We start from the raw sequence: 54,521 nt of genomic DNA on the forward strand, positions 1-54,521 counted from the left end.
AGACACCAAGGAGAAGAAAATTGCTCTCACCTTTGACATCAGTTGGGGAGAAACCCGCGCACTCCCTATTCTCGATGTGCTGAAAGAAAAAAATGTGAGCAAGGCGACCTTCTTCCTGTCCTCTCCCTGGAGCCAGCGCCATCCGGAAATTGTGAAAAGGATCAAGGAGACGGGACTGGAAATCGGTTCGCATGGCCATAAACACGACAACTACAGCAAATACACGGATGAAGAAATTCGCAGCCAGATTGCGAAGGCCGATTCCATCCTGACAGAGATGACTGGAAAAAAACCGACCTTGATTCGGATGCCAAACGGCGATTTTGACAAGCGTGTGCTGGAAATCGCCAACCGCATGGGCTATACGGTCGTCCAATGGGATACGGACTCCAAGGACTGGATCGAGCCGAAAAAAGACGTCATCGTCCAAAACGTCCTGTCCAAAGCCCATCCCGGCGACATCATCCTGATGCATGCAAGCGATTCCGCCAAGGAGACGCACCTTGCCCTCCCCGTCATTATCGACCAGCTACGCAAGCAAGGATACGAATTCGTCACCGTATCCGAGCTGATCGCTGGCACCAGCATCCAGAGCAAAGAAGTCAATTAAACGTTCAAAAAACCTCGTCCCTCGCCAGCAGAAAACGTGGCTGCGCCAAGCCTTTGGCGAAGCCCTTTTTTGCTTATCCGAAAGAAAAATCCACAAAAAAAGCTGACCGGATAAAGGTCAGCTTTCTCTTTTTACCAAGCGGTGCAAATGCATCACTTGCCATACGTTGCAAAACAGTAAAGGGACGAGCATGGACAAGGTCGCATGCACGTTGTCTTCCTTCAGGGCCGGAATCCATTCCAGAGCCGTTACTACAAACATGAAAAACATCGTGGGAACCCACGCCGTTCTGTTCGTCAGCTTTACTTTTCCATAAGCGGCAGCCAGGGCGACAATCAGCAGCAAAACCGGCTCGATAAAGTACGGCCCGATTCCTTTTCCTTCGCCAAGCGACGTGTAGCGGAGGTAAATCATATCAAAAAAGACAAACAGGATGAAAAAAACTTGAACGCTCTTCCACAGGGAAGGGGTCTTGAAAATCGTTTTGGCAAAATAATTAATCGTCATATACGCAAAAAAACCCATCTGGGCCACAATACTAATGGTCATCCCATACAAAAGATACATCAGCGTGCCGACAAAAAAGTTGCCTGCGCTGCCTTCCAACAGCTTATCCAAATCAAAAATAAAGGCGACCAGGACGCCTCCCAGTCCACCCAAGAGCAACGTGGTGACAAAGAGCCAGCCATACTTTCGCAAACTCACCAAACATTCCCTCCATTCCACATCGAATATGATTGTACCAATGGATACAAGAAAATACTAGCGTAAGAACAAAACAAAATGCGCACGTTACTCTTAGGCAGAGTAAAGAAGGAGGTGTCCACCCCATGAGAAAAAAGGCATTGTCTTTTTGGCTCTCCGCAATTGTCTGTCTGGTACTATCCAGTTGCTCAGGCGGCGGGCAAGCGCAAGGTTCGTCTCAGCCTGATTATAAAAGCGTCAAAGACATGGTGCTGGACATATTGCAGACTGACGAAGCGAAGCAATCGGTTGGCAAGATGATGAAGGACGAAAAGTTCAAGCAAAGCCTGATGATTGACGAGTCCACTGTCCGCACCACTTTGATACAAAGCATGACCAATCCGAACAGCTCCCACATCAAAGAGGCCTTCAAAGACCCGAAATTCGCCAGCACATTGGCCAAGTCGATGAAGGACGAACAAAAAACGCTGATGAAGGATTTGATGAAAGACCCCGAGTACCAAAAGCAGCTCATCAGCGTAATGAAGGACCCCGAGTTTGAAAAAAATCTCATGGATTTAATGAAAAGCGCCGCTTACCGTCAGCAAACCATGCAGATTATGAAGGAATCCTTGCAAAGCCCGTTGTTCCAGGCGGAGCTGATGAAGATCATGACCAAGGTTTCCGAAGACCTGACAAAGCCGAAAGAACTGAAGCCTAAGAAAAAAGGCAAAGGCGGCGGCAGCGGGGAACGTGGAGAAAGCGGAGACTCCGGTGGCGAATCCTCCTAAGAAAAAAAGGTGAGCTCTCATCCAGAGCCCACCTTTTTGTATCTTTTGCGCTTATTTCTGCTCGCATTTTTCAATCACGCGTTTTGCCATGTCCCGATACAACTGGCCGATTTCGGAGCTTTCCCGATAAACAGAAGGAGAATAATCCGGCTCAGATGGGTGGTTGTCTGGCTGTCCCAACGGAATTTGCGCCAAAAGCTCGGTCGCCAGCGTCTCCGCCAGCTTCCCGCCGCCTCCACGGCCGAAGACGTACTCTTTGGAGCCGTCCTTGGCTTCGTACCAGGCCATGTTTTCCACGACACCGAGAATTTCGTGTCCTGTCCGTTTGGCCATCGCCCCGGCACGCGCCGCGACAAAAGCTGCCGTAGGATGCGGCGTCGTCACGACAATCTCCATGCTTTGCGGAATCATCGTGTGTACATCCAAAGCCATGTCACCCGTTCCTGGCGGCAAGTCCAGCAGCAAGTAGTCCAGCTCTTCGCCCCAATGCACTTCCGTAAAGAAATTGCGCAACATTTTTCCGAGCATCGGACCGCGCCAGATGATCGGCGAGTTGTCCTCTACGAAGAAGCCCATGGACATGACCTTCACGCTTTGCTTTTCTACAGGCAGAATCGTTTCGCCAATTACAGTCGGGCGCTGGTCGATGTTCATCATGTCCGGCACGCTGAAGCCGTAGATGTCGGCGTCGATAATGCCGACCTTTTTCCCCAAACGAGCCAGGGCCACGGCTAGGTTGACGGTGACCGTCGACTTCCCTACGCCGCCTTTACCGGACGTAATGGCAATAAATGTTGTGTTCGAGTCCTTGGCCAAAATCGGATTGAGCAGGGGAGCTTGTCCCGGCGTCATGTTGTGCGTTTGTCCGCCCTGGCTGTTGCGGAGCTGGGCGCTCAAGGCTGCTCGCTCCTCGTCTGTCATCGAGCCGAACTGCACGCGCACTTCCTCCGCTCCAAGCGCTTTCACAGCCCCTATGACGTCGTCTTCGATCTTGGCCTTGAGAGGACAGCCGGAGATCGTCAGAACGACTGTCAGGCTCACTGTAGCGCCCTCAACGCGGATGTCGCGGATCATGTTAAGCTCGACCAGGCTACGATTGATTTCAGGGTCCTTCACATCACGCAGCGCTTCCAGAATTTGTTCTCTGGTCAACATTGGTTGTTCACCTCATCTATATCGTCTTGGCAATCATTTTTCCCCAAACTTTACTTTGCAAGATGGTTTGCGCGTTCATTATAGCACATTCGGACGGGCGGGACACAGCCACCGCCCGCTCAAGGTGCAATTGGCGCCTTTTCGCCGGAGTACTGCCGCAAAATGCCCTGGTAGATGGCATTCGCCATCGCCTTTTGGTACTCCGGGCTTTGCAGCCGTTTCGCTTCTTCTGTGTTGCTGACGAATCCGACCTCGACCAACACTGCCGGGCAGTTGACCTCGCGAATCAGAAACACGTTATTGGTCTTGCTCGGAACACGATCCGTATTTCCCAGCACCCGCTTGATCTCATCCTGAATCAGATAGGATACTTCCGCACTTTTTTTAAACGCAGGCGAGTAAAACGTTTGCGCTCCCGACCATTTGGGAGACGGTATGGAATTGACGTGAATGCTGACCAAAAAATCGGGAGAGCTGTCGTTCACCAGCTTCACCCGGTTGCGAATGTCTTCTGCCTTTCTTCTTTTCGCCAGGTCAGCCTCCGGCGAAGCCAAATCCTTGTCTTCCTCCCGCGTCATGATGACAAACGCGCCTGACTGCTGGAGGAAATCGCGCAAGTACATACTGATTGCGAGCGTCACCTCTTTTTCTACCACATCCCCCGAGCTGGATACAGCGCCACCGTCTTTTCCCCCGTGGCCCGGGTCAATGGCAATAACGGTTCCTGTCAGCGGCAGTGACCATGCCGTCCACGACGAACGATCCGGTGATTCGTAGGTGAACAGCACCACCAGTAAAGCGAAAGCCAGTATCCAGCCTACCCCTTTTCGTGTCACGGCGTATCGTCCCCTTTGTCCCATTCTCGTTCCATCATATGGACAAACATGGACAAATATTCCACACATAAGCCGGATCGGCTCGGGGCTTGCTACGTGCAACGGTTCGTCCTTTTTGCAGCGTTTTTCCAAATAGCGCAAAAAGGCTCCCGAACCGTAAAGTTCGAGAGCCTTGGCAAACGTAAATATTAGCGTTTGGAGAATTGAGGTGCGCGACGAGCTGCTTTCAAGCCGTATTTTTTACGTTCTTTCATGCGAGGGTCGCGAGTCAGGAAGCCAGCGCGTTTCAGAGCGCCGCGCAGTTCTGGATCTGCTTTCAGCAGAGCGCGAGCAACGCCGTGACGGATTGCACCAGCTTGGCCAGTTGTTCCGCCGCCGTTTACGTTAACCAGTACATCGTAACGACCGAGAGTTTCAGTCAGAACGAGTGGTTGTTTTACGATCAATTTCAGTGTTTCCAAACCAAAGTAAGTATCCATTTCACGTTTGTTAATCACAATGCGACCTTCACCTGGAACCAGGCGAACACGTGCTACGGAGTGCTTACGACGACCTGTACCGTAGTATTGTACTTGTGCCACGTATATTTCCTCCCTTTACCTTAACCGCGAATTTGCCAAACTTCTGGTTTTTGTGCTGCATGAGGATGCTCAGTGCCAGCGTAAACTTTCAGCTTAGTGAACATTTGACGTCCCAAGCTGTTTTTAGGCAGCATGCCTTTTACAGCCAGTTCGAACATACGAGCTGGTTTTTTGTTCAGCATGTCGCCAGCAGTAGTCTTTTTCAGACCGCCTGGATACAGGGAGTGAGTGTAGTAGATTTTGTCTTGCAGCTTGTTACCAGTCAATTTCACTTTGTCAGCGTTGATTACGATTACGAAATCGCCAGCGTCAACGTGTGGAGTGAATTCAGGTTTCAATTTGCCGCGCAGGATAGAAGCTACTTCGCTTGCCAGACGGCCCAGCGTTTGGCCTTCTGCGTCAACGATGTACCATTTGCGCTCAACTTCGAGCGGTTTCGCCATATATGTGGTACGCATTTTTGTCCCTCCTAAATATCTTACCTTTACATGTCCATCTACTTATAACCAAAACAGCCGAAACTTGCAATGGAAGATAATTGCTGTTAACGGGTGAGCAACTCTTCCAGGTGTTCCATTAATCACGATCTTGTCTTTCAATCCCGGGGCTAGAGTGGGGCTAGGCGGGGTTAAAATACCAAGGAATATCGTACTACATCGCAGTCTCGTAGTCAAGTGCCTCCACCTGGTCTAATAGTTGGAAATCCGTCTGCTAATAGACGACTTCCCACATGGTCAAACCTTTGGCTGGCGCTGTCTTTCCTGCCATCTCCCGATCACGTGCCGCAAGGATTTTTTTCAGCTCATCGGGATGGCGTTTGCCTTGCCCGACCTCCACCAAGGTGCCCACAATAATGCGCACCATGTTGTACAAAAAACCGTTGCCGCGGCACGTTACCCACACTTCGCCGCCAGAGCGCTCCACAGTCAGGCTATACACGGTTCGCACCTTGTCCTCGACAAATGTCTTCGCCGAGCAAAAGGACGTAAAATCGTGCTCTCCGACCAAATGACGGGCCGCCTGCTGCATCGCCTCCACGTCCAGCGGAAAGCGGATGTGGTCGGCATAGCGATGGCGAAATACATCCGCCACAGGGTTGTTGTCGATGCAATACCGATACTCCTTCACCCGCACGTCAAAACGGGCGTGAAAAGACTCTGCCACCTCTTCTACAGACCGGATCACGATCGCATCAGGCAGTTGATTATTGAGCACAAACCGCCACTTGTCCAACGGGATGTGGCTGTTCGTATCAAAATGAATCACCTGTCCGCGCGCGTGCACACCGGCATCGGTACGACCCGAACCGTGGATTTGGATATCCTCCCCTGTGATTCGTTTCAGAGCGGCTTCGATCTCTCCCTGCACCGTCACCTGATCGGGCTGCACCTGAAACCCGCTGAAGTCTGTTCCATCGTATCCCAAAACACAGCGCAACCGCTTCATGCACGCCACCACCCAATCGCAATCGCGAGCAAGACTCCGGCGACCGCCATTCCGGCATCTCGCCATGAAAACGCCAGCTTGTGCAGCCTGGTCCGCCCGACTCCGCCGCGATAGCCGCGCGCTTCCATCGCCAAAGCGAGATCCTCTGCCCGGCGAAACGCGCTGACGAACAGCGGGATCGCGATCGGAATCAGGTTTTGCGCTCGCTTGACGAGACTTCCGCTCGTAAAATTGGCTCCCCTGGCCGTCTGCGCCTTGATGATTTTATCCGTCTCTTCCATCAGGGTCGGAATGAAACGGATCGCAATCGACATCATCAGGGCGATATCGTGCACCGGAACGCCAATCCGGCTAAACGGCCCGAGCAGACGCTCCAGTCCTTCCGTCAAATCGATCGGAGACGTGGTCAGTGTCAGCAGCGAGCTAATCACTACCAGAAGCCCCAAGCGCAAGGAAATGAAGATCGCTTGCTGCACCCCGCGTTCCTCGACTGTGAACCAGCCCCACTGGAAGTACACCTCGCCGCCTTTTGTCAGGAAAATGTGCAGGACGACGGTAAAGACGATCAAGATCCATACCGGCTTCAAGCTTTTCAGGATGTACCCAAGCGACAGCCTGGAGAGCAGTCCGGCATACAGGGTAAAGGCGACCAATACTGCATAAGTGAGCGTATTGTTAGCCAGAAAGACGAGCGTGGCAAAAAGAATGATAAAGAGCAGTTTGCTTCGCGGATCCGCGCGATGTAAAAAGGAATGCCCAGGTACGTATTGACCAATGGCAATATTCTGCAGCATGCCTAGCCCTCCTTCGGTACGGCCAGTCGTTCCAGCAGATGGGCAAGCAACTCTTCCTCCCGATAAACGGAGCTTGGCAGACTTTCCTCGTCCGGCAGCAATTGATTCAGCCTCGACACAAAAGCGACTGTCTCCGGCACATCCAAAGCGAGCTCGCGGAGGCGTTCTGCCTGCATGAAGACTTCATCCGGCTTGCCCTGCAAGGCTACCGTGCCCTGTGCCAGCACCAGCATATAGTCGGCATACCTCGCCGCCTCCTCCATGCTGTGAGTGACCAATAGCGTCGTCAGCTTTTGCTCCTGATGAATGCGGTAGATCGCTTCGAGAATCAACTGACGTCCCATCGGGTCCAACCCTGCCGTCGGCTCGTCCAATACAAGCACTTTTGGCTGCATGGCCAGAACTCCCGCCAACGCGACACGGCGCATTTGTCCGCCACTCATATGAAAAGGCGAACGGTCCTTGACTTTTTCGTAATCCAGTCCAACGATTTCAAGAGCCTCTCTCACGCGGGCGTCTACCATCGCTTCCGGCAAATCGAAGTTCGAAGGCCCGAAGGCAACGTCTTTCGCCACCGTTTCCTCAAACAGTTGATGCTCCGGATATTGGAAAACAAGCCCGATGTTTCGCCTTTGCTCGTGAGGCAAACGCTGCTTCGAGGTGATAACCGTGTTGCCCAAGGTAATTTTCCCAGCGCTAGGCAAAAGCAAGCCGTTCAAATGCTGGATCAGCGTAGACTTGCCAGAGCCGGTCTGCCCGATAATCCCTACAAACGAACCGGATGGAATCGTAAACGAGATGTCGTGCAAGGCTACACGCTCAAACGGTGTTCCTTTTGCGTAAATATGGCTTACCTGGTCAAAAGTAATCTGCATACGTGCTCCACCAGCTCCTCTTGGTGCAGTACAAACGGTAGATCAATCCCTTTGGAAGCCAACATGTGTCGGAGGCGGACGGCAAATGGCACATCCAGCCCTACCGCTTTCAAACGTTCTACCTGGTTGAACACGTCACCAGGCGGCCCTTCCATCAGAACTTCTCCGGCATTCATCACAACGACCTTGTCCGAATAGACCGCTTCTTCGGGAAAATGGGTAATGTTGATGATGGTGATCCCTTCGTCGCGATTCAGCCGTCTGACCAGTTGCAGCACTTCCTGCCTGCCCTGGGGATCGAGCATAGCCGTCGCTTCGTCCAGGATGATGACCGATGGCCGCATCGCCATAATGCCTGCGATCGCCACGCGCTGCTTTTGTCCACCTGACAGCCGGTGCGGCTGCGCCAGCAAATACGGCTCCATCCCTACCGAGGCCAGTGCTTCATCAATACGCTGTCGCATCTGCTCAGGCTCGACACCCATGTTTTCAAGCCCAAAAGCCACATCATCTTCGACTGTTGCCCCGACAATCTGATTGTCAGGGTTTTGAAAGACCATGCCTACATGGCGGCGTATCTCCCACACCAGTTCTCCTTGGGACGTATCCATTCCGCTGACGAGAACTTTGCCGCCCTCAGGCAGCAGCAAAGCGTTCATCAGCTTCGCCATCGTAGACTTGCCTGAACCGTTATGGCCCAATACAGACACAAAGGAACCTTTTTGAATGGTCAGGTCGACGTCCTTCAATACCGGGACACGGCTGCCATTCTCGTCATCATAGGTATAGGAAACATCTTGCAGTGCCAGCAGGTTCTCTTCATTCATGAGGCATCCACATCCTCCCCAGCCTTCGCAGACTAGCAGGATTTCTCCTTATAGAAAGAAAAAAAGGGTTGAATCAGAGTCCAGCCTATGACCAGATCTGCCCCCACCCTTTTCACGGTCTATTACCGGTATCGAGGTTGTGTCTCGCTCCCCATGTAAAACGACCAATTTCTATCCATTATTAAACGAATTCGATGTACGCCATCGGAGCAGCGTCGCCGCGGCGAGGGCCGGCTTTCAGGATACGAGTGTATCCACCGTTGCGCTCTTTGAAGCGAGGCGCGATTTCATCGAACAGTTTTTGTACAGCATCGCGACCTTCTGCATTCGCAACTTCTTTGCGAACGAAAGCAGCAACTTGACGACGAGCATGCAGATCGCCGCGTTTCGCGAGCGTAACCATTTTCTCAGCGATTGGGCGCAGTTCTTTCGCCTTCATCTCTGTAGTTTCGATGCGCTCGTTGATGATTAGGTCAGTTACCAAGTCGCGGAACAACGCTTTACGAGCTGCACTACGACGACCCAATTTACGGTATGCCATGTCTTTACCTCCCTTTTCAAGCTGGCAACACTACGTAGAAAACTCTACTGTCGGGAAGCCAGATCTGTACTCCCCCCTAAAAGGGGACAGACTCGAGAGAACGAAAGCCTGCTTGTCAGGGTTTGCTACTCTAGTCGTCGCTACGCAGGGACAGGCCGAGTTCAGCCAGCTTTTCCTGCACTTCTTCCAGAGATTTGCGACCCAGGTTGCGGACTTTCATCATGTCCTCTTCGGTCTTCTGCGTCAGCTCTTGCACGGTATTGATACCGGCACGCTTCAAGCAGTTGTAGGAACGAACAGAAAGATCCAGCTCTTCGATAGTCATCTCCAACACTTTTTCTTTCTTGTCTTCCTCTTTTTCAACCATGATCTCAGCATCTTTCGCCTCATCGGTCAGACCGACAAACAGGTTCAAGTGCTCCGTCATGATTTTTGCGCCGAGACTTACGGCTTCTTCCGGACTGATGCTGCCGTTAGTCCAAACCTCAAGTGTCAACTTATCGTAGTTGGTCATTTGCCCTACGCGGGTATTTTCCACTTGATAGTTAACGCGCTTGATCGGCGTATAGATCGAATCAATCGGAATCACACCAATAGGCAGATCCTCGGACTTGTTTCCATCTGATTGAACATAACCACGACCACGTCCAGCTGTCATGCGGATATGCAGACGACCGCCATTGGCCAACGTTGCAATATGAAGATCAGGGTTTAAGACCTCCACATCACTGTCAGCACGGATATCCCCCGCTTTGACAACGCCTTCGCCTTCTGCATCGATCTCGATTACTTTTTCTTCATCGGAATGGATCTTCAGCGCCAAGCCTTTGATGTTCAGGATGATCTCGGTTACATCTTCAACGACGCCTTCTACCGTAGAGAACTCGTGAAGAACCCCGTCGATTTGAACAGTACGAACTGCCGCGCCTGGCAAGGACGAAAGAAGAATCCGTCTCAGCGAGTTGCCAAGGGTAGTTCCGTATCCGCGCTCCAGAGGTTCTACAACAAATTTTCCATACGAGTTGTCGTCGCTAACTTCCACAACCTCGATTTTTGGTTTTTCTATTTCTATCATTAAACAAACCCTCCTTCAAAACGTCGAAATCCTTGGGTGGGCCGCATACGTGCCCACTCAGGAATTTCCCCGGCGGTTTACCGTTTGCGTGCATGACAAGCTATAAATCAGAATTTACCATTCTAGTATGGACATGTTCTGAACAATATAAACCAGTTACACGCGGCGACGTTTTGGTGGACGGCAACCGTTGTGCGGAATTGGCGTCACGTCTTTAATCATGTTCACTTCAAGACCAGTTGCTTGCAGGGAACGGATCGCTGCTTCACGACCAGCACCTGGGCCTTTTACCGATACTTCAAGGGAACGCATGCCATGTTCCATAGCAACACGTGCAGCCGCTTCAGCAGCCATTTGCGCAGCAAACGGAGTGCTTTTACGGGAGCCTTTGAAGCCGAGGGAACCAGCGCTGGACCAAGAGATCGCGTTACCGTGTGGATCTGTGATGGTTACAATCGTGTTGTTGAATGTGGAGCGGATGTGCGCTACGCCGACTTCAACATTCTTGCGATCACGACGACGGGTACGAGTTGCTGTAGCCTGTTTTCTTTTCGCCATGTCAGTTTACCCTCCTTTACTTCTTCTTGTTAGCTACTGTACGACGTGGGCCTTTACGTGTACGAGCATTTGTTTTAGAACGTTGACCGCGAACTGGCAGTCCACGACGGTGACGGATTCCACGGAAGCATCCGATTTCCATCAGACGTTTGATGTTCAGGGAGATCTCACGACGGAGATCGCCTTCCACCTTCACGTTCTTGTCGATGTACTCACGCAGTTTGCTAACTTCTTCTTCTGTCAGATCGCGAACACGAGTGTTCACATCTACGCCAGTAGCGGACAGAATTTTTTGAGACGTGGGGCGGCCAATACCAAAAATGTAGGTAAGAGCAACTTCAACGCGTTTTTCGCGCGGCAAGTCTACGCCTGCAATACGTGCCATGTGTCAAAAGCACCTCCTTGTTTACCCTTGTTTTTGCTTATGCTTAGGATTTTCACAAATAACCATTACGTTACCTTTACGACGGATAACCTTGCATTTCTCGCAGATCGGTTTAACCGAAGGTCTCACTTTCATGGTTCTTGCCTCCCTTTTCTAGGGGTTTTGCTTACTATTTATAGCGGTACGTAATACGTCCGCGGGTCAAGTCGTACGGCGACAGTTCAACAGTTACTTTATCCCCCGGCAGGATACGGATAAAGTGCATGCGGATTTTTCCGGAGACGTGAGCGAGGACTTTGTGTCCATTCTCCAATTCCACTCGAAACATAGCGTTCGGCAAAGGCTCAATTACTGTGCCTTCTACCTCAATTACATCATCTTTTGCCATGGTAAACTCTCCTTTCTTCTGCTCTTCAGTCGGACCATGAGTTTTGCGAAACGATCACACAACGAACTTATCGTCGACACGTTGGACGACAATCCCGAATCACTCGGAACTCCCGCTTTATGTTCGTGTAAAAATCTCATAGCCATCTTCCGTAATCGCGATGGTGTGTTCAAAATGAGCACATGTTTTCCGATCCAATGTTACTACCGTCCAATTGTCCTCCAATGTGCGGACATAACGTTCGCCGGCATTTACCATTGGCTCAATTGCCAACACCATGCCTGGTTTTAACCGTGGACCCCGATCAGGCGGGCCGTAGTTAGGAACCTGCGGATCTTCGTGCAAGTTTTGCCCAATCCCATGCCCCACATACTCGCGGACGAGTGTGAAGCCGGCAGCTTCTGCGTGAACTTGAATGGCGTGGGAGATATCGGACAACCGTCCGCCAGGAACAGCTTTTTCAAGCCCCTTGAACAGCGATTCTTCCGTTACCCGCAACAGCTTTTCATTTTCCGCTGAAATTTTGCCGACCGGATACGTCCAAGCGGAGTCTCCATGGTACCCTTGGAACTGGGCACCGATGTCGATGCTGATGATGTCTCCTTCTTGCAACGCCCGTTTCCCTGGGATCCCGTGTACGAGTTCTTCATTGACTGAAGCACAGATACTACCTGGAAAGCCACCGTAGCCTTTAAATGATGGAACTGCTCCCATGCTACGAATAAATGTCTCGGCAATTTCGTCCAGCTGCTTTGTCGTGACACCAGGCTTGATCGCCTTGGCCAGCTCTTGATGGGTGAGTGCGACGATACGACCAGCTTCGCGCATAACCTCAAGTTCTGCTTTCGACTTCAGGATAATCATTCGGCAATTACCCTCTTAGCAATGACTTAATTTCCGCAAACACTACCTGGATATCTTGTTCCCCATCGATATCTCGCAGGAGTTCCTGTGCGGAGTAGTAGTCGATGAGTGGCTGAGTCTGAGCGATGTTGACATCAAGGCGCTGTGTTACCACTTCGATCTTGTCGTCATCACGCTGATACAGCTTACCACCATCTTTGTCACACACGCCAGCCTCTTTTGGAGGATTGAACATCGTGTGATAGCTAGCTCCACATACAGGGCAGATCCAGCGACCGGTCAGACGTTCAATCAATTGCTCGCGACGAACGTTGATGTTAATCACATGATCGATTTCGCGTCCCAGCTCTTTGAGGGTAGCTGTCAACGCTTCTGCCTGTGGAACCGTGCGCGGAAATCCATCGAGCAGGAATCCCTTTGCGCAGTCGTCCATCGAGAGGCGCTCCCGCACAATTCCGATGACTACTTCATCGGGAACAAGCAAACCTTTATCCATAAAGGATTTGGCTTGCAGTCCGAGCGGCGTTTCGTTTTTAACCGCTGCCCGGAACATGTCGCCAGTCGAAATGTGCGGGATGTCAAACTCTTTTACGATACGTTCTGCCTGTGTTCCTTTACCCGCACCAGGCAGCCCCATCAGAATTATATTCACGTCCATTCCCTCCGTCCCATAAAGAAAAGCTACAGAGGCTTTTCTGTAAACATCTAAGTCATTACTTGATAAACCCTTGGTAATGGCGTTTGATCATCTGGCTTTCGATCTGCTTCATTGTGTCAAGGGCTACCCCAATCACAATCAAGAGCGAAGTGCCGCCGATGTAAATCTGCTGCGGCAGGTTAGCCAGCTTACTGAAGAAGAATGGCAAAATAGCAATTGCCATCAAGAACAATGCGCCAGCCAATGTTAGACGGTTTAGTGTACGAGTAATGTAAACCTCAGTGTTTTTACCGGGTCGGATACCAGGAATGTAACCGCCATTTTTTCTCATGTTTTCAGCCATTTGCACAGGGTTTATCTGAACAAATGTGTAGAAGTAGGTGAAACCGAGAATCAAGATAGCGTACAACGTCATTCCCAACGGTTCGTTCACTTGGAAGTTGCGATAGATCCAGTTGGCGAACCCAGTTCCGGATGAATCCACCCAGAACTGCGCGATTGTCGACGGGAACAGTACCAGCGAGACGGCAAAGATTACAGGAATAACACCGGCAGAGTTGATTTTCAGCGGAATGTGTGTGGATTGACCACCGTACATTTTACGTCCAACCACTCGCTTCGCGTATTGCACTGGAATTTTGCGGATACCTTGCTGCATAAAGATAACCCCGACAATAATAGCGAGGATCACCAGCAGAATGATCACAACTTTGACGATGCTGAAGAAGATGTTCTGAGAAGGATCACCGAACTGTGTGGTGTAAATCGTCGAAATTCCAGTTGGAATGTTAGCGACGATCCCGGCCACGATCAGGATCGAAATCCCGTTACCGATTCCCTTCTCCGTAATCTGTTCCCCCATCCACATCATGAATGCGGTCCCAGCCGTCAGTGTCAACGCGATGAGTGCATAGCTGCCAACGGAAGTGTCGTTGAGCAAGCCAGGCGCCATATTATTGAAGCCGATTGTCATCCCTACAGACTGAATCAAACCGAGGACGATTGTCGCGTAACGGGTAACAGTAGCGATCTTGCGACGGCCAACTTCCCCTTCGCGTGCCCATTGCGTCAGCTTAGGCACAACATCCATCGACATCAGTTGCATGATGATCGATGCCGTAATATATGGCATGATACCCATGGCAAAAATCGAGAAGTTTTGCAGTGCTCCACCAGAGAAGGTGTTCAACAAGCCCAACAAGTGGTTTGTGTTCTGCTGAAACAGCTCGACGTTTACGTTAGGAACCGGTACAAAGCTACCGATCCGGAAGACGACCAACATCATGAGAGTAAACAGGATCTTACGACGCAAGTCGCCAATCTTAAAAATGTTAGTTAAGGACGCTAACATTAGATCACCTCGGTTGTTCCACCGACTTGAGCGATCTTCTCAGCAGCAGCTCCGGAGAACTTGTGAGCTTTCACAGTCAGCTTCACAGTCAGTTCACCGTTAGCAAGAACCTTAACACCGTCGCGCAGCGCGCTGATAACACCAGTTTCTTTCAACAGCTCAGGTGTTACTACAGTACCCTCTTCGAAACGGTTCAGCGCGTCCAGGCTAACAATCGCAAATTCTTTGCGGCTGATGTTAGTGAAACCGCGCTTAGGCAGACGACGGTACAATGGGTTTTGACCACCCTCGAAACCAAGGCGAACTCCGCCGCCGGAACGAGCGTTTTGACCTTTGTGACCTTTACCAGCAGTTTTGCCAGTACCGCTACCGATACCGCGACCGATGCGCTTACGAGTGTGACGGGATCCTTCTGCAGGTTGCAGTTCATGCAATTTCATACGTTGCACCTCCTAACTAATTGAGATGTAGGGTTATGCTTCTACTTCTTTCACTTCAACCAAGTGCTTCACTTTGAAAATCATTCCACGGATTGCAGCGTTGTCTTCCTTCACTACAGTGGAGTTGATTTTGCGAAGACCCAGAGCTTTTACGGTATCTTGTTGGTCTACAGTGCGACCGATCAGGCTGCGTTTGAGGGTGATTTGCAATTTTGCCATGTTCATTCCCTCCTTATTAACCCAACAACTCGTCAACAGTCTTACCGCGCAGTTTCGCGACATCTTCCGCTGTTTTCAGACGGCCGAGGCCTTCCAGCGTAGCGTTGACCATGTTGATAGGATTGTTGGAACCAAGAGACTTACTCAAGATATCGCCTACACCAGCCAGTTCGAGAACGGCACGAACAGGTCCGCCAGCGATAACACCAGTACCAGGGGCAGCAGGCTTGATGAGAACTTTACCTGCACCGAATTGGCACATAACTTCGTGTGGAACAGTCGTTCCTCTCAGCGGTACACGGATCAATTTTTTCTTAGCGTCGTCAATCGCTTTGCGAATGGCGTCTGGAACTTCTTGAGCTTTACCCATACCAGCACCTACGTGGCCGTTACGGTCTCCCACAACAACCAGGGCGCTGAAGCTCATGCGACGTCCACCTTTAACCGTCTTAGCTACGCGGTTAACAGCGACTACTTTTTCTTCGAGCTCTAATTTGCTAGGGTCGATACGCATTCCTTACCCTCCTTGTTGTTAGAATTGCAGACCAGCTTCGCGAGCTGCTTCTGCCAGTGCTTTAATACGTCCATGATAGATGTAACCACCGCGGTCAAAAATCACTTCAGTCGCACCTTTTTCTTGTGCACGCTTAGCGATCAATGTACCAACAGCCGCAGCAGCTTCCACGTTAGCGCCATTTTTCAGGCCCAGCTCTTTATCGAGAGAAGATGCAGATGCCAGTGTTACGCCAGTTGCATCATCGATCAGTTGAGCGTAGATGTGCTTAGAAGAACGGAATACGTTCAGACGCGGACGGATAGCAGAACCAATCACGCGTTTGCGGATACGCAGGTGACGTTTTTTCCGAGCTTTGTTTTTATCAGCTTTCGTAAACATTAAGCGGCCTCCTTTCTCATGAAGCTAGAAGCTTATTTACCTTTTTTACCTTCTTTACGACGAACCACTTCATCGCTGTACTTGATACCTTTGCCTTTGTATGGCTCAGGTTTGCGCAGCGAACGAATTTCAGCAGCAACTTGACCAACGCGCTCTTTGTTGATGCCTTTTACCACCAGAGTGGTTTGGTTTGGTACATCGATTTCGATACCCGCTTCTGGAGTAACTTCCACTGGGTGGGAGAAACCAAGAGAAAGAGTAACGCCGTTACCGCTTTTCGCAGCACGGTAACCTACACCGACGAGCTCCAGAGTACGAGTGAAGCCTTCGGATACGCCTTTTACCATGTTGGCAACCAGCGCACGAGTTGTACCGTGCAGGGAGCGGTGAAGTTTGTTGTCGCTTGGACGCTCTACAACAACTTCGTTTTCAGAAATGTTGATTTTGATATCTTCATGGAAGTTACGAACGAGTTGACCCTTAGGGCCCTTTACCGTCAGCTCAGTTCCGTTCAGAGTGAGGGTAACGCCTGCAGGTACCACGATCGGTTTTCTACCGACACGAGACATGTGGTGCACCTCCTGTGCTTTTTTACATTCTGTTAATTACCAAACGTATGCAAGAACTTCTCCGCCAACATGAGCTTGACGAGCTTGCTTGTCAGTCATAACACCGTTGGACGTGGAGATGATCGCGCAACCGAGGCCACCCAAAACTTTAGGTACTTCGTTGTTTTTCGCATACACACGAAGTCCTGGTTTGGAGATACGTTTCAGACCTGTGATAACGCGCTCGTTGTTCGCACCGTATTTCAGGAATACGCGGATGATTCCTTGTTTGTTGTCCTCAACAAACTCCGCATCGCGGATGAAGCCTTCTTCTTTCAGAATGCGCGCGATTTCCTTCTTGATGGTGGACGCTGGGATCTCCACTTTCTCGTGGCGAACCATGTTAGCGTTACGAATACGTGTCAACATATCTGCGATTGGATCAGTCATAACCATGAGAGAAAACCTCCTTCCCGTTTCAAATTACCAGCTTGCTTTTTTCACGCCTGGAATTTGACCTTTATAAGCAAGTTCACGGAAGCAAATACGGCAGAGTTTGAATTTGCGCAATACGGAGTGCGGACGTCCGCAACGCTCGCAACGAGTGTACGCGCGCACTGCAAACTTCGGCTGCCGCTGTTGCTTGATAATCATAGATTTCTTTGCCACATTCTTCCCTCCTTACGAGTGGGTTTATTTACGGAATGGCATACCCATTTGAGTCAGCAGCTCACGAGCTTCTTCATCCGTTTTCGCGGAAGTAACAATTACGATGTCCATACCGCGAACTTTGTCAATTTTATCGTACTCGATCTCAGGGAAGATCAGTTGTTCCTTCAGACCAAGTGTGTAGTTACCGCGACCGTCAAATGCCTTGGAAGAGATTCCACGGAAGTCACGAACACGCGGAAGAGATACGTTCATCAATTTGTCGAGGAAGTGGTACATACGCTCGCCGCGCAGGGTAACCTTCGCACCGATCGGCATACCTTCACGCAGTTTGAAACCAGCGATGGATTTCTTTGCGCGAGTTACTACAGGTTTTTGTCCAGCAATAGTTTGCAGGTCTTCAACCGCAGCATCCAAGGTTTTAGCGTTACCTACCGCTTCGCCAACACCCATATTGATGATGATCTTTTCAACCTTCGGCACTTGCATGATGGAAGTGTAGTTGAACTTGCTCATCAGGCTAGGCACGATTTCTTTTGTGTACTTTTCTTTCAATCTTGTTGCCATCTAGGATATCCTCCTTTCCAACCTGACTACTTGTCGAGTACTTCGCCAGACTTTTTCGCGTACCGAACTTTCTTACCGTTATCCAAAACTTTGTAACCGATGCGAGTAGCTTTTCCGGACTTCGGATCGATCAAAGATACGTTGGAAACGTGAATCGCTGCTTCTTGAGTCACAATGCCACCTTGCGGGTTAGCTTGGGACGGACGGCTGTGTTTCTTCACGAGGTTGATACCTTCAACCAGAACGCGTTCTTTCTTCGGATAAGCAGCGAGAACGCGACCTTTTTTGCCTTTATCTTTGCCCGCAATTACGATAACAGTGTCGCCTTTTTTAACGTGCATCGCCTGGTGCACCTCCTATCGAACAAACTGCCTGAGTTTTTCCGTTCAATTAGATAACCTCTGGAGCCAGAGAGATGATCTTCATGAAATCTTTGTCGCGGAGCTCACGAGCTACTGGTCCAAAGATACGAGTACCACGTGGGGACTTATCTTCCTTGATGACTACCGCTGCATTTTCATCAAAACGGATGTAAGAACCATCTTGACGACGAACGCCGCTTACAGTGCGAACTACAACTGCTTTAACTACTTGACCTTTCTTGACAACGCCGCCGGGTGTAGCGGATTTTACGGAGCACACGATAACATCACCGATGTTCGCCGTTTTGCGACCGGAACCACCCAGAACCTTGATGCACATGAGTTCCTTTGCACCGGAGTTGTCAGCAACAGCCAATCTCGTCTGAGTTTGGATCATTTACTGTTCCTCCTTTCGGATTTGATATCCGAAAATCTGACTTATACGATTACTGCCTCTTCGACGATACGTACCAAACGGAAACGTTTATCTTTGGACAAAGGACGAGTTTCCATCAACTCTACGATGTCGCCCACTTTTGCCGTATTGTTCTCGTCGTGAGCCTTGAACTTTTTGGAGTATTTCACGCGTTTGCCGTACAACGGGTGTGTCTTGTAAGTTTCAACAAGCACAACAATGGTTTTATCCATTTTGTCGGAAACAACGCGACCTACAACGGATCGACGCATATTGCGTTCTGCGGTCATCGTTCAAACCTCCTTCCTTTAATTAGCCGATTCCCAATTCTCTCTGGCGCAGGATGGTTTTCGCACGAGCAATATCCTTACGCACTTGTTTGATGCGAGATGTGGTTTCGAGTTGACCTGTAGCCAACTGGAAACGAAGGTTGAACAACTCTTCTTTCAAAGAAGCGACGTTTTGTTCGATCTCGGCAGTGGTCAAATTGCGGAACTCATTAGCCTTCATGTGCGTCACCACCCACTTCTTCACGCTTCACGAATTTGCATTTGATAGGCAGCTTGTGCATAGCAAGACGCATAGCTTCGCGAGCGACTTCTTCAGGTACGCCAGCAAGTTCGAACATGATCTTGCCTGGCTTCACTACCGCTACCCATTTCTCAGGAGAACCTTTACCGGAACCCATCCGTACTTCGAGCGGCTTTTGTGTAATTGGCTTGTCAGGGAAGATTTTAATCCACACTTTACCGCCACGCTTGATGTAACGAGTCATCGCGATACGAGCAGCCTCGATCTGACGGTTAGTTACCCAAGATGGCTCCAATGCTTGCAATCCGTATTCACCGAACGCAACAGTAGTACCGCCTTTTGCGTTACCAGCCATTTTCCCGCGGTGTTGTTTACGGTGTTTCACGCGTTTTGGCGTCAACATGATTACTTGCCTCCTTCCTCAGTAGCGACGTTCTTTCTCGCTGGAAGGACTTCTCCACGGTAGATCCACACTTTTACACCGATGCGACCATATGTGGTATGAGCTTCAGCAGTACCGTAGTCGATGTCGGCACGCAGAGTGTGAAGCGGAACAGTACCTTCGCTGTAACCTTCAGAACGTGCGATGTCCGCGCCGCCAAGACGACCGCTTACCAAGGTTTTGATACCTTTAGCACCTGCACGCAGCGTACGAGTGATCGATTGCTTTTGAGCACGACGGAAAGAAATGCGGTTTTCCAATTGACGAGCGATGTTTTCAGCTACCAGAGTAGCATCCAGATCCGGACGTTTTACTTCGTTGATATTGATATGAACGCGTTTGCCAGTCAAATCAGTCAAGGATTTGCGCAGAATTTCTACCTCTGCCCCACCTTTACCAATTACCATACCAGGCTTAGCGGTGTGAATCGTTACGTTCACGCGATTAGCTGCGCGTTCGATTTCGATAGTGGATACAGCAGCATCTTTCAGACGCCCTTTTACAAACTTGCGGATTTTCAAGTCTTCGTGCAACAGAGTTGCGAAGTCCTTGTCAGCGTACCATTTGGACTCCCAGTCACGAATGACACCGATCCGAAGACCTACCGGGCTTACCTTTTGACCCACACGTAATCCCTCCTTATTTCTCGTTTAGTACCACTGTGATGTGGCTAGTGCGTTTATGGATGCGGCTTGCGCGACCCATAGCGCGCGGACGGAAACGCTTCAACGTAGGACCTTGGTCCACGAAGATTTTGCTAACTACCAGGCTGTTTGGATCCATTTCGTAGTTGTGCTCAGCGTTTGCAATAGCCGACTTCAGGAGCTTTTCAACAACTGGAGAAGCTGCTTTTGGCGTGTGTTTCAAGATCGCCAACGCTTCACCTACTTGCTTGCCTCTAATCAAGTCAACCACCAGGCGGACTTTACGAGACGCAATGCGAATATTGCGAGCAACTGCTCTTGCTTCCATCTTTGTACCTCCTCTCTGTCAAGAGAAAATTAGCGCTTCTTGGATTTCTTGTCGTTGTCGACGTGACCCTTGAAGGTACGAGTTGGTGCGAACTCACCCAATTTGTGACCAACCATGTCTTCCGATACGTATACTGGAACATGTTTGCGACCATCGTATACAGCAAACGTGTGTCCTACGAACTCAGGGAAGATGGTGGAACGACGAGACCAGGTTTTGATCACGCGTTTCTCGTTCTTTTCATTTTGCTCGTCAACTTTTTTCATCAAGTGGTCATCCACGAAAGGACCCTTTTTTAAGCTACGTCCCATTAGTGAACCTCCCTTCGCCAAAGGCGTTCGGTTATTGTATCAGCCTACCTTACTTCTTGCGGCGGCGGATGATGTATTGGTCGGACTTGTTCTTCTTCTTGCGAGTCTTGAGACCCAGGGTTGGTTTACCCCAAGGAGTAACAGGTGCTTTACGACCGATTGGAGCGCGACCTTCACCACCACCGTGTGGGTGATCGTTCGGGTTCATTACGCTACCGCGAACAGTTGGACGAATACCCAACCAGCGGGAACGTCCTGCTTTACCGATGTTCAGCAGTTCGTGATCGAGGTTACCTACTTGACCGATAGTAGCGCGGCATACGTTGTGGATGCGGCGAGTCTCACCGGAAGACAGGCGAACGATTACGAACTCACCATCACGACCCAACAGTTGAGCGGAAGCACCAGCAGCGCGAACCAGTTGGCCACCTTTGCCTGGTTTCAGCTCGATGTTGTGGATGGTAGTACCTACCGGGATTTTTTCCAGCGGCAGCGCGTTACCGATTTTGATGTCGGCATCTGCTCCGGAAATGATCTCGTCTCCAACTTTCAGGTTGTGAGGAGCGAGGATGTAACGTTTTTCACCATCAACGTAGTTGATAAGTGCGATGTTAGCGGAACGGTTTGGATCGTATTCGATAGTAGCTACGCGACCTACGATGCCGTCTTTGTTACGCTTGAAGTCGATAATACGGTATTTACGTTTATGACCGCCACCTTGATGACGTACGGTAATTCTACCTTGGTTGTTGCGACCAGCTTTTTTGCTAAGAGGCGCCAGCAAGGATTTTTCGGGAGTCGACGTAGTGATCTCCTCGAAAGTAGAAACCGTCATTTGGCGACGACCAGGAGAAGTCGGTTTAAACTTTTTGATACCCATGTTAATACCCTCCTTTTCGGTAGTCGTCGAGGTTATACTCCCTCGTAGAAGGCCAGTTCTTTGCTGTCATCAGTCAGCTTCACGATTGCTTTCTTCCACTCGGATGTGTAACCGGAGTATTTTCCGTAGCGTTTTGGTTTAGCAGGGACACGGATAGTGTTAACTGCTTCTACTTTCACGCCGAACACTTTTTCAACAGCTTGCTTGATTTCGGTTTTGTTGGCTTTGAGAGGTACTTCGAAAACGTACTTCTTCTCAGCCATCATATCAGTGGTGCGCTCGGTAATGACAGGGCGCTTAAGGACGTCATGAAGGCTCTTCATTATGCGAGCACCTCCTCTACTTTCGCAACCGCGTCTTTCGTCACGATTACTTTGTCATGCGCTACCAGATCCAGAACGTTAATGCCTGCAGCATCTACAAATTTAGCACCTGGGATGTTACGGGAAGAGAGAGCTACGTTTTGATCGAACTCGGAAGTTACGATCAGAACTTTGCGATCTACTTTCAGGTTGTTCAAAACAGCGGTCATTTCCTTGGTTTTAGGAGCTGCGAAGTTCAATGCATCCAGAACCAGGAGTTCGTTGTTTTGTACTTTCGCGGACAGTGCGGATTTCAGAGCCAGACGGCGAACTTTACGGTTCAGTTTGTAACCGTATTTGCGCGGAGTTGGACCGAATACAACACCGCCACCTTTCCATTGCGGAGAGCGAATGGAACCTTGGCGTGCGCGACCTGTACCTTTTTGGCGCCATGGCTTGCGGCCACCGCCACGTACTTCAGAACGGTTCTTTACATCGTGTGTTCCTTGACGTTGGGATGCTTGTTGCATCACGATCGCATCGTACAGAACAGCGTTGTTAGGCTCAATCCCGAATACGCTATCTGCCAATTCGATTTCGCCAACTTGAGAACCAGTTTGGTTATAAAGAGCTACTTTCGGCATGTCAGTTCCTCCTTTCCTTAGTGTTTCTTGACTGCCGTCGATACCAGTACACAACTGTTTTTCGGACCAGGCACGGAGCCTTTTACGAGAATCAGGTTGCGAGCAGCATCTACTTTAATTACTTCCAGATTTTGGATGGTTACCTTGTCGCCACCCATTTGTCCTGGCAGGGTTTGACCTTTGAAAACGCGGTTTGGAGCGACAGCACCCATGGAACCAGGACCGCGATGGTAGCGCGAACCGTGAGCCATAGGACCGCGGGATTGGTTGTGACGTTTGATCGCACCTTGGAAACCTTTACCCTTGGTTACGCCAGACACGTCAACGATGTCTCCCTCGGCAAAAATGTCTACTTTCAACTCTTGACCAACCTCGTAATCAGCGAGGTTAACTCCGCGAATTTCGCGAACGAAGCGCTTAGGAGCAGTGTTAGCTTTTGCTGCATGTCCTTTTTCCGGCTTGTTAGCGCGCTGTTCTTTTTTGTCTTCGAAGCCGATTTGAATCGCTTCGTAGCCATCGTTCTCCACATCTTTCTTTTGAAGAACCACGTTAGAACCTGCTTCGATAACCGTTACAGCGATCGCTGTTCCGTTTGGACCAAAAACTTGAGTCATGCCAAGTTTTTTCCCTAAGATTCCTTTGGTCATTTGTGCCACCTCCTGTGCTTATTTCAGTAAAAAAACGTTTTTATGTTGTATCAAGTCCCCACCGATGCGCAGGGGTGCCATTTTAAGGGTTTGTTGCTTGGTATAACACGCTTATCAAGACAACGTCTGCGCGTGTATCGCTTTTTGGGACCTTACAGTTTGATCTCGATGTCTACACCGGATGGCAGATCCAGACGCATCAAAGCATCTACTGTTTGTGGTGTAGGGTTCAAGATGTCGATCAAACGTTTGTGAGTACGCATCTCGAATTGCTCGCGAGAATCTTTGTACTTGTGCACCGCACGCAGGATCGTATAAACTGCTTTCTCGGTCGGAAGCGGGATTGGGCCGGATACGTTTGCTCCGGAACGCTTCGCTGTGTCCACGATTTTCTCTGCGGATTGATCGAGGATTTTGTGATCATACGCCTTCAAACGAATACGAATCTTTTGCTTTGCCATTTTAGTCCCTCCTTTTTCGCCCATTTATTAAACAGACATTTCTCCGTGGAAATATCCTGCACCCCGGTCATGGCAAAGGGGCCGGGTGTGTCAGCAACCTCCCACATCATCGCAAGTCCATGACCAACATTCAATATTGTACTAAAAATATCTGGGCAACGCAAGTGATTTCTTGGTCTCCCGCACATTTTTTGTACACGCGAGCCTACTGAAAGACTCACCTCGTCCATATTACTGATTTCCCGGCAGAAAGGCAAGCGGGATTACCTGCCAACTTCCTCCCGTCCTATCTATAATAGAAAGAAGACGTTATACTAAGGAATGAGCTGTCTAAGCAAAGGAGGCTGTCTGTATGTCTGAAGCCATTCGCACTCCGTATGAAATGATTGGCGGGGCCGATACGTTGGCTCGTCTTGTTGATGCCTTTTACGATCTGGTTGCCCGGCACCCTGATCTTGCTCCCCTTTTCCCTGAAGACTTCACGGAAGTAAAAGAACGCCAATATCAGTTTCTCACACAGTTTCTCGGCGGCCCGGCTCTCTATACAGAGCGCCACGGGCATCCGATGCTGCGCGCACGCCACATGCTCTTTCCGATCGGCCCTGTCCAAGCGGAAGCCTGGCTGGCTTGTATGAAAACCGCCATGGACAAAACCGGGCTGGAAGGCGAGCTTCGGGAACAAATTTTTGAGCGGCTGCGTTTGACTGCTTATCATATGGTGAACAAGTGGGACCAAGAAGAAAAAGCGTAGGATATCCTACGCTTTTGTCGTTAGTTCGGGAGCTGCTTTGGATGGAACCGGGGTCGGCTTAACCAAATTGCGCGAACCGAGGTACACCCCACCTACAATCATAAACAGCGCGAGCACGTGCACGAGCTTCAGTTGCTCTCCGAGAAACAGTGCGGAGAACAGCAGGCTGGCCATTGGCATTCCGTTCAAAAATACGGCTGTTCGGCTGGCTCCCAGTTGGCGGATGCCGTAGTTCCAGCCGACCGAGCCGAGCGCGGTGGAAAGTGCGCCTGAGACGAAGATCACCAGCCACTGGAACGGCGATACCTCCAGGGAAAAATAGTACGATGCCGGCTGTTGCACGAGCGCTGCCGCCCACAAAAAGACGATCCCGAACATTTGCGACAAGGCCGTAATCAGCAGCACAGGCACTCCGCGGACAACCAGCTTGCGGATCAGCAAGCCTCCTGTTACATACATGAGCATGGAGAAAAACATGATGGCGTCGCCCCAGCCGTTCATATGAAAACCTCCGTGCTGGGAAATGACCACAATCAGCACTCCCGCAAAGCCTACGCCAATGCCAAGCCCTTTTTGCCACGACATGGCTTCGCCGAGAAAGATCATCGCCAGCAAAGCTGTCGCCAAAGGATTCAACCCCAAAATCAGCGAAGCGTTGCCTGCCGTTGTCGTCTGGACGCCTGCCGCCAGAGTGATCTGGTGCAGCGCAATCGAGCTGGCTCCCACACCCGCGATCAGCAGCCAGTCGCCTTTTTTCAAACGCAGATTCGTTTTGAATTTATAAATAATAGGTGCCAGGCATACTCCCGCCACCGTCATCCGAATCGCAGCAACGTAGAGCGGCGGAAACGTGGCGAGGTATTTCACCATTACCACGTTCAAGCCCCAAAGCGTGACAACGCCGATCAGCATGAAAAACAACAACTTCTCCTTGTTTTGCATTTCTCTATCCCCCATCCACTGATCGTATTGTAGCACACGGCCAGTCGCCGGCTTATTGAATCATTTTGATGGGAACGATGCAGAAAATTGATGAGACCCTGTCATACAAAAAGAAAAACCCGACAACAAATGCTGTCGGGTTTTTGTACGTATCAGTAAATCTTACGCGTCGATAGAAGCTACAACGCCAGCGCCTACTGTACGGCCACCTTCGCGGATCGCGAAGCGAGTACCTTGTTCCATCGCTACTGGAGCGATCAGTTCAACGGTGAACTCAGTGTTGTCGCCAGGCATAATCATTTCAACGCCTTCTGGCAGTTGGATGATACCTGTTACGTCAGTTGTACGGAAGTAGAATTGTGGACGGTAGTTAGCAAAGAAAGGAGTGTGACGTCCGCCCTCTTCTTTGGACAGAACGTAAACTTCTGCTTTGAACTTGGTGTAAGGCTTAACGGAACCTGGTTTCGCCAAGCATTGTCCACGCTCGATGTCTTTACGCTCAACACCGCGCAGCAGGGCACCGATGTTGTCACCAGCTTGAGCTTGATCCAGCAATTTGCGGAACATCTCAACACCAGTTACAGTTGTGGAGCGAGTTTCTTCAGCCAGACCAACGATTTCTACTTGGTCACCGACTTTAACGATACCGCGCTCTACACGGCCAGTAGCAACTGTACCACGACCAGTGATTGTGAACACGTCCTCAACTGGCATCAGGAAAGGCTTGTCAGTTGCGCGCTCAGGAGTTGGGATGTAGTTGTCAACAGCGTCCATCAGTTCAACAACTTTTTGAGCCCATTCGCCAGTTGGGTTGTCGAGAGCTTCTTTAGCGGAACCTTTGATTACTGGGATATCGTCGCCTGGGAACTCGTATTGGGAGAGCAGGTCACGGATTTCCATTTCAACCAGTTCGAGCAACTCTTCATCGTCTACCATGTCGCATTTGTTCATGAATACTACGATGTAAGGTACGCCTACTTGGCGGGACAGCAGGATGTGTTCGCGAGTTTGTGGCATTGGGCCGTCAGCCGCGGATACAACCAGGATAGCGCCGTCCATTTGAGCAGCACCGGTAATCATGTTTTTCACGTAGTCAGCGTGACCAGGGCAGTCAACGTGAGCATAGTGACGGTTTTCAGTTTCGTACTCAACGTGAGCGGTGTTGATGGTGATACCGCGCTCTTTTTCTTCTGGAGCAGCATCGATGCTGTCATAAGCCATAGCTTTTGCTTTACCTTGTTGCGCCAATACAGTAGTGATCGCAGCAGTCAGGGTAGTTTTACCGTGGTCAACGTGACCGATGGTACCGATGTTAACGTGTGGTTTATTACGCTCAAATTTTTCTTTTGCCATGAGAGCTAAAGCCTCCTTAAATGATAAGGGTTTTATAGGTAAGAAAGGTTTACCCTATCAAGGGTTGTACCTTAAACATTGTAAACCTTTCCTGATTCAAGATAAAGCGGAACCGTAAATTATTCGCCTTTCGATTTCTTAATGATCTCTTCAGCGATGAATTTAGGTACTTCTTCGTAGTGGTCAATCACCATGGAGTAAACGCCACGGCCTTGGGTACGGGAACGAAGAACTGTGGAGTAACCGAACATCTCGGACAGTGGTACCATCGCACGGATTACTTGTGCATTCGCACGAGCTTCCATACCTTCGATACGACCGCGGCGGGAGTTCAGGTCGCCCATTACGTCGCCCATGTACTCTTCCGGCATTGTAACTTCTACTTTCATGATTGGCTCGAGCAATACAGCGCCACATTTTTTCGCAGCTTCTTTCAGAGCGAGAGAACCTGCTACTTTAAACGCCATCTCGGAGGAGTCGACATCATGGTAGCTACCGTCTACGATCGTAGCTTTGATGTCAACCAGCGGGAAGCCGGCGAGAACACCATTTTTCATCGCTTCTTCGATACCCGCTTGTACAGCAGGGATGTATTCGCGCGGTACCACACCACCGACGATTTTGTTTTCGAATTGGAAGCCTTGTCCTGGTTCGAGTGGTTCGAACTCCACCCAAACGTGACCGTATTGACCACGACCACCGGACTGACGAACGAATTTACCTTCCACTTTCGCAGCTTTACGGAATGTTTCACGGTAAGCTACTTGTGGAGCACCTACGTTCGACTCGACTTTAAATTCGCGTTTCAGACGGTCAACGATGATCTCCAGGTGAAGCTCACCCATACCGGAGATGATTGTTTGACCAGTCTCTTCGTCTGTGCGGGTTCTGAACGTTGGATCCTCTTCAGCCAGTTTGGACAGGCCGATACCCATCTTGTCTTGGTCTGCTTTGGATTTTGGTTCGATCGCAACAGAGATAACTGGCTCTGGGAATTCCATAGACTCGAGGATTACAGGAGCCTTTTCATCACACAGAGTATCACCAGTTGTCGTATCTTTCAAACCTACAGCCGCAGCGATGTCACCGGAGTAAACCGTTTGGATCTCTTCGCGGTGGTTTGCGTGCATTTGCAGGATACGACCTACACGTTCGCGTTTACCTTTTGTGGAGTTCAGAACGTAAGAACCGGAGTTCAGTACGCCGGAGTAAACGCGGAAGAAGGTCAGACGGCCTACGTACGGGTCAGTCATGATCTTGAAGGCAAGAGCAGAGAACGGACCGTTGTCGTCTGCAGGACGTTCAACTTCATCTTCAGTGTCAGGCAAAGTACCTTTGATTGCAGGGATGTCTACTGGAGATGGCAGATAACGAACAACGTTGTCCAGCATAGGCTGAACACCTTTGTTACGGTAGGAAGATCCGCACATTACAGGAGTCAGTTTGCACTCAATGGTACCTTTGCGCAGAGCCGCACGGATTTCGTCGTTGGTCAGCTCTTCGCCTTCCAAGTACTTCATCATCAGCTCTTCGTCTTGTTCCGCAGCCGCTTCAACCAGTGCCAGACGCAGCTCTTCGCACTTGTCTTTCAGCTCAGCAGGGATTTCGGTAGCATCGGAAGTTTTGCCCAGGTCATCGGTATAGATGATTGCCTTCATTTCGATCAGGTCAACCATACCTTTGAATTGGTCTTCTGCTCCGATTGGATATTGAACTGCTACTGGATTTGCACCCAGACGAGTTTTGATCTGCTCCAAGCACATATCAAAGTTAGCGCCCAAGATATCCATTTTGTTGATGTAGCACATACGCGGTACGCCGTAGCGGTCAGCTTGGCGCCATACGGTTTCGGTTTGCGGCTCAACGCCACCTTTTGCGTCAAAAACGGTTACAGCACCGTCAAGAACGCGCAGGGAGCGCTCAACTTCTACAGTGAAGTCTACGTGGCCTGGCGTGTCGATGATGTTAATACGATGGCCATTCCATTGAGCGGTAGTAGCAGCCGAAGTGATGGTGATACCGCGCTCTTGCTCTTGTTCCATCCAGTCCATGGTTGCTGCACCTTCGTGCACCTCACCAATCTTGTGAACGCGACCGGTGTAGAACAGAATACGCTCAGTCGTTGTCGTCTTACCAGCATCGATGTGAGCCATGATACCGATATTACGCGTATTCGGCAAAGAGAACTCGCGAGCCATTCAGGTATGCTCCTTCCATACTCGAGTTTTTGAATAAACGGGTATCCAAAACGGACACCCGATTCAATTTCCTACCAGCGATAGTGAGCAAACGCTTTGTTCGCTTCAGCCATCTTGTGCGTGTCTTCACGCTTTTTAACTGCTGCACCGGTGTTGTTAGCTGCGTCCATGATCTCGTTAGCCAGACGTTGTTCCATGGTTTTCTCTCCACGGCTACGGGAGTAGTTAACCAGCCAACGCAAACCAAGAGTAGTACGGCGCTCCGGTTTTACTTCGATTGGTACTTGGTAGTTAGCACCACCTACACGGCGAGCTTTAACTTCCAGTACAGGCATTACGTTTTTCAGTGCTTCTTCAAACACTTCCATCGGGTTGCGACCAGTGCGCTCCTGAATGATGGTGAATGCGTTGTAGAGAATATTTTGCGCTACACCGCGTTTGCCATCCAACATCAGGCGGTTAATCAAACGAGTAACCAGCTTGCTGTTGTAAATAGGATCAGGCAACACGTCACGACGGGTTACAGGACCTTTACGAGGCATCGTATTCCCTCCTTCTTTTCGGTATAAATTCACGCCACTTCACAGGCGTTTTTCTTATTTCTTTTTCGCTGCTGCAGCCGCTTGACCTGGTTTTGGACGTTTTGTACCGTATTTGGAACGACCTTGTTTACGGTTGTTAACGCCTGCAGTGTCAAGTGCACCACGAACGATATGGTAGCGTACCCCTGGCAAGTCTTTTACACGACCGCCGCGCACCAGCACGACGCTATGCTCTTGCAGGTTGTGGCCAATACCACCGATGTAAGCTGTTACCTCGATTCCGTTAGTCAAACGCACACGAGCGTATTTACGCAACGCGGAGTTCGGTTTTTTCGGAGTCATGGTACCTACACGAGTGCAAACACCACGTTTTTGAGGAGAGCTTTGGTTGGTTTGGCTTTTCTTGAAGCTGTTGTACCCTTTTTGCAGAGCTGGGGACTTCGACTTCACAACCTTGTCCTCGCGACCTTTACGCACCAATTGGTTAATTGTAGGCATGATGTTACCTCCCTTCTTAATACCCAATCTTCAAGACCACAGATCCAGGTGAGTCATTTTTAGGCCAAATAGAAAGTTCTTGTCCACCTTTTACGCACTGCGTAACAGACAAAAACATCGTTAACCACTTTTCTTAATCGCAGCGGTAGCCGCTCCCACTTCAATTCCGCACGCTTTGCCTAACCGGCGCATGGAATCTACATGAATGACTGGAACACCCTTCTCTTTGCAAAGGAGCTCGACTTTTTGGGTCAAACGTCTGTCAGCATCAGCCGCGATGTAAACTGCTTCAACCTGGAGGTTTTCCACGGCTTTCATCGTTTGCTTGATACCGATCGTCAACTCCTTGGCCCGCTCTACTTTTTCATAAGACATGATTCTCATATCCTCCAAAGTACAGATGTCAGGCACACTTGAATATAATATCAGGTGGGTCAGTTGTTGTCAACGCCCAGCTCATATTTTTATTCAGGAAGGCGCCCACCAAATTTTGACGGGCGCCACTCCTGTTATTACTCGACAGAAACTGCTTCCTGCTCTGCTTTCAGAGCTTCCTGTTCTGCTTCGTAATCAACCTGACTAGCTACTTTTACATTGCGATAACGGGACATACCGGTACCTGCCGGAACGAGTTTCCCGATAATCACGTTTTCTTTCAGGCCAAGCAGGCGATCCACTTTTCCTTTGATCGCTGCATCGGTAAGAACGCGAGTCGTCTCCTGGAACGAAGCTGCCGACAGGAAAGAGTCGGTTTCCAGGGATGCTTTTGTAATCCCCAAAAGAACCGGACGGCCTACTGCCGGGTTTTTGCCTTCGAGGAGAACTTTTGCGTTCGCTTGCTCAAACTCCGGAACTTCCACATAGGAGCCTGGCAGGAGGTCTGTGTCTCCGCTGTCGATGACGCGCAGCTTGCGGAGCATCTGACGGATCATAACCTCAACGTGCTTGTCGTTAATTTCTACACCCTGCATGCGGTAAACTTTTTGTACCTCTTGCAAAATGTAGTTGGAAACGCCGCGCATGCCGCGAACTTTGAGCATTTCTTTCGGGTCTACGGAACCTTCCGTGAGCTCGTCACCGGCACTCAGCTTGGTACCGACAGATACCTTGATACGCGCACCGTATGGAGCAGAGTACACTTTGCTTTCCGCTTCCCCGCGAACTTCGATTTCACGACGGTCCTTGCCTTCGCGAATGTCGACAACTTCCCCGTCGATTTCGGAAATAACGGCCTGACCTTTTGGATTGCGCGCTTCAAACAGCTCTTGAATACGCGGCAAACCTTGGGTAATATCGTCTCCGGCAACCCCACCGGTATGGAAGGTACGCATGGTCAGCTGGGTACCAGGCTCACCAATGGACTGAGCGGCGATAATACCAACCGCTTCTCCCACTTCCACCTCGGCTCCGGTTGCCAGGTTGCGTCCGTAGCACAGTTTGCAGACACCATGGCTGGTGCGGCAAGCGAGTACGTTGCGGATGTAGACACTTGTGATGCCCACTTTTTCGATATACTCGGCAACTTCTTCAGTAATTTCCTCGTTGCGGCCGACGATGACTTCGTTTGTTTCCGGATGGCGCAATGTCTCAAAGCATGTACGTCCAACCAGACGGTCAGACAGCTTCTCGATTTCTTCCCGGCCATCCTTGATCGCTGTAACACGGATCCCTTTATCCGTACCGCAATCTTTTTCGCGGACGATCACGTCTTGAGCAACGTCTACGAGACGACGGGTCAAGTAACCCGAGTCCGCAGTACGCAGCGCCGTATCGGCGAGACCTTTCCGCGCACCGTGCGTGGAGATAAAGTACTCCAATACGGTCAGACCTTCACGGAAGTTGGATTTGATCGGCAACTCGATGATTCGGCCGGACGGGTTCGCCATCAGACCGCGCATACCAGCGAGCTGTGTGATCTGGGACACGTTACCGCGGGCACCGGAGTTCGCCATCATGAAGATCGCATTGAATTTGTCCATGGACTTCATGAGTACGTCGGTTACTTCGTCCTTGGCTTTGGACCAGATCGAGATGACACGGTCGTAACGCTCGTCTTCGGTAATCAGACCGCGACGGAACTGCGTCATGACGGTTGCAACCTTTTTATCCGCTTCTTCCAGAATGTCTTTCTTCTTCTCTGGTACGGCAATGTCCGCTACCGCGATGGTAATACCGGCTTTTGTCGAGTACGTGAAGCCCAGTTCCTTGATCTTGTCGAGGATCATGGACGTTTTCATCGTACCGAAGCGACGGAAGCACTCGGAAATGATCGTTCCCAAGAAGCCTTTTTTCACCGCGCCCGGATCAGGCAGGTTCTTGATGAACTCGGTAACGTTGACGCCTTTATCGAAAATAAAGTATTCGTCAGGAACCATGTTTTGCAGGTTCGCTTTGGTTGGTACGTTGATGTACGGCAGCTCTGGCGGGAAGATTTCGTTGAAGATCACTTTCCCGACCGTTGTTACGATGAGCGCGTTCTGCTGGCGCTCGGTAAAGCTGGTTTTGTTCAGGCGCTTCGCTGGCAGAGCGATGCGCGTATGCAGGCTGATAAAGCCTTGCTGGTAAGCGGCAATCGCATCGTGAGGATCGCGATAAATCGTACCCTCGCCTTTGTCGCCTTCACGTTCCAGTGTCAGATAGTAAGAACCAAGCACCATGTCCTGGGATGGCGTTACTACTGGTTTACCGTCTTTCGGGTTCAAGATGTTTTGCGCTGCCAGCATGAGAATACGGGCTTCCGCCTGCGCCTCTGCAGACAGCGGAACGTGAACCGCCATCTGGTCACCGTCGAAGTCCGCGTTGTACGCTGTACAAACGAGCGGATGCAGACGGATCGCGCGGCCTTCAACCAGTACCGGTTCGAAAGCCTGGATACCCAGACGGTGCAAGGTGGGGGCACGGTTCAGAAGCACTGGATGCTCGCGAATGACGTCTTCAAGAACGTCCCATACTTCAGGCTGAACGCGCTCTACCTTGCGCTTGGCGCTCTTGATGTTGTGAGCGAGTCCTTTGGAAACCAGCTCTTTCATCACGAACGGTTTAAAAAGTTCCAGCGCCATTTCTTTTGGCAGACCGCACTGGTACATCTTCAGGTTAGGTCCTACAACGATAACGGAACGTCCGGAGTAGTCAACACGCTTACCGAGCAGGTTTTGGCGGAAACGTCCTTGTTTACCTTTCAGCATGTGGCTGAGAGATTTCAGCGGACGATTACCTGGGCCAGTCACCGGACGACCGCGGCGGCCGTTGTCGATGAGCGCGTCTACTGCTTCCTGCAGCATCCGTTTTTCGTTTTGTACGATAATGTCAGGAGCACCCAGTTCGAGCAGGCGCTTCAGACGGTTATTCCGGTTGATTACGCGACGGTACAGATCGTTCAGGTCGGAAGTGGCAAAACGTCCACCATCCAACTGAACCATCGGACGAAGCTCTGGCGGGATTACCGGCAAAACGTCCAGAACCATCCAATCCGGGTGGTTGCCGGAGTTGCGGAATGCCTCCAGCACTTCCAGGCGCTTGATCGCGCGGTTGCGACGTTGGCCTTGTGCTGTTTTCAGGTCTTCCTTCAGCATTTCCACGTCTTTGTCCAGATCGATTTCCGCGAGCAGGCGCTTGATCGCCTCCGCCCCCATCATCGCTTGGAAAGAGTGGCCGTATTTCTCCCGATAGTTGCGGTACTCCTTTTCCGAGAGCAACTGCTTTTTATCGAGTGGTGTGTCACCTGGATCGGTTACTACATAAGAAGCGAAGTAGATAACTTCTTCCAGGGAACGCGGGGACATGTCGAGCACCAAGCCCATGCGGCTTGGAATCCCTTTGAAATACCAGATGTGAGAAACTGGGGCAGCCAGCTCAATATGCCCCATGCGCTCACGCCGTACTTTGGCGCGGGTCACTTCCACGCCGCAACGGTCGCACACTACACCTTTATAACGTACACGCTTGTACTTACCGCAATGGCACTCCCAGTCCTTGGTCGGTCCAAAGATGCGTTCGCAGAACAAGCCGTCTTTTTCCGGTTTCAGTGTGCGGTAGTTGATCGTCTCTGGCTTTTTCACTTCCCCGAAAGACCACGAACGGATCTTATCGGGGGAAGCCAAGCCGATCTTCATATATTCGAAGTTGTTCACGTCTATCACAGGGCGTTACCTCCCTTTGTACCGGAATCTTACTCGTCGTTCAAGCTTCCACCTTCGAGAACGAGGTTCAGTTTTTCACCGTTGCCTTCATCCTCGTCTTCCATTTCTCGCATTTCAATCTCCTGCTCGTCACCGGACAGGATCTTCACGTCCATACCCAAGCTTTGCAGTTCCTTGATAAGAACCTTGAACGATTCAGGAACACCTGGCTCTGGTACGTTTTCACCTTTGACAATCGCTTCGTACGTCTTCACACGGCCCACGACGTCATCCGACTTGACGGTGAGGATTTCCTGCAAGGTGTAGGCTGCACCGTAAGCTTCCAATGCCCAAACCTCCATCTCCCCGAAACGCTGTCCGCCGAACTGGGCTTTACCACCCAATGGCTGCTGGGTAACGAGAGAGTATGGACCAGTAGAACGAGCGTGGATTTTGTCATCCACCAAGTGAGCCAGTTTCAGCATGTATACGCATCCGACCGTTACACGACGATCGAACGGTTCACCTGTACGTCCATCGTACAAAATGGTTTTACCATCGCGGTCGAGGCCAGCCTCTTCCAACGTCTCGAATACTTCCGCCTGACGGGCACCGTCGAATACAGGTGTCGCCACGTGGATGCCGAGAAGCTTCGCCGCCATACCCAGGTGCGTCTCCAATACCTGACCGATGTTCATACGCGAAGGTACGCCGAGCGGGTTCAGGACGATTTCAACCGGAGAGCCGTCTGGGAGGAATGGCATATCCTCTTCTGGCATGATCCGCGCGATAACCCCTTTGTTACCATGTCGTCCGGCCATTTTGTCACCCACGGAAATTTTCCGTTTTTGGGCGATATAGACACGTACCAGTTGGTTTACGCCTGGAGGCAGCTCGTCGCCGTTCTCACGCGTAAATACTTTTACGTCTACAACAATACCGGAACCACCGTGCGGCACGCGCAGGGATGTATCGCGAACTTCACGAGCTTTTTCCCCGAAGATAGCGTGCAGGAGGCGTTCTTCCGCAGTCAGCTCGGTAACCCCTTTAGGCGTTACTTTACCAACGAGGATATCGCCGTCCTGGATCTCCGCACCGACGCGGATAATACCGCGCTCATCCAGGTTTTTCAGAGCGTCTTCCCCGACGTTTGGAATATCGCGGGTGATTTCCTCTGGACCCAGTTTGGTGTCGCGAGCTTCGGACTCGTATTCTTCAATATGGATCGACGTGTAAACGTCATCCTTCACAAGCTTCTCGCTAAGGAGAATCGCATCCTCGTAGTTGTAACCTTCCCACGTCATAAACGCGACGATTACGTTACGTCCCAGTGCCAATTCACCTTTTTCGGTGGATGGACCGTCACCAATGATATCGCCTTTTTCAATCCAGTCTCCGCGTCTTACGATCGGGCGCTGGTTGATGCAAGTACCTTGGTTGGAACGGATGAACTTGTGCAATTTGTATTTGTCGATGTCTCCGGCTACTTTCTTGCCGTCGATTTCTTTGTAGCGGCGAACCCAGATTTCGCGAGCCGTTACGCGCTCAACCTGGCCCGGATGCTTCGCGACGATCGCCACACCGGAGTCTTGCGCTGCTTTGTGTTCCATACCAGTACCGACGAACGGCGCTTGTGGAATCAAAAGCGGAACGGCCTGCCGCTGCATGTTGGAACCCATCAGCGCGCGGTTCGCGTCATCGTTCTCCAGGAACGGAATGAGCGCGGTCGCCACGGATACAACCTGCTTCGGCGATACGTCCATGAAGTCTACCTTGTCGCGCGGCACGCTCAAGATCTCGCCTTTACGACGGCAGATAACCATGTCGTTGACAAAGCGGCCATCCTCATCGAGAGGCTGGTTCGCCTGCGCCACGTTGAACACGTCTTCTTCATCCGCAGTCAGATAAACGATGTCGTTCAGAACAAAGCCTGTTTCCGGGTCTACCTTGCGGCGCGGTGTCTCGATAAAGCCGTAGTCGTTGATGCGCGCAAAAGACGACAGCGAGTTAATCAACCCGATATTCGGACCCTCCGGCGTCTCAATTGGACACATACGGCCATAGTGAGAGTGGTGAACGTCGCGCACTTCGAAGCCTGCGCGCTCACGCGTCAAACCACCCGGTCCGAGAGCGGACAGACGGCGTTTGTGCGTCAGTTCGGCCAACGGGTTCGTTTGATCCATGAACTGGGAAAGCTGCGAGCTTCCGAAGAACTCCTTCAGCGATGCGATCACTGGACGGATGTTAATCAGAGCCTGCGGCGTAATCTGGTTCTGATCCTGGATGGACATGCGCTCGCGCACCACGCGCTCCATACGGGACAAACCGATACGGAACTGGTTTTGCAAAAGCTCACCCACGGAACGCAGACGACGGTTGCCCAAGTGGTCAATATCGTCCGTGGAACCGACACCGTGCAGCAGGTTCATGAAGTAGTTGATCGCCGCTACGATGTCCGCCGGCGTAATATGCTTGACAGATTTATCTACGTTCCCGTTTCCGATCACCTTGATGATCTTGCCATCTTCAATCGGAGAGAAAATATTGATGGATTGCAGACGAATCGTATCCTCTTCCAAAACGCCGCCATGCGTGCGAACGTCCAGATAGCCGACGTTGCCTTCAAGCGCTGGCAGGATGCGATCCAGTAGACGACGGTCAATCATTTGACCCGCTTCGGCGAAAATTTCACCTGTGGTGGTATCGACCAATGTCTCAGCCAGGCGCTGGTTGTACAGACGGTTTTTCAGATGAAGCTTTTTGTTCATTTTGTAACGACCTACAGATGCCAGGTCATAGCGCTTTGGATCGAAGAAGCGAGAGATCAAGAGGCTCTTCGCGTTTTCGACTGTTGGCGGCTCGCCCGGACGCAGACGCTCGTAAATTTCGATGAGCGCTTTTTCCGTAGAGTCGGTGTTGTCTTTTTCCAGCGTGTTCTTGATGTACTCATCTTCACCCAGCAAGTTGAGAATCTCAATGTCGGAACCAAAGCCGAGTGCACGCAAAAGAACCGTTACCGGGATTTTTCGCGTACGGTCGATGCGGACATAAATTACGTCTTTCGCATCGGTCTCCAGCTCCAGCCACGCACCCCGGTTCGGGATTACCGTAGCTGTAAACGTCTGCTTGCCGTTTTTGTCCACTTTGGTGTTGTAATATACACTGGGGGAACGAACAAGCTGGCTGACGATTACGCGCTCAGCACCATTAATAATGAAGGTTCCCGTTTCGGTCATGAGCGGGAAATCCCCCATGAAGACTTCTTGTTCCTTCACTTCTCCCGTCTCTTTGTTCAACAAACGTACCTTCACACGCAGAGGCGCCGCATAGGTGACGTCACGTTCTTTCGACTCGTCAACATCGTACTTCGGCTCTCCCAAACTGTAGTCGATAAACTCCAGCACGAGATTGCCAGTGAAGTCCTGGATTGGCGAAATGTCTTGGAACATCTCACGGAGCCCCTCATCAAGGAACCATTGGTAGGACTTTTGCTGAATCTCGATGAGATTTGGAAGGCCCAGCACTTCGTTAATACGTGAATACGTACGACGCTGGCGGTGTCGGCCACTTTGAATCACTTTACCTGCCAACTTATTCACCCCTCAGGTTGTGTTTTCACACATAGAAACTTGGCATTCGGCAATCTTGCAATCGCGAGCGAACACCTTAAAATAAAAATGGGTTAAAGCAGCATCAACCATTTTTAACCCAGAGAAAATCTATTTTAAAAGAATTCCCATGTTTTTACACAAACATTCCTCTTTCAGGAAAAAAGTAGAAACGCTTGACAGACAGGGAATTGCTGAAAAATAGACATTTATCCCATATTGACATTTTATAATGCTACCACAATCAAATATTCACGTCAAGAAAACTTTTCTAAGGATTGTCGCTTGACTATTTGATTGCCCGAAAGATGGAGTATCCCTTTTCCCGATCCACTTCAATCACTTCACGGTACGTCTCTTGCAGCTTCTTCAGAGCAGACGGAGCGCCTTGCTTTTTCTGAATCACTACCCACATCTCTCCATCTTCCACGAGCAGCGCATGTCCTTCAGTAAAAATGCGATGCACAATTTCCTTGCCCGCCCGAATCGGCGGATTGGTCAAAATGACGTCGTACTGCTCGCCTTGCACGGCGCTGTAAACGTCACTGACCCGCACCTCAACATTTTTGATCCCGTTTCTTTCGGCATTCCGACGAGCCAGGTCAACCGCACGCTCATTCACGTCGATCATCGTCACCCGCCCCTGATCCGCAAGCGTGGCAGCCGTCAAGCCGATCGGCCCGTAGCCACAGCCCACATCCAGCACACGCGCATGACTGCCGATCTCCATGTTTTCGATGAGCAATACACTTCCAAAGTCAATCCGGTCCCGGGAAAAAACGCCTGCGTCCGTGATGAAGCGCAGCTCCTTCCCGCGCAGCACAAACGAAAACTGCTGCTCGTCATGCGCTGCCCCCGGCCGATTGGTGTAATAGTGATCTGCCACGTGTGATTCACCCTTCCTCATCGATTGGAAAACACTCGCCGTCCCCTTACAGAAAAACCCCCTGCCGCAGGCAAGGGGAATTTCTAAAGAAAGCTAACTTACTTCACTTCTACTTGTGCGCCAGCTTCTTCGAGTTTTGCTTTGAGAGATTCTGCTTCTTCTTTGGAAACGCCCTCTTTGAGTGTTTTTGGAGCGTTGTCTACCAGGTCTTTCGCTTCTTTCAGACCCAGACCAGTCAGTTCGCGAACAACTTTGATTACGTTGATTTTGGAAGCGCCGCCGCTTACCAGGGTTACAGTGAATTCAGTTTGCTCAGCAGCAGCTTCAGCAGCGCCACCAGCAACTACAGCTACAGGAGCAGCAGCAGTTACGCCGAATTCTTCTTCGATTGCTTTTACCAGGTCGTTCAGTTCGAGAACGGACATGCCTTTAATGGCTTCCAAGATTTGCTCTTTAGACATTTTGAAATCCTCCATTCATGGAATAGTATTTGTGTAAGCTTTACCCGATCAGACGATTACGCGCCTTGACCTTCTTTTTGCTCGGCCACTGCTTTGATTGCCAACGCAACGTTGCGCATTGGAGCTTGCAGGACGGAGAGAAGCATGGACAAGAGACCTTCGCGGGAAGGAAGAGTTGCCAGTGCTTTGATTTGCTCTGCACCAACTACTTTGCCTTCGATCACGCCACCCTTGATTTCCAGCTTTTCGTTTTTCTTCGCAAATTCCGCGATGATTTTTGCTGGAGCGACAACATCGTCTTTGGAGAACGCCAGAGCGTTCGGGCCAGTCAGATATTGATCCAGTTCAGTCAGGTTTTCCTTCTCGGTAGCCAGACGAGTCAGGGAGTTTTTCAACACCTGGAACTCAACACCAGCTTCACGCAGTTGTTTGCGGAGCTCGGTAACTTGGGCTACAGTCAGACCGCGGTAGTCAGCCACCACTGTGGTTTGGCTCTCGCGGAGCTTGGTTGCGATTTCGTTGATCGCTTGTACCTTTTCTTCACGAATAACGGTTGGACGAATTTCTGCCATTGTTTACACCTCCCGTGCTCTAATCCTGGAAAAAGAAGAATGCCCTCGCAGACATCACGAGGGCATAATGCTCTATCGTCAAAGGAAATCCACATTTCCTCATTCGTACATTACACGCCTCGGAGGGATATTAAGCGTTACTCTTGCAAGCACCGCACCTTCTGTCTACGGCATATTCTTTTCGTCAACAGGAACTATCTTAACAACTCCCCAAAAGGAAGTCAAGCGTCATTATTTTACAGCTACGCGTACACCAGGACCCATTGTAGAGCTCAGGGTTACATTTTTCATGTAAACACCTTTTGCTGCAGCCGGTTTCGCACGGTTCAGCGCTTCTGTCAGAGCAGCCAGGTTTTCAGCCAGCTTGTCAGCGTCGAAAGACACTTTTCCGATCGGAGCGTGGATGTTACCTGCCTTGTCTACGCGGTACTCGATTTTACCGGCTTTGATTTCGTTAACCGCTTTGGTTACGTCGAAAGTAACTGTACCGGTTTTAGGGTTTGGCATCAGGCCTTTTGGACCGAGTACACGACCCAATTTCCCTACTTCACCCATCATGTCAGGAGTAGCTACTACGACGTCAAAGTCGAACCAGCCACCTTGGATTTTCGCGATCATGTCTGCATCGCCTACGAAGTCAGCGCCAGCAGCTTCTGCTTCTTTTGCTTTTTCGCCTTTTGCAAATACAAGAACGCGTTGTACTTTACCAGTACCGTGTGGCAATACTACAGCACCACGGATTTGTTGGTCAGCACGTTTCGGGTCTACACCCAAACGGAATGCTGCTTCAACTGTTTCGTCGAATTTAGCAGTAGCTGCTTTTTTAACCAGCTCAATGCCTTCGACTACTTCGTACACTTTGTTTTTATCAACGAGCTTTACGGCCTCTTGATACTTCTTACCTTTTTTAGCCATGAATAAAAATCTCCCTTCAATGTGGTCGTAGCGGTTAATCCTCCCACAGACAGGGGGGCACAATGTCTGTGCCCCCTTGCACTCAAGACAATTAGTCTTCGATTACGATACCCATGGAACGAGCAGTACCTTCCACCATGCGCATAGCCGCTTCCACGGATGCAGCATTCAGGTCAGGACGCTTCAGTTCAGCGATTTCGCGAACTTTATCACGTTTCAGCGTAGCAACCTTTGTTTTGTTTGGTACGCCGGAACCGGACTCGATACCAGCAGCTTTCTTCAACAGAACAGCAGCCGGAGGAGTTTTTGTGATAAAGGTGAAAGAGCGGTCTTCGAACACGGTGATTTCCACCGGGATAATCATACCAACTTCGCTCTCTGTACGAGCATTGAATTCTTTACAGAACCCCATGATGTTTACACCAGCTTGACCGAGAGCCGGACCTACTGGAGGTGCAGGATTCGCTTTACCTGCTGGGATTTGTAATTTAATTACGCGGATAACCTTCTTAGCCACGTAAGACACCTCCTTACTTCACATGTGGTTATTACGGGGGAATGCCCCCTCCCACCGTTTTATGAAAGTCTCGCAAAAGACTTTCGATCTATAGTGAGAGTGCAAGAAACCCCAGATATTGTTGTGGGATTGTTAAAACAAAATGAAATGTACCACATAGCGCGATACTTTTCAAGTTGAATCCTAATCCAATTTTTGAACTTGTGTAAAGTCTAGCTCTACCGGTGTTTCGCGACCGAAGATGTCCACCAATACGCGAACCTTCTGTCTGTCGGGGTGAATCTCGATAATCTCCCCGGTGCGATTAGAAAACGGACCATCTGTGACGCGCACCATATCGCGGAGAGCAAAATCGACTCTGATCTTGGGAATTTCGATCCCCATTTGCTTGAGAATCGTATCGGCCTCTTCAGGACGCAGCGCTGTCGGCTTGGAGCCAGCGCCCGTGGATCCGACAAAGCCGGTAACCCCAGGAGTGTTGCGCACGACATACCAAGAGTCGTCCGTCATCACCATTTCAACAAGGACGTATCCAGGAAACACTTTTTTCGTGACGGTGCGCTTTTTGCCATCCTTGGTCTCCACTTCTTCTTCAGTGGGAACGAGAACGCGAAAGATCTTGTCTTCCATGCCCATCGACTCGACGCGCTTCTCTAGGTTCGTCTTTACCTTGTTTTCGTAACCTGAGTACGTATGAACGACATACCATGCTTTTTCCATATCCACCAGGACGTTAACCGTCCGTCCCTCCTAAGACTTGCAAAATTACGTTCCTAGAATCAAATCGATCAAGCGCGAGATTCCCAAATCAACGACGAAGAAGAATATTGCCAGAAGCACAACCGTAACGAGAACGACGATCGTATAGGTCGTCAATTCTTTACGATTCGGCCAACGGACTTTCTTTAGTTCGGACATTACGTCGCCAAAGAAATCACCGGTGCGGCGAAAACTGGCTCCGATTCGTGCTAAAAAACCCACTTTGCCACCCCCTGACTTCGTCGCATCAACCATTACTTCGTCTCGCGATGAAGGGTTTGCTTCTTGTCACGGGAGCAATACTTTTTCAGCTCAACACGTTCAGTAGTGGTGCGCTTGTTTTTTGTGGAGATATAGTTACGCTCGCCACACTCGGTGCACGCCAACGTGATGTTTACTCGCATTTATTGCCACCTCCATCTCATTTCAAACCTGCTATTCGTTAAAAGTACCAAATGATAAATAGTACGGGAAAACCGCTACTTTTTCCTGACCATTTCATTCACCAAAGTAACCATAGAACAGAGAGATAAGAGTCTATGGCTACCTAAATAAATTTATCACACCAAAATACCCATGTCAAACAAAACGACTTGACAAAAAGAAGGCCTTTTGCTTCCATATTCCTCCGCGGTTCGTTATGTACAAAGCTTTTGCGCGCTTGGCGGTCCGAAAATAAAAAGAGATTCCCCTGTTTTACAGATGAATCTCTCTTCCTTCCAGATAGCGCTCCAGTTTGCGTTTGACGCGCTGCAGTGCATTATCAATAGACTTGACGTGACGTTTGAGCTCGACGGCAATTTGTTGATAGGACCGTCCATCCAGGTACAGCATCAGCACTTGCCGCTCCAGGTCACTCAAAATTTCGCTCATTTTCCCTTCGATGTCATCAAACTCTTCGCGATTGATGAACAGCTCTTCCGGATCAGTCACTTTGGTCCCGGAAATCACATCGAGCAGTGTCCGATCAGAATCCTCGTCGTAAATCGGCTTGTCCAGCGAGACGTACGAGTTGAGCGGAATGTGCTTCTGCCTAGTCGCTGTCTTGATCGCCGTGATGATTTGACGAGTAATACAAAGCTCGGCAAACGCCTTGAACGACGTGAGCTTGTCCCCTCGGAAGTCGCGAATGGACTTGTACAGACCGATCATGCCTTCCTGTACGATATCTTCGCGGTCAGCCCCAATAAGAAAATAGGATCTCGCTTTGGCACGCACAAAGTTCTTGTACTTGTTAATCAAGTATTCCAGAGCTTCGGCATCATTATCGCGAACCAGGTCGACTACTTCTTCGTCGGTCATTAGTTCATATTGGGCATGTTTTAACTCCTTGAGGTCAACACTCACAAATGATCCCTCCGCCAACCGGTTTCTCCATAGCTAGCGCTATTATACATGATGCCGTAAAAAAGCGTCAACCGAATCCAAGTTATTCCCTTCTCCATTTTTCGAATATTTTCGCTATTTCGTCGTTCAGCGCAATCCGTTTGGAGAACCGTTCTTCGTGCGTTTTTTCGACCTGCTGCTTGATTTCTTTCCCGGCGTTTTCCATATCGAGCAGCAACTCCCTCGCGGATTTGCGCAAGGCTCCCTGTCCAAAAATAACCCGCTGGGACGTATAGTCCGAGGTCGCTACATAAATTTGTCGATTTTTTTGGTGAAATTCGGAGACAAGCTGCTCAATTTTTTCGTCAGCCGTCTCCTTTTTCTTCGTGAAGTAGATTTCAACCAGGTAATCTTCCATTTGCCGGCCGATGCCGGGAACGTTGTATGCGTCGAACACGATGATGACTTTGATCCCGGTATAGCTCTGGTACTCTGCCATTTTGGAGATCAACTGGTCGCGCGCCTCGTCCATCCGCTCCTGATCTTTCAAAAGGCGCAGCTCAGGCCAGGCCCCGATGATATTGTAGCCGTCCACGATCAAAAGCTGTTTAGCTTTTCTTTTCGCCATCTCACTTCACCCGCGTCGGAAGAGGACTCCTGGAGCGATATACTTCATACATCAGCAAAGCAGCAGCCACCGAAGCATTCAGGGAGGTGACGTTGCCCGCCATGGGCAGACTGTAGAGGAAATCACAGTTTTCCCGCACGAGGCGACTCATCCCTTTTCCTTCACTGCCGATGACAACGGCGAGCGGCATCGTGTAGTCGCCCTGGCGGAAGTCCTGCTTGGCGCTGGCGTCCGTTCCCGCGATCCAGACTCCGCGCTCCTTCAGCTCCTCCATCGTGCGCACGAGATTGGTGACGCGCGCTACGGGCACGTAGTTGATCGCTCCGGCTGACGCCTTTGCCACCGTCGCTGTCAGGCTGACAGAGCGCCGCTTCGGAATGACGATGCCATGCGCTCCCACCGCATCTGCGGTACGCATGATCGAACCCAGGTTATGCGGGTCTTCCAGCTCGTCCAGCAGCAAAAGGAACGGCTGCTCGCCTTTTTCCTCGGCCCGCTGCAAAATGTCGTCCACTTCTACGTAGTCGTAAGCCGCGACAGAAGCCACGACTCCCTGATGGTTGTCCGTCGACACAAGCTGGTCCAGCTTTTTGCGGTTGGCGGTAGTCACAATGACCCCCTGCTCTTTTGCCAAAGCAAAGACAGGTGCCATCAAATTTTTGTTGGTCCCTTCCGCAATCCAAATCTTGTTGATCGTGCGCCCGGAACGCAGCGCCTCGATCACGGGGTTTTTCCCCAAAATCCACTCTTCACTCATGTCTTACTCTCCTTCCACAATCGCAAACGCCTGTTGCACAATTTCTGCGATCCGCTCTTCTTTTCCACACAAATACAAGTAGCCAATCAACGCTTCAAAAGCCGTAGCATGCCTGTAGTCGATAATATCGGCATTTTTGGCGGTGGAGCCGGACTTGGCATTCCGCCCCCGTTTTACCACATTCAGCTCTTCCTCCGGCAATGTCGGCATCAGCGCGAGCAGCACATTGGCCTGTGCTTTGGCTGAAACGTAACGATTGGCCGCCTTGTGGAGCTGGTTAGGTTTAACCAGCCCCTTGGCGATCAGATGATACCGCACGCAATGCGCATAGGTAGCATCGCCCAGAAAGGCGAGCACGAGTGGATTTGTCAGGTTTGGATCTCGGGTCAGTTCTTCTTTTTGCATCTAGCTTCTTCGGCCCCTTATTTTCGGCGCCAGCGAACACCTTGTGGCGTGTCCTCCAGCACGATTCCTTTTGCCGCGAGCAGGTCGCGAATTTCGTCAGAGCGGGCAAAGTTTTTCGCTTTGCGCGCCTCTGTGCGCTCTGCGATCAGCGCGTCGATCTCACTGTCCACCAGCTCCTGCTCCTCGGCAATCTCAAGTCCGAGAACTTCTGTCAATTCCACGAGCAGCTCCATATAGGCGCAAACCTCTCCGGCCCCTACATTTTGGTGGCGCAAATACAGGTTCGCTTCCTTCACCACGTCGAAAATGACCGTGATGGCATTGGCTGTATTAAGATCGTCGTCCATTTCAGTGATGAACCGTTCTCTCAGCTCATTGATGATGCGCTGCTGTTCCTCGGCCTGGCCGTTCGGCTCCTCGTCTCTTGCCGTATCCAGGCGGTGGGAGAGGTTCGTGTAAGCCGTTTTGATGCGCTCCAGGCCGTTCGCTGCCTGCTCCAGCAGCTCCTCGCTGAAATTGATCGGGTTGCGATAGTGGCCTTGCAGCATGAAGAAACGGATCAACTGGCCGCCGAATTTTTTGGACAGATCGCGAGCGAGCAAAAAGTTTCCGAGGGATTTCGACATTTTCTCGTTGTCGATATTGAGCATCCCGTTGTGCAGCCAGTAGCGGGCAAACACTTTTCCGGTAAAGCACTCGGACTGCGCGATTTCGTTTTCGTGGTGCGGGAACACAAGGTCGGTTCCGCCCGCATGAATGTCGATCTGTTCACCCAAAAACTTCAGGGCCATCGCCGAACATTCGATATGCCAGCCTGGTCTGCCTTCGCCCCACGGGCTGCTCCAGGTTACTTCGCCTTCCTTCGCAGACTTCCAGAGCGCGAAGTCGAGCGGATGCTCTTTTTTCTCGTTGATCTCTACGCGAGCGCCTGCCTGCAAATCGTCCAGCGGCTGGTGCGAGAGCTTGCCGTATTCCTGAAAACGCCCCGTGCGGAAATAGACGTCGCCTTCGCTCTCGTACGCGTAGCCTTTTTCGATCAGCCCTTCCACGAACGAAATGATCTCCGGAATCGTCTGCATGACGCGCGGCTGAATGTCAGGCGGCAACACGTTCAGCGCACGCAGGTCCTCGTTGTATGCATCGGTGTAGCGATCTGCTACTTCCTTGACCGTCGTTCCTTCCTGGTTGGCTACCCGAATCAGTTTGTCGTCCACATCGGTAATGTTTTGCACGAACGTCACTTCGTAGCCGCGGTATTTCAAATAACGTCGAAGCGTGTCGAAAACAATAGCGGGACGGGCGTTTCCAATGTGAATGTAGTTGTACACGGTCGGTCCACATACGTACATCTTCACCTTGCCCGGCTCCAATGTGACGAACGGTTCCTTTCGTCGTGTCATCGTATTAGTCAGTTGAATGCCCATGGTTCTTTTTATCCTCCCTCAAAAGCTCCAATTCTTTGCGCAATTGATCGATTTCCTTTTGCATCAGACGAATCGTGTCTGCAACCGGGTCAGGCATGTTGACGTGGTCCAGATCGTGTTTGACGCGTTTGCCATCCTGAATGACGATGCGTGCCTTGATCCCTACTACGGTCGAGTTGGGCGGCACTTCCTGCAAAACGACTGCGCCAGCCCCTATCTTTGAATTATCGCCAATTTTGAAAGAACCCAACACTTTTGCCCCCGTCGCGATAATGACATCGTTGCCGATTGTGGGATGGCGCTTGCCTTTTTCCTTCCCGGTTCCCCCGAGCGTGACGCCCTGATAGATGGTGACATTGTCGCCGATTTCACATGTCTCCCCGATGACCACGCCCATACCGTGGTCGATAAACAAGCCTCTGCCAATTCGCGCGCCCGGATGAATTTCGATCCCGGTGAAAAAGCGGGTAACCTGCGACACAATCCGCGCAAGCGTGTACCACTCCGCTTTCCAGAGCTTGTGGGCAATCCGGTGCCCCCATATGGCGTGCAGACCTGAATAGGTCATGACAACTTCCAATGCACTGCGTGCTGCCGGGTCTCTTTCAAATACAGCCTGAATGTCATCTTTCATCTGTGCGAACATAGTTGGGTGGCACCTCCTGCCTGAAATTCCTGCCAGATTTTTTTGCTGCAAAAGAAAAACGCCTCCACCCCTTCAAGGACGAAGGGACAGAGACGGGGTTTACCGCGGTTCCACTCTGCTTAGATCGCTGTTCATCCGGCCAAAAGAAAGCCAGTCGCACGATCTCGCTCTACATCCCGATAACGGCGGGAACCGATGGCACCTACTGATGTCGTCCAAACAGTCAGACACGTTCAGCTCATTGCTCACAGGCGCATTTCCGAACAGGGCACGCTGGATGGCTCTCACCTTTCCATCCTCTCTGTAAACGTGTATCCTGCCGTACTTCTCCTGATCGTCGCATTCGTTTGTATATCACTGGCCCTTTACAGGTTATTTTCCGTTTGCAATCACACGCTGGGCACGCGCCAACACTTTGTCGCGTCCGAGCAGGTACAGCGTCTCTGCCAAGTCGCGCCCGTGCGCTTGACCCGTTGTGCCGACACGTACTGGCATGAACAGCGCTTTGCCTTTTTGACCCGTTTCCTTTTGCACGTCCTTCAGCACCGCTTTGATGACATCCACATTATATGCATCCTGGGCCGACAGGTGTTTCACAAAAGAAGCGAGAACTTCCGGAAACTGCGGTTCTTTCAGTACCATTGTCGCCTCTTCATCGTACACCACTTCGTCCAGGAAGAAAAGAGCGGCCAATGGAACGATTTGGGCACAGTAGGACATTTGCTCCTGGTACAGCGCGACAATGCTGCGCACCCACTCCCGCTTCTCGTCAGACAGCGTTTCCTCGATAAAGCCCGCTTTTTGCAGGTGCGGAATGCACATGTCGGTAATCAGATCGAGCGGCTGACGCTTCAGGTAGTAGTTGTTCATCCAGTTCATTTTTGTCGCATCAAATACTGCCGGCGACTTGCTCACGCGCTCCATGGAGAACAGCTTGACCAAATCGTCCATGAGGAAAATTTCCTCTTCGCCACCTGGAGACCAGCCCAAAAGAACGAGGAAGTTCACGATTGCTTCTGGCAGGAAGCCAAGATCGCGGTATTGCTCGATGAATTGCAAAATGCTTTCATCGCGCTTGGACATTTTTTTGCCATCCTGGTTGAGAATCAGTGCCAAGTGGGCGAAGTCAGGCGCTTCCCAGCCAAACGCTTCGTAGATCATCAATTGGCGAGGCGTGTTGGAGAGATGTTCCTCGCCGCGAATGACGTGGCTGATTTTCATCAGGTAGTCGTCGATCACAACCGCGAAGTTGTAGGTAGGGATACCGTCCGGACGGCAAATGACGAAGTCGCCCATTTCGTTGGAGTTGAATGTCACCTGTCCGCGGATCAGGTCGTTGACTACGTATTCGCGGTTATCCGGCACAAGGAAATGAATGGATGGCACACGGCCTTCCGCTTCGTATTGCGCGCGCTGCTCTTCTGTCACATGGCGATGCTTCTCCAGAATACGCGGAGTTTCTCCACGCGCCAGTTGTTCTTCGCGCTCGGCATCCAGCTCTTCCTTGGTCGCGTAACAGTAGTACGCCTTGCCTTCAGCGAGCAGTTGATCGATATATTTACGGTAAATGTCCAATCTCTCGGTTTGGCGATACGGGCCGTAGGGGCCGCCCACATCGGTGCCTTCTTCCCATTCGATTCCGAGCCATTTCAAGTTCTTCATTTGCTCTTCATCGGCATTTTCCTTATTGCGCGTTTGGTCCGTATCCTCGATCCGAACGATAAACGAACCGCCGTGATGTTTGGCAAACAGATAGTTAAAAAGCGCTGTTCGCGCACCGCCGATGTGCAAATGCCCCGTAGGACTCGGCGCATAACGCGTGCGGATTTCTTTCGCCATTTTTAGCACCATCCTTGTGAATGTAAAAGGCTATGATCCTTCATGAATACGTTTCTAAGGCTTTATGTTACACCTTGCCCCTTTACTTGACAAGCAAGCATGCAGCCTGGGCCGCGATTCCTTCTCCTCTGCCCGTAAAACCGAGCTTTTCCGAAGTCGTCGCCTTCACGTTTACCTGCGAGGCGTCTTCTGCCTCCAGCACACGGGCAATGACTTCGCGCATTTGCGGTATGTAAGGAGCCATTTTCGGCGCTTGCGCGATAATCGTCGCATCTACGTTGCCAAGGCGATAGCCACGCTCTTTTGCCAGCTTCCACACATGCTCGAGCAGCACGACGCTGTCAGCTCCCTTGAAGGCAGGGTCCGTATCCGGGAAGTGGCGCCCGATGTCGCCTTCGCCAATCGCTCCGAGAATCGCGTCGCTGATGGCGTGCAGCAGCACATCGGCGTCAGAATGGCCCAGCAAGCCTTTTTCATACGGAATGGTGACGCCGCCGATAATGCACGGACGACCTTCCACCAGTTGATGCACATCAAATCCTTGTCCAATACGCATGATTTACTCTCCCCTTCGCTTACGCATGATCTCTTCACCGAGCCACAGGTCATCTGGCGTCGTGATCTTAATATTCTCATAGCTTCCCTGCATGACGGACACAGGATGCCCCAGCCATTCGACCAGCATCGCGTCATCCGTACCGAGCTTGCCCGCTTTTTCTGCCGCCTCATGCGCCTCTCGCAGCAAAGACATACGAAAAGCTTGTGGGGTTTGAACCGCCCACAAGCTTTCCCGTGCCGGGGTAGCCTCCACAAGCCCTGTGGCCCCCACCACTTTTATCGTATCCTTGACAGGCACGGCCATGATCGTGGCCTGATCGCGCCGCACCTGCCGGAGCATGTCGCTGATCTGCTGCTGCGTGACGAAAGGTCGGGCAGCATCGTGAACAAGCACGTAGGTACAGGATGAAGCCAGTGACGCCAGACCGTTTCTGACGCTGTCCTGCCGTTCGGCGCCGCCCAAGGTGACGGTGACTTGCAGCTTTTCCGCATCCACCAAGGCAAGCACGTCGGCGTAGTCCGCTTCGCTCACGACCAGGACGATCTGGTCGATCTCCTGATGCGAAGCGAAAAGGCGAACGGTGTGAGCCAAGATCGGCTCTCCTGCAAGCGGCAACCACAATTTGTTTCGTTGACCGCCCATTCTTTTGCCGGAACCGGCAGCAACGATCACGACCCCTGTACTCACGTTTTCTTTCCTCTCCCGTCTTGTACTTCTCGCCTTACAGCGCTCTTTCCAGCAGCTTCGGCTTGGCGAAGATCATCCGTCCCGCTGACGTTTGCAGCACGCTGGTGACCAATACGTCCACGTCGTTGCCGATGTATTCGCGTCCGCCTTCCACGACGATCATCGTGCCGTCGTCGAGATAAGCAACGCCCTGACCGTGCTCTTTGCCGTCTTTGATGACTTGCACGTTCATTTCTTCCCCTGGCAGCACGACCGGCTTCACGGCGTTAGCCAAGTCGTTGATGTTCAATACCGCCACGCCTTGCAGCTCGCATACTTTGTTCAGGTTGAAGTCGTTGGTGACGACTTTTCCGTTCATGACCTTCGCCAGCTTAATCAGCTTGCTGTCCACTTCGGATACTTCTTCAAAGTCGCCTTCCCAAATCTGCACCTTGACCTTCATTTCCTTCTGGATCTTGTTGAGGATGTCCAGACCACGGCGGCCGCGGTTGCGCTTCAGCACATCCGAGGAATCCGCGATGTGTTGCAGCTCCTCCAGGACAAAGCCCGGAATGACCAGCACGCCCTCCAAAAAGCCCGTGCGGCAAATATCTGCAATGCGTCCGTCAATGATGACGCTCGTATCCAAAATCTTGTGCTCGACATTGGTCGTCGCAGCAGCCTGTTCCTTTTTCTTATCCTTGCGTCCAATAGAGAAAACCGACATAATCTCGTCCCGCTTGCGAAACCCTACCTGAAAGCCCAGATAGCCGAGCAACCCGGAAACAACCAGTGGCAACAGATCACCTATTAGCGGAATCGGAATTTTACTGATGGGCAGGAATAATAAAAAGGCAACAATAAGACCACTAATCAACCCCATCGCTCCGAACATCACGTCAACAATCGGCATTTTGACGAGCGTCTCTTCTCCCCAGCGAACTACCCTCAAAATGTAGTCCAACAGCCAATTAGCTAAAAAGAAGAACAGAATGGCACCAAGTACCGCCCCAATATATTGCGCTCCAGCAACTACTCCAAAATTCAACAACGGGTTGAGCAGCGAAAACAGCTCTGTACCGTATTGGTACCCCAAGCCACCGCCAACCAAGACAAAAAAGATTTTTCCTATGCGGCGTACCATGCCTTCACCTCCTTTTATTAATTATAGACAGAAGCCTATGAGTAAAACCCTGTTTCTTTCCAAATAGCGAAATTGCTTCATTATCGCTTTCCCTCACTATAGCAAAAATGATTTTACCATGTCAAATAGCCAAAAATTTTAACATAGTTGCCATTTTCTCGTCAACCTCAAACACCTGTTTCCTTCCCAGGCAAATTGACAGCGGCCAGACTCCCTTCTTATAATGGCAGTAACACAATGAGCGAAAATTGTGACGATACGAACAGCTTAAAGCAGAGGTGAATCGATATGGACAAACGAGATGTAGACGACTTTCAAGCACAAGTATCCGAGCTTTTGATCCGACATCGAAGCGTACTGGACGTCATGTCCAAAGTTCAGGAAACGGCGTCTCGCATCAACCGCTCCCTGACGAAAGCCATCACCGAATGCGGCTGTGTTGAAGTGGTAGCCAAAAAGCAAACCTACGACGCAAGCAAAAACCTGGAGGAGAACAAGTCCCATCTGGACACTCACTTTAACGGCCCACTATGCGAGCATTGTCGCGACGTAGTCACAGCAGAGCTTGGCAAAAATCTTTTTTACCTGACCGCCTTGTGCAACATTACAGACATCAAGCTGGAGGACGTCTTGCAAAAAGAATCGAACCGGCTGAATACGCTGGGTGTGTTCAATCTTTCTTAACCCCACACTCGTATTACGAATGAACCCTACAAAAAGTTGCATCCAAAAGCGAAAAACCCGCACATCGCAGCGCGGGTTTTTTCATTGCCTGGCTTATTCAAATGGCACAGATTCTTCTTCCTTGTTCTTGCGCTTGCGTAATTTTTTGACGAGAAAGTCAACGTTTTTTTTTATTCCATACAGGGCATAGAAAGCAAGCGGCAGGAAGACGATTTTGGGAAACTGCTGCGGATACTTGATCGCAACCACAACGACGATGGCGATGATGATCGGCGTAATCCAGTAGGCCGATTTTGGAATCCCGACCTTCTTGAAGTTCGGATACTTGACCTTCGATACCATGAGGAAAGCCAGAAGCAGCATGCTTACCGCAAGCAGTACCGGATTGAAAACTTGATGATACAGGGCCAGCGTGGCCAGCACGCCACCGGCAGCCGTGATCGGCAGCCCGATGAAATATCCCGGAACTCCGGCCTGGACGTTGAATCTGGCCAGACGGAGCGCACCACAGATCGGGAAGATGGCGGTAACGAGAATCCCAAGCCAATCGAAGTGCTGCAGGACAACAACATACATGATGAAAGCCGGAGCTATCCCAAACGTAATGACGTCAGAAAGCGAGTCGAGTTCCTTTCCGAATTCACTTTGCGCATTCAGCATGCGAGCGACGCGTCCATCCAGTCCGTCCGCCAGCATACCGATGATGACCGTAATCGCCGCGTAATCGACGTAATGATCGCCTCGAAACGCAAGTATGATTGCCAAGACTCCCAGAAACAAGTTGCTTACGGTTAGCATGTTCGGCAACGATTTCACGAACATAGACTACCTCCTGATTTCTTTTGCAGAGGAGACAGTGTATCCTGTCAAACTTGCTGTTGCTTTCAAGTCCCCTGGGCAAATGTTGAATAACAAATAATGCCTTTATCCTATTCTACTTTAAATGTGCCTGTCAATGAACACTTGCTCCTGAATCCGTTTCAGGCCCTCCTTGATAGCCCGGGCGCGCACTTCGCCAATTCCTTCCACCTCGTCTAATTCCTGAATCGTCGCCATCATAATTCTCGGCAAATAATGAAAATGCTCGACCAAATTGGCGATGATGGAAAGTGGCAGTCGGGGAATTTTGTACAAAATCCGGTATCCCCTTGGCGACACCGATTCTTCCAGCATGCTGGCACTCGCGGAAAACCCGAGAACACGCAGGAAAGACCCGAGCTCCAGCACTTCCTCGGAGCTTAGCTTTTCATCTCGCGCAGCACTGCGTCTGGAGCATGCGCCACGTCCTTGGCGGAGTCGCGAATGAGCATTTGCGCTTCTTCCTCAATATTCGACACAAGCTCCTCCAGTTGCATGCTGACGAGCCTGCCTTCTGCTCCCAGCTCGCATATGTACTTGGAAATCTCCGTTTTGATCCGCAGCACCATCTCGATTCGCTGCAAGACAGAGGCGACTTCGTGCAAGGTGACCAGCTCTTCAAATTCCAGTGCGCCGAGATTGGTCATGCCTGATCGAGCACCGCCTTGTATTTTTCCAGGGTGGATACTGCCTGGTTAGCCTTGGCGAGAATAACGCTGATCTCATTGAGCACATAGCGGAAATTTCCTTGGTACAAGGTGATGACATTACCCCGCCGGGATATGGCGATGACCAGGTAGCTCGTGTGGATCGCTGTCCGTTGCGCAGTCCGGTGCCGAGTACCTGTCTCGCTGGTGTGGATGGAAGCAGGCGGAAACAGTTGGGTATTGGCGTACAAGATTCGTTTGGCATCTTCACTTACTATAATCGCCCCATCCATCTTCGCCAATTCATACAAATGGGCAGGAGAAAAGTCGCAATTGATGGAAAAACCGCCGTCGACGATCAGGCCGCCAGTTTTGGCGCGCAAAACATTTTCAAGCCCTTCGCGAAGCTGCGTCCCTGGTGCGACCAAACGAAGCACATCGCCGAACTGCGGAGTTCTTTTCGTGTTCTCCTGCATATTCCGCCCTTACCTCCTTATCACCTCGTTCAAAGCATCTGCAATATTGCTGACGCCGATCACCTGAATGTCGTCTGGCGCATCCAGGCCGCGAATGTTTTTCTCCGGTATAATCACGCGTTTGAAGCCGAGCTTGTGCGCTTCCCGCACGCGCTGTTCAATGCGCGATACGCCCCGCACCTCTCCTGTCAGGCCAATCTCCCCGATCACGACGTCGTGCGGATTGGTGGCATGGTCGCGAAAGCTGCTGGCGATGCTGACGGCGATCGCCAAATCGACAGCAGGCTCATCCAGGCGGACGCCCCCGGCCACGTTGACATACGCGTCCTGATTTTGCAGCATCATGCCCATGCGCTTTTCCAAAACAGCCATAATCATCGCCACACGCTGGTGATCGACGCCTGTAGCCATTCTCCGGGGCGTAACGAAGCTGGTCGGTGCCACGAGTGCCTGAAGCTCCACCAGGACTGGACGGGTGCCTTCCATGCTGGCTACGACGGTGGAGCCAGCCACGCCGAAGGGACGCTCAGCCAGAAAAATCTCGGAAGGGTTTGCGACCTCTTCCAGACCGCGATCCTTCATCTCGAAAATTCCGATCTCGTTTGTCGAACCAAAACG

General features: G+C 50.8%; 71 protein-coding genes, 1 pseudogene and 2 other annotated features (2 of these 74 running past the window's edge). Of the genes and pseudogenes, 4 read left to right on the forward strand and 68 right to left on the reverse strand.

The window, feature by feature from the left end; genetic code table 11:
- On the forward strand, positions 1-610 hold the 3' portion of the coding sequence (gene pdaB, locus M655_RS27050; RefSeq protein ID WP_025845218.1) for a polysaccharide deacetylase family sporulation protein PdaB. 161 nt of this gene lie to the left of the window's left edge; the window shows 610 of its 771 coding nt (coding positions 162-771); its start codon lies beyond the left edge, outside the window; the stop codon is at positions 608-610.
- Positions 611-727: 117 nt separating this feature from the next.
- Here pdaB and M655_RS27055 read toward each other — a convergent pair whose 3' ends face one another.
- On the reverse strand, positions 728-1,315 hold the full coding sequence (locus M655_RS27055) for a KinB-signaling pathway activation protein (RefSeq protein ID WP_026556986.1): 588 nt from the start codon (positions 1,313-1,315) through the stop codon (positions 728-730).
- A gap of 125 nt (positions 1,316-1,440) precedes the next feature.
- Between M655_RS27055 and gerD the strand changes: the two genes are divergently transcribed.
- A complete protein-coding gene (gene gerD, locus M655_RS27060; protein ID WP_005828783.1) occupies positions 1,441-2,085 on the forward strand; it encodes a spore germination lipoprotein GerD in 645 nt (214 codons plus the stop codon).
- Between the two features lie 51 nt (positions 2,086-2,136).
- Here gerD and salA read toward each other — a convergent pair whose 3' ends face one another.
- The 38 genes from salA to rpsJ form a co-directional block, all read right to left on the reverse strand.
- Positions 2,137-3,240: an iron-sulfur carrier protein/transcriptional regulator SalA gene (salA, locus tag M655_RS27065; RefSeq protein WP_005828785.1), complete on the reverse strand. Its 1,104-nt coding sequence runs from the start codon at positions 3,238-3,240 to the stop codon at positions 2,137-2,139.
- 119 nt (positions 3,241-3,359) lie between these two features.
- Entirely contained in the window at positions 3,360-4,076 is a 717-nt protein-coding gene (gene cwlD / locus M655_RS27070; RefSeq protein WP_005828786.1) for an N-acetylmuramoyl-L-alanine amidase CwlD, read from the reverse strand.
- Between the two features lie 188 nt (positions 4,077-4,264).
- The gene (gene rpsI, locus M655_RS27075; RefSeq protein WP_005828788.1) at positions 4,265-4,657 is read right to left on the reverse strand and encodes a 30S ribosomal protein S9; all 393 of its coding nucleotides are present in this window, start codon (positions 4,655-4,657) and stop codon (positions 4,265-4,267) included.
- A gap of 20 nt (positions 4,658-4,677) precedes the next feature.
- The gene (rplM, locus tag M655_RS27080) at positions 4,678-5,115 is read right to left on the reverse strand and encodes a 50S ribosomal protein L13 (RefSeq protein ID WP_005828789.1); all 438 of its coding nucleotides are present in this window, start codon (positions 5,113-5,115) and stop codon (positions 4,678-4,680) included.
- Positions 5,116-5,368: 253 nt separating this feature from the next.
- Complete coding sequence (gene truA / locus M655_RS27085) at positions 5,369-6,103, reverse strand: tRNA pseudouridine(38-40) synthase TruA (protein WP_005828791.1); 735 nt, start codon at positions 6,101-6,103, stop codon at positions 5,369-5,371.
- A complete protein-coding gene (locus M655_RS27090; protein WP_005828793.1) occupies positions 6,100-6,897 on the reverse strand; it encodes an energy-coupling factor transporter transmembrane component T family protein in 798 nt (265 codons plus the stop codon). The genes truA and M655_RS27090 overlap by 4 nt, the downstream gene beginning before the upstream one ends.
- A 2-nt stretch (positions 6,898-6,899) precedes the next feature.
- A complete protein-coding gene (locus M655_RS27095) occupies positions 6,900-7,772 on the reverse strand; it encodes an energy-coupling factor transporter ATPase (RefSeq protein ID WP_026556987.1) in 873 nt (290 codons plus the stop codon).
- On the reverse strand, positions 7,748-8,599 hold the full coding sequence (locus tag M655_RS27100; RefSeq protein ID WP_005828797.1) for an energy-coupling factor transporter ATPase: 852 nt from the start codon (positions 8,597-8,599) through the stop codon (positions 7,748-7,750). The genes M655_RS27095 and M655_RS27100 overlap by 25 nt, the downstream gene beginning before the upstream one ends.
- A 181-nt stretch (positions 8,600-8,780) precedes the next feature.
- Complete coding sequence (gene rplQ / locus M655_RS27105; RefSeq protein WP_005828799.1) at positions 8,781-9,140, reverse strand: 50S ribosomal protein L17; 360 nt, start codon at positions 9,138-9,140, stop codon at positions 8,781-8,783.
- Positions 9,141-9,270: 130 nt separating this feature from the next.
- A complete protein-coding gene (locus M655_RS27110; RefSeq protein ID WP_005828801.1) occupies positions 9,271-10,215 on the reverse strand; it encodes a DNA-directed RNA polymerase subunit alpha in 945 nt (314 codons plus the stop codon).
- A 156-nt stretch (positions 10,216-10,371) separates the two neighbouring features.
- Entirely contained in the window at positions 10,372-10,773 is a 402-nt protein-coding gene (rpsK, locus tag M655_RS27115) for a 30S ribosomal protein S11 (protein ID WP_005828803.1), read from the reverse strand.
- A 16-nt stretch (positions 10,774-10,789) separates the two neighbouring features.
- Positions 10,790-11,158, reverse strand: coding sequence for a 30S ribosomal protein S13 (gene rpsM, locus M655_RS27120; protein WP_005828805.1), 369 nt, complete (start codon positions 11,156-11,158; stop codon positions 10,790-10,792).
- A 21-nt stretch (positions 11,159-11,179) separates the two neighbouring features.
- A complete protein-coding gene (rpmJ, locus tag M655_RS27125) occupies positions 11,180-11,293 on the reverse strand; it encodes a 50S ribosomal protein L36 (protein ID WP_003333770.1) in 114 nt (37 codons plus the stop codon).
- 34 nt (positions 11,294-11,327) lie between these two features.
- Positions 11,328-11,546 carry a translation initiation factor IF-1 gene (gene infA, locus M655_RS27130; RefSeq protein WP_003333772.1) on the reverse strand — a complete coding sequence of 73 codons (219 nt, stop codon included), beginning with the start codon at positions 11,544-11,546 and terminating at the stop codon, positions 11,328-11,330.
- Between the two features lie 117 nt (positions 11,547-11,663).
- A complete protein-coding gene (map, locus tag M655_RS27135; protein ID WP_005828809.1) occupies positions 11,664-12,410 on the reverse strand; it encodes a type I methionyl aminopeptidase in 747 nt (248 codons plus the stop codon).
- A gap of 7 nt (positions 12,411-12,417) precedes the next feature.
- Complete coding sequence (locus M655_RS27140; RefSeq protein WP_005828811.1) at positions 12,418-13,062, reverse strand: adenylate kinase; 645 nt, start codon at positions 13,060-13,062, stop codon at positions 12,418-12,420.
- A gap of 61 nt (positions 13,063-13,123) precedes the next feature.
- Entirely contained in the window at positions 13,124-14,419 is a 1,296-nt protein-coding gene (gene secY / locus M655_RS27145) for a preprotein translocase subunit SecY (RefSeq protein ID WP_005828813.1), read from the reverse strand.
- On the reverse strand, positions 14,419-14,859 hold the full coding sequence (rplO, locus tag M655_RS27150; RefSeq protein ID WP_005828815.1) for a 50S ribosomal protein L15: 441 nt from the start codon (positions 14,857-14,859) through the stop codon (positions 14,419-14,421). Before rplO ends, secY begins: the two co-directional genes overlap by 1 nt.
- Positions 14,860-14,892: 33 nt before the next feature.
- Positions 14,893-15,078, reverse strand: coding sequence for a 50S ribosomal protein L30 (gene rpmD, locus M655_RS27155; RefSeq protein ID WP_005828818.1), 186 nt, complete (start codon positions 15,076-15,078; stop codon positions 14,893-14,895).
- 16 nt (positions 15,079-15,094) lie between these two features.
- Positions 15,095-15,592 (reverse strand): 30S ribosomal protein S5, encoded by a 498-nt coding sequence (rpsE, locus tag M655_RS27160; protein ID WP_005828820.1) that lies wholly within the window; start codon positions 15,590-15,592, stop codon positions 15,095-15,097.
- 18 nt (positions 15,593-15,610) lie between these two features.
- Positions 15,611-15,973, reverse strand: coding sequence for a 50S ribosomal protein L18 (rplR, locus tag M655_RS27165; RefSeq protein ID WP_005828822.1), 363 nt, complete (start codon positions 15,971-15,973; stop codon positions 15,611-15,613).
- Between the two features lie 32 nt (positions 15,974-16,005).
- Positions 16,006-16,542 (reverse strand): 50S ribosomal protein L6, encoded by a 537-nt coding sequence (gene rplF / locus M655_RS27170; protein WP_005828824.1) that lies wholly within the window; start codon positions 16,540-16,542, stop codon positions 16,006-16,008.
- 36 nt (positions 16,543-16,578) lie between these two features.
- The gene (rpsH, locus tag M655_RS27175) at positions 16,579-16,977 is read right to left on the reverse strand and encodes a 30S ribosomal protein S8 (protein WP_005828827.1); all 399 of its coding nucleotides are present in this window, start codon (positions 16,975-16,977) and stop codon (positions 16,579-16,581) included.
- 27 nt (positions 16,978-17,004) lie between these two features.
- Positions 17,005-17,190, reverse strand: a complete 186-nt coding sequence (locus tag M655_RS27180) for a type Z 30S ribosomal protein S14 (protein WP_005828830.1) — start codon at positions 17,188-17,190, stop codon at positions 17,005-17,007.
- A gap of 24 nt (positions 17,191-17,214) precedes the next feature.
- Positions 17,215-17,757 carry a 50S ribosomal protein L5 gene (gene rplE, locus M655_RS27185; protein ID WP_005828832.1) on the reverse strand — a complete coding sequence of 181 codons (543 nt, stop codon included), beginning with the start codon at positions 17,755-17,757 and terminating at the stop codon, positions 17,215-17,217.
- A gap of 26 nt (positions 17,758-17,783) precedes the next feature.
- The gene (gene rplX, locus M655_RS27190) at positions 17,784-18,098 is read right to left on the reverse strand and encodes a 50S ribosomal protein L24 (protein ID WP_005828833.1); all 315 of its coding nucleotides are present in this window, start codon (positions 18,096-18,098) and stop codon (positions 17,784-17,786) included.
- A gap of 49 nt (positions 18,099-18,147) precedes the next feature.
- On the reverse strand, positions 18,148-18,516 hold the full coding sequence (gene rplN / locus M655_RS27195; protein ID WP_005828835.1) for a 50S ribosomal protein L14: 369 nt from the start codon (positions 18,514-18,516) through the stop codon (positions 18,148-18,150).
- A gap of 41 nt (positions 18,517-18,557) precedes the next feature.
- Complete coding sequence (rpsQ, locus tag M655_RS27200; protein ID WP_005828837.1) at positions 18,558-18,824, reverse strand: 30S ribosomal protein S17; 267 nt, start codon at positions 18,822-18,824, stop codon at positions 18,558-18,560.
- Positions 18,825-18,846: 22 nt separating this feature from the next.
- The gene (rpmC, locus tag M655_RS27205) at positions 18,847-19,044 is read right to left on the reverse strand and encodes a 50S ribosomal protein L29 (RefSeq protein ID WP_005828838.1); all 198 of its coding nucleotides are present in this window, start codon (positions 19,042-19,044) and stop codon (positions 18,847-18,849) included.
- Complete coding sequence (gene rplP, locus M655_RS27210) at positions 19,034-19,468, reverse strand: 50S ribosomal protein L16 (RefSeq protein ID WP_007787078.1); 435 nt, start codon at positions 19,466-19,468, stop codon at positions 19,034-19,036. The genes rpmC and rplP overlap by 11 nt, the downstream gene beginning before the upstream one ends.
- A 2-nt stretch (positions 19,469-19,470) precedes the next feature.
- Positions 19,471-20,133 carry a 30S ribosomal protein S3 gene (rpsC, locus tag M655_RS27215; RefSeq protein WP_005828842.1) on the reverse strand — a complete coding sequence of 221 codons (663 nt, stop codon included), beginning with the start codon at positions 20,131-20,133 and terminating at the stop codon, positions 19,471-19,473.
- Between the two features lie 13 nt (positions 20,134-20,146).
- Complete coding sequence (gene rplV, locus M655_RS27220; RefSeq protein WP_005828844.1) at positions 20,147-20,479, reverse strand: 50S ribosomal protein L22; 333 nt, start codon at positions 20,477-20,479, stop codon at positions 20,147-20,149.
- A gap of 29 nt (positions 20,480-20,508) precedes the next feature.
- Positions 20,509-20,790: a 30S ribosomal protein S19 gene (rpsS, locus tag M655_RS27225; RefSeq protein WP_005828846.1), complete on the reverse strand. Its 282-nt coding sequence runs from the start codon at positions 20,788-20,790 to the stop codon at positions 20,509-20,511.
- Positions 20,791-20,839: 49 nt separating this feature from the next.
- Positions 20,840-21,670, reverse strand: a complete 831-nt coding sequence (gene rplB, locus M655_RS27230; protein ID WP_005828847.1) for a 50S ribosomal protein L2 — start codon at positions 21,668-21,670, stop codon at positions 20,840-20,842.
- Between the two features lie 32 nt (positions 21,671-21,702).
- Positions 21,703-21,993, reverse strand: coding sequence for a 50S ribosomal protein L23 (gene rplW, locus M655_RS27235; RefSeq protein WP_005828849.1), 291 nt, complete (start codon positions 21,991-21,993; stop codon positions 21,703-21,705).
- Entirely contained in the window at positions 21,993-22,616 is a 624-nt protein-coding gene (gene rplD / locus M655_RS27240; RefSeq protein WP_005828851.1) for a 50S ribosomal protein L4, read from the reverse strand. The genes rplW and rplD overlap by 1 nt, the downstream gene beginning before the upstream one ends.
- A gap of 17 nt (positions 22,617-22,633) precedes the next feature.
- Positions 22,634-23,263 carry a 50S ribosomal protein L3 gene (gene rplC, locus M655_RS27245; protein ID WP_007787072.1) on the reverse strand — a complete coding sequence of 210 codons (630 nt, stop codon included), beginning with the start codon at positions 23,261-23,263 and terminating at the stop codon, positions 22,634-22,636.
- Between the two features lie 152 nt (positions 23,264-23,415).
- A complete protein-coding gene (gene rpsJ, locus M655_RS27250; protein ID WP_005828858.1) occupies positions 23,416-23,724 on the reverse strand; it encodes a 30S ribosomal protein S10 in 309 nt (102 codons plus the stop codon).
- 352 nt (positions 23,725-24,076) lie between these two features.
- Here rpsJ and M655_RS27255 point away from each other — a divergent pair, with 352 nt between their 5' ends.
- The gene (locus tag M655_RS27255; protein WP_026556988.1) at positions 24,077-24,475 is read left to right on the forward strand and encodes a globin domain-containing protein; all 399 of its coding nucleotides are present in this window, start codon (positions 24,077-24,079) and stop codon (positions 24,473-24,475) included.
- Between the two features lie 6 nt (positions 24,476-24,481).
- Here the strand turns inward: M655_RS27255 and M655_RS27260 are convergent, their stop codons facing one another.
- From M655_RS27260 to M655_RS27385, 26 genes are all read right to left on the reverse strand, one after another.
- Positions 24,482-25,417 (reverse strand): DMT family transporter, encoded by a 936-nt coding sequence (locus M655_RS27260; protein WP_026556989.1) that lies wholly within the window; start codon positions 25,415-25,417, stop codon positions 24,482-24,484.
- Between the two features lie 162 nt (positions 25,418-25,579).
- A complete protein-coding gene (gene tuf / locus M655_RS27265; RefSeq protein WP_005828864.1) occupies positions 25,580-26,770 on the reverse strand; it encodes an elongation factor Tu in 1,191 nt (396 codons plus the stop codon).
- Between the two features lie 119 nt (positions 26,771-26,889).
- A complete protein-coding gene (gene fusA, locus M655_RS27270) occupies positions 26,890-28,968 on the reverse strand; it encodes an elongation factor G (RefSeq protein ID WP_005828865.1) in 2,079 nt (692 codons plus the stop codon).
- Positions 28,969-29,039: 71 nt separating this feature from the next.
- Complete coding sequence (rpsG, locus tag M655_RS27275; protein ID WP_005828872.1) at positions 29,040-29,510, reverse strand: 30S ribosomal protein S7; 471 nt, start codon at positions 29,508-29,510, stop codon at positions 29,040-29,042.
- Positions 29,511-29,564: 54 nt separating this feature from the next.
- Entirely contained in the window at positions 29,565-30,008 is a 444-nt protein-coding gene (gene rpsL / locus M655_RS27280) for a 30S ribosomal protein S12 (protein WP_005828873.1), read from the reverse strand.
- A 120-nt stretch (positions 30,009-30,128) separates the two neighbouring features.
- Positions 30,129-30,383: a 50S ribosomal protein L7ae-like protein gene (locus M655_RS27285; protein ID WP_005828874.1), complete on the reverse strand. Its 255-nt coding sequence runs from the start codon at positions 30,381-30,383 to the stop codon at positions 30,129-30,131.
- A gap of 137 nt (positions 30,384-30,520) precedes the next feature.
- Complete coding sequence (gene rpoC, locus M655_RS27290; RefSeq protein ID WP_005828875.1) at positions 30,521-34,147, reverse strand: DNA-directed RNA polymerase subunit beta'; 3,627 nt, start codon at positions 34,145-34,147, stop codon at positions 30,521-30,523.
- Between the two features lie 29 nt (positions 34,148-34,176).
- Complete coding sequence (gene rpoB / locus M655_RS27295) at positions 34,177-37,716, reverse strand: DNA-directed RNA polymerase subunit beta (protein ID WP_007787066.1); 3,540 nt, start codon at positions 37,714-37,716, stop codon at positions 34,177-34,179.
- A 307-nt stretch (positions 37,717-38,023) separates the two neighbouring features.
- On the reverse strand, positions 38,024-38,620 hold the full coding sequence (locus tag M655_RS27300; protein WP_005828879.1) for a class I SAM-dependent methyltransferase: 597 nt from the start codon (positions 38,618-38,620) through the stop codon (positions 38,024-38,026).
- Positions 38,621-38,718: 98 nt separating this feature from the next.
- The gene (gene rplL / locus M655_RS27305) at positions 38,719-39,081 is read right to left on the reverse strand and encodes a 50S ribosomal protein L7/L12 (protein WP_005828881.1); all 363 of its coding nucleotides are present in this window, start codon (positions 39,079-39,081) and stop codon (positions 38,719-38,721) included.
- A gap of 56 nt (positions 39,082-39,137) precedes the next feature.
- Complete coding sequence (rplJ, locus tag M655_RS27310; RefSeq protein ID WP_005828883.1) at positions 39,138-39,653, reverse strand: 50S ribosomal protein L10; 516 nt, start codon at positions 39,651-39,653, stop codon at positions 39,138-39,140.
- Positions 39,654-39,677: 24 nt separating this feature from the next.
- Positions 39,678-39,842, reverse strand: a sequence feature (ribosomal protein L10 leader region).
- A gap of 42 nt (positions 39,843-39,884) precedes the next feature.
- Positions 39,885-40,568: a 50S ribosomal protein L1 gene (rplA, locus tag M655_RS27315; protein ID WP_005828884.1), complete on the reverse strand. Its 684-nt coding sequence runs from the start codon at positions 40,566-40,568 to the stop codon at positions 39,885-39,887.
- A 91-nt stretch (positions 40,569-40,659) separates the two neighbouring features.
- Complete coding sequence (rplK, locus tag M655_RS27320; protein WP_005828886.1) at positions 40,660-41,085, reverse strand: 50S ribosomal protein L11; 426 nt, start codon at positions 41,083-41,085, stop codon at positions 40,660-40,662.
- 183 nt (positions 41,086-41,268) lie between these two features.
- The gene (gene nusG, locus M655_RS27325) at positions 41,269-41,805 is read right to left on the reverse strand and encodes a transcription termination/antitermination protein NusG (protein WP_005828888.1); all 537 of its coding nucleotides are present in this window, start codon (positions 41,803-41,805) and stop codon (positions 41,269-41,271) included.
- 45 nt (positions 41,806-41,850) lie between these two features.
- On the reverse strand, positions 41,851-42,099 hold the full coding sequence (secE, locus tag M655_RS27330) for a preprotein translocase subunit SecE (RefSeq protein ID WP_005828890.1): 249 nt from the start codon (positions 42,097-42,099) through the stop codon (positions 41,851-41,853).
- A complete protein-coding gene (gene rpmG, locus M655_RS27335) occupies positions 42,099-42,248 on the reverse strand; it encodes a 50S ribosomal protein L33 (RefSeq protein WP_003392018.1) in 150 nt (49 codons plus the stop codon). Before rpmG ends, secE begins: the two co-directional genes overlap by 1 nt.
- Positions 42,249-42,540: 292 nt before the next feature.
- Positions 42,541-43,191 (reverse strand): RNA polymerase sporulation sigma factor SigH, encoded by a 651-nt coding sequence (gene sigH, locus M655_RS27340; protein ID WP_005828894.1) that lies wholly within the window; start codon positions 43,189-43,191, stop codon positions 42,541-42,543.
- An 82-nt stretch (positions 43,192-43,273) separates the two neighbouring features.
- Positions 43,274-43,798: an NYN domain-containing protein gene (locus M655_RS27345; protein WP_005828895.1), complete on the reverse strand. Its 525-nt coding sequence runs from the start codon at positions 43,796-43,798 to the stop codon at positions 43,274-43,276.
- A 1-nt stretch (position 43,799) separates the two neighbouring features.
- The gene (gene rlmB / locus M655_RS27350; protein ID WP_005828897.1) at positions 43,800-44,555 is read right to left on the reverse strand and encodes a 23S rRNA (guanosine(2251)-2'-O)-methyltransferase RlmB; all 756 of its coding nucleotides are present in this window, start codon (positions 44,553-44,555) and stop codon (positions 43,800-43,802) included.
- 3 nt (positions 44,556-44,558) lie between these two features.
- On the reverse strand, positions 44,559-44,960 hold the full coding sequence (locus M655_RS27355) for a Mini-ribonuclease 3 (protein WP_005828899.1): 402 nt from the start codon (positions 44,958-44,960) through the stop codon (positions 44,559-44,561).
- 17 nt (positions 44,961-44,977) lie between these two features.
- Entirely contained in the window at positions 44,978-46,384 is a 1,407-nt protein-coding gene (cysS, locus tag M655_RS27360) for a cysteine--tRNA ligase (protein ID WP_025845263.1), read from the reverse strand.
- Positions 46,365-47,030 (reverse strand): serine O-acetyltransferase, encoded by a 666-nt coding sequence (cysE, locus tag M655_RS27365; protein WP_005828902.1) that lies wholly within the window; start codon positions 47,028-47,030, stop codon positions 46,365-46,367. The genes cysS and cysE overlap by 20 nt, the downstream gene beginning before the upstream one ends.
- Positions 47,031-47,115: 85 nt before the next feature.
- Positions 47,116-47,377 (reverse strand) — a binding site (T-box leader).
- 25 nt (positions 47,378-47,402) lie between these two features.
- Entirely contained in the window at positions 47,403-48,869 is a 1,467-nt protein-coding gene (gene gltX, locus M655_RS27370; RefSeq protein ID WP_005828903.1) for a glutamate--tRNA ligase, read from the reverse strand.
- Between the two features lie 82 nt (positions 48,870-48,951).
- On the reverse strand, positions 48,952-49,425 hold the full coding sequence (gene ispF, locus M655_RS27375) for a 2-C-methyl-D-erythritol 2,4-cyclodiphosphate synthase (RefSeq protein WP_005828904.1): 474 nt from the start codon (positions 49,423-49,425) through the stop codon (positions 48,952-48,954).
- Positions 49,426-49,428: 3 nt separating this feature from the next.
- Positions 49,429-50,115, reverse strand: a complete 687-nt coding sequence (gene ispD, locus M655_RS27380) for a 2-C-methyl-D-erythritol 4-phosphate cytidylyltransferase (protein ID WP_005828905.1) — start codon at positions 50,113-50,115, stop codon at positions 49,429-49,431.
- Between the two features lie 34 nt (positions 50,116-50,149).
- Positions 50,150-51,238, reverse strand: a complete 1,089-nt coding sequence (locus tag M655_RS27385) for a PIN/TRAM domain-containing protein (protein ID WP_005828906.1) — start codon at positions 51,236-51,238, stop codon at positions 50,150-50,152.
- A gap of 288 nt (positions 51,239-51,526) precedes the next feature.
- Here M655_RS27385 and M655_RS27390 point away from each other — a divergent pair, with 288 nt between their 5' ends.
- Entirely contained in the window at positions 51,527-51,922 is a 396-nt protein-coding gene (locus M655_RS27390; RefSeq protein ID WP_005828907.1) for a nucleoside triphosphate pyrophosphohydrolase family protein, read from the forward strand.
- A 93-nt stretch (positions 51,923-52,015) separates the two neighbouring features.
- Here M655_RS27390 and pssA read toward each other — a convergent pair whose 3' ends face one another.
- From pssA to radA, 3 genes and pseudogenes are all read right to left on the reverse strand, one after another.
- Entirely contained in the window at positions 52,016-52,744 is a 729-nt protein-coding gene (gene pssA / locus M655_RS27395; protein ID WP_005828908.1) for a CDP-diacylglycerol--serine O-phosphatidyltransferase, read from the reverse strand.
- Between the two features lie 117 nt (positions 52,745-52,861).
- Positions 52,862-53,903: pseudogene (gene disA, locus M655_RS27400) on the reverse strand (DNA integrity scanning diadenylate cyclase DisA).
- 9 nt (positions 53,904-53,912) lie between these two features.
- A protein-coding gene (gene radA / locus M655_RS27405) for a DNA repair protein RadA (protein ID WP_005828909.1) crosses the window boundary here: on the reverse strand, positions 53,913-54,521 show its final stretch. It continues 759 nt past the right edge of the window; 609 of the gene's 1,368 nt are visible here — the last part of the coding sequence; its start codon lies beyond the right edge, outside the window — the gene reads right to left on this strand; it ends in the stop codon at positions 53,913-53,915.

Source organism: Brevibacillus sp. NSP2.1 (assembly GCF_000470975.2).
GTDB classification, from domain to species: Bacteria; Bacillota; Bacilli; order Brevibacillales; family Brevibacillaceae; genus Brevibacillus; species Brevibacillus agri.

Bases quoted from the DNA above. Each gene is read 5' to 3' on its own strand.
- secY (WP_005828813.1), bottom strand. From the start codon at position 14,419: ATGTTAGCGTCCTTAACTAACATTTTTAAGATTGGCGACTTGCGTCGT.
- secE (WP_005828890.1), bottom strand. From the start codon at position 42,099: ATGGTTGATGCGACGAAGTCAGGGGGTGGCAAAGTGGGTTTTTTAGCA.
- rplN (WP_005828835.1), bottom strand. From the start codon at position 18,516: ATGATCCAAACTCAGACGAGATTGGCTGTTGCTGACAACTCCGGTGCA.
- rpmG (WP_003392018.1), bottom strand. From the start codon at position 42,248: ATGCGAGTAAACATCACGTTGGCGTGCACCGAGTGTGGCGAGCGTAAC.
- M655_RS27385 (WP_005828906.1), bottom strand. From the start codon at position 51,238: ATGGTACGCCGCATAGGAAAAATCTTTTTTGTCTTGGTTGGCGGTGGC.
- M655_RS27090 (WP_005828793.1), bottom strand. From the start codon at position 6,897: ATGCTGCAGAATATTGCCATTGGTCAATACGTACCTGGGCATTCCTTT.
- rplX (WP_005828833.1), bottom strand. From the start codon at position 18,098: ATGCACGTTAAAAAAGGCGACACTGTTATCGTAATTGCGGGCAAAGAT.
- rplB (WP_005828847.1), bottom strand. From the start codon at position 21,670: ATGGGTATCAAAAAGTTTAAACCGACTTCTCCTGGTCGTCGCCAAATG.
- rlmB (WP_005828897.1), bottom strand. From the start codon at position 44,555: ATGAGTGAAGAGTGGATTTTGGGGAAAAACCCCGTGATCGAGGCGCTG.
- rplE (WP_005828832.1), bottom strand. From the start codon at position 17,757: ATGGCAACAAGATTGAAAGAAAAGTACACAAAAGAAATCGTGCCTAGC.
- rplM (WP_005828789.1), bottom strand. From the start codon at position 5,115: ATGCGTACCACATATATGGCGAAACCGCTCGAAGTTGAGCGCAAATGG.
- M655_RS27255 (WP_026556988.1), top strand. From the start codon at position 24,077: ATGTCTGAAGCCATTCGCACTCCGTATGAAATGATTGGCGGGGCCGAT.
- gltX (WP_005828903.1), bottom strand. From the start codon at position 48,869: ATGGCGAAAGAAATCCGCACGCGTTATGCGCCGAGTCCTACGGGGCAT.
- cysS (WP_025845263.1), bottom strand. From the start codon at position 46,384: ATGGGCATTCAACTGACTAATACGATGACACGACGAAAGGAACCGTTC.
- M655_RS27355 (WP_005828899.1), bottom strand. From the start codon at position 44,960: ATGCAAAAAGAAGAACTGACCCGAGATCCAAACCTGACAAATCCACTC.
- rpsK (WP_005828803.1), bottom strand. From the start codon at position 10,773: ATGGCGAAAAGAAAACAGGCTACAGCAACTCGTACCCGTCGTCGTGAT.
- rpmJ (WP_003333770.1), bottom strand. From the start codon at position 11,293: ATGAAAGTGAGACCTTCGGTTAAACCGATCTGCGAGAAATGCAAGGTT.
- M655_RS27390 (WP_005828907.1), top strand. From the start codon at position 51,527: ATGGACAAACGAGATGTAGACGACTTTCAAGCACAAGTATCCGAGCTT.
- rplF (WP_005828824.1), bottom strand. From the start codon at position 16,542: ATGTCTCGTGTCGGTAGAAAACCGATCGTGGTACCTGCAGGCGTTACC.
- rplR (WP_005828822.1), bottom strand. From the start codon at position 15,973: ATGTTTACGAAAGCTGATAAAAACAAAGCTCGGAAAAAACGTCACCTG.
- rpsS (WP_005828846.1), bottom strand. From the start codon at position 20,790: ATGGGACGTAGCTTAAAAAAGGGTCCTTTCGTGGATGACCACTTGATG.
- M655_RS27260 (WP_026556989.1), bottom strand. From the start codon at position 25,417: ATGCAAAACAAGGAGAAGTTGTTGTTTTTCATGCTGATCGGCGTTGTC.
- rplL (WP_005828881.1), bottom strand. From the start codon at position 39,081: ATGTCTAAAGAGCAAATCTTGGAAGCCATTAAAGGCATGTCCGTTCTC.
- rplP (WP_007787078.1), bottom strand. From the start codon at position 19,468: ATGTTGACGCCAAAACGCGTGAAACACCGTAAACAACACCGCGGGAAA.
- salA (WP_005828785.1), bottom strand. From the start codon at position 3,240: ATGTTGACCAGAGAACAAATTCTGGAAGCGCTGCGTGATGTGAAGGAC.
- rplA (WP_005828884.1), bottom strand. From the start codon at position 40,568: ATGGCTAAAAAAGGTAAGAAGTATCAAGAGGCCGTAAAGCTCGTTGAT.
- cysE (WP_005828902.1), bottom strand. From the start codon at position 47,030: ATGTTCGCACAGATGAAAGATGACATTCAGGCTGTATTTGAAAGAGAC.
- fusA (WP_005828865.1), bottom strand. From the start codon at position 28,968: ATGGCTCGCGAGTTCTCTTTGCCGAATACGCGTAATATCGGTATCATG.
- truA (WP_005828791.1), bottom strand. From the start codon at position 6,103: ATGAAGCGGTTGCGCTGTGTTTTGGGATACGATGGAACAGACTTCAGC.
- M655_RS27285 (WP_005828874.1), bottom strand. From the start codon at position 30,383: ATGTCTTATGAAAAAGTAGAGCGGGCCAAGGAGTTGACGATCGGTATC.
- rpsL (WP_005828873.1), bottom strand. From the start codon at position 30,008: ATGCCTACAATTAACCAATTGGTGCGTAAAGGTCGCGAGGACAAGGTT.
- infA (WP_003333772.1), bottom strand. From the start codon at position 11,546: ATGGCAAAAGATGATGTAATTGAGGTAGAAGGCACAGTAATTGAGCCT.
- rpsM (WP_005828805.1), bottom strand. From the start codon at position 11,158: ATGGCACGTATTGCAGGCGTAGACTTGCCGCGCGAAAAACGCGTTGAA.
- tuf (WP_005828864.1), bottom strand. From the start codon at position 26,770: ATGGCAAAAGAAAAATTTGAGCGTAATAAACCACACGTTAACATCGGT.
- rplV (WP_005828844.1), bottom strand. From the start codon at position 20,479: ATGGAAGCAAGAGCAGTTGCTCGCAATATTCGCATTGCGTCTCGTAAA.
- rplC (WP_007787072.1), bottom strand. From the start codon at position 23,263: ATGACCAAAGGAATCTTAGGGAAAAAACTTGGCATGACTCAAGTTTTT.
- M655_RS27345 (WP_005828895.1), bottom strand. From the start codon at position 43,798: ATGGCGAAAAGAAAAGCTAAACAGCTTTTGATCGTGGACGGCTACAAT.
- rpsQ (WP_005828837.1), bottom strand. From the start codon at position 18,824: ATGACCGCAGAACGCAATATGCGTCGATCCGTTGTAGGTCGCGTTGTT.
- rpsE (WP_005828820.1), bottom strand. From the start codon at position 15,592: ATGCGTATCGACCCTAGCAAATTAGAGCTCGAAGAAAAAGTAGTCGCT.
- rpsH (WP_005828827.1), bottom strand. From the start codon at position 16,977: ATGGTTATGACTGATCCAATCGCAGATATGTTGACACGTATTCGTAAC.
- rpsG (WP_005828872.1), bottom strand. From the start codon at position 29,510: ATGCCTCGTAAAGGTCCTGTAACCCGTCGTGACGTGTTGCCTGATCCT.
- rpsJ (WP_005828858.1), bottom strand. From the start codon at position 23,724: ATGGCAAAGCAAAAGATTCGTATTCGTTTGAAGGCGTATGATCACAAA.
- rplD (WP_005828851.1), bottom strand. From the start codon at position 22,616: ATGCCGAAAGTAGCTCTTTATAACCAAACTGGTTCTCAAGTTGGCGAA.
- rplO (WP_005828815.1), bottom strand. From the start codon at position 14,859: ATGAAATTGCATGAACTGCAACCTGCAGAAGGATCCCGTCACACTCGT.
- ispF (WP_005828904.1), bottom strand. From the start codon at position 49,425: ATGCGTATTGGACAAGGATTTGATGTGCATCAACTGGTGGAAGGTCGT.
- M655_RS27095 (WP_026556987.1), bottom strand. From the start codon at position 7,772: ATGCAGATTACTTTTGACCAGGTAAGCCATATTTACGCAAAAGGAACA.
- nusG (WP_005828888.1), bottom strand. From the start codon at position 41,805: ATGGAAAAAGCATGGTATGTCGTTCATACGTACTCAGGTTACGAAAAC.
- M655_RS27110 (WP_005828801.1), bottom strand. From the start codon at position 10,215: ATGATAGAAATAGAAAAACCAAAAATCGAGGTTGTGGAAGTTAGCGAC.
- M655_RS27100 (WP_005828797.1), bottom strand. From the start codon at position 8,599: ATGAATGAAGAGAACCTGCTGGCACTGCAAGATGTTTCCTATACCTAT.
- rpmD (WP_005828818.1), bottom strand. From the start codon at position 15,078: ATGGCAAAATTGCAAATCACCCTCAAACGCAGCCTGATCGGTCGCACT.
- gerD (WP_005828783.1), top strand. From the start codon at position 1,441: ATGAGAAAAAAGGCATTGTCTTTTTGGCTCTCCGCAATTGTCTGTCTG.
- pssA (WP_005828908.1), bottom strand. From the start codon at position 52,744: ATGTTCGTGAAATCGTTGCCGAACATGCTAACCGTAAGCAACTTGTTT.
- rplW (WP_005828849.1), bottom strand. From the start codon at position 21,993: ATGAAGAGCCTTCATGACGTCCTTAAGCGCCCTGTCATTACCGAGCGC.
- rpmC (WP_005828838.1), bottom strand. From the start codon at position 19,044: ATGAAGGCTAATGAGTTCCGCAATTTGACCACTGCCGAGATCGAACAA.
- rplQ (WP_005828799.1), bottom strand. From the start codon at position 9,140: ATGGCATACCGTAAATTGGGTCGTCGTAGTGCAGCTCGTAAAGCGTTG.
- map (WP_005828809.1), bottom strand. From the start codon at position 12,410: ATGATTATCCTGAAGTCGAAAGCAGAACTTGAGGTTATGCGCGAAGCT.
- rplJ (WP_005828883.1), bottom strand. From the start codon at position 39,653: ATGGCAGAAATTCGTCCAACCGTTATTCGTGAAGAAAAGGTACAAGCG.